We start from the raw sequence: 57671 nt of genomic DNA, 5'->3' as shown, positions 1-57671 counted from the left end.
ATCAGGATCTAGGTTGTTCATCAGCATACGAAGTGGGGCTTCTGTAAGCCAAGATTTTGCGCGCAGTTTATTTCCGTGAGGTGCACGAATTGTTCTGCTTGTATCAAGTCGTGGATCTTGTCCCTGGCGCTGTGTCATTTTCAGACTCCTTTAGTTTCTCGTGATGACCAAGTGCTTGCTTGGTCTTGTTATTCCAAATTCACTTAGGTTTCAAAGTGATGGTTATTTAATAGGCTGACGTTTATGTTCTTTATCCGCCATGGCGTTGGCGATGTCCCAACACAAACGGGCAGCTAAGCGAGCGGTTTGACTATCGACATCGTAATTCGGGTTGTACTCTGCGATGTCGGCTAACATAAGCTTGTTTTTGTAGTGAAGAATTCGTTCTAAAAAAGGTGCGATTGTGTCGTAACTTACACCTCTAGCCGCAGGAGCACTTACGCCTGGCGCGGTTGCTGCTGGGAATACATCCAAATCAATGGTGAGATAGAGATAGTCACAATCGTCGATAAAGTGTTGCAGTTGGGTTAGGTGGTAGCTGTGATTCAAGTAATTGAGTTGACTATCTTCTACATACCATACGTTCAGTTCGTCTGCTTTTTGGAACAAAGCTTGCGTGTTGCTGCTGCGACTCACCCCCAAACAGGCGTAATGGAAAGCCCAATCATTACGCTGACAAAAATGATGAATTTGGTTGAATGGCGTGCCTGAGCTTGGTTTTACATCCGCTAATGAACTTTCGAATGCGCGCAAATCGAAGTGCGCGTCGAAGTTAATGATGCCAATTTTTGGCTTTTTCTCTGGATGATGCGTTTTGAAATATTCTGCTAGACCAGAAAACGATGCCCACGCAATTTCGTGTCCGCCCCCCAAAACGATAGTTGGCGTGTGAGGTAGCGCTTCTGAAATGAGGTTTGCACAGCGTGATTGGCTTTCTTCTAACAAGTCATCATCGCAAACGACAGTCCCAAGATCATAAAGCAGGGCATCTTTATGCCAAGCGAGATTCGCTAGTGCTCTACGAATCAAATCTGGTGCTTTTTTCGCTCCAATTCGGCCTTTGTTTCTCGCAACGCCTGCGTCGGTAGCAAAACCCAGAATGGATACGCCTTGAGAGGCTCTCTCTAGCTCGCTTGTTTTTTGATGTTTAACGACGTGGTGAATGCGTTGACCCAATTTGCCATCCTCAGCATCATGACGGCCTTGCCAGTGAAATTTTTGCTGGTGTAAATCTGACTGAGACATATCAAAAGCCTCCGTGTGAAACATATTCACCATTTACTATACGACCTACGAGACGTTTTGCTCCGACTTGGTAACTTAAATCTGCTGGGTGTTCGATATCCCAGATAGCAAAGTCCGCATCGAAACCTGTTTTTATCACTCCTCGTGAGTTGGTGTAGCCAAGTGCTTGTGCAGCATGTTGCGTTACGCCGCGCAATGCTTCTTGTGGCGTGAGACGAAATAGGGTGCACGCCATATTCATCATCAGAGTCAGGTCGGAAAAGGGTGATGTACCTGGGTTTACATCGGTGGCGATAGCCATTGGCACGTGGTACTTCCTTAGTAGCTCAATCGGTGGTAACTGAGTTTCTCTCAAAAAGTAAAAAGCACCGGGTAGTAGTGTGGCGACGGTATCGGACTTCGAAAGGGCGATCACACCGTCTTCATCGAGATATTCGATATGGTCAGCCGAAAGGCCTTTGTATCGTGCAGTCAATTCAGTGCCACCAAGGTTCGATAGCTGCTCTGTGTGGCCTTTTACGTGTAAGCCATATTGTTTCGCTGTCGCAAATACTTTTTCGGTTTGCTCCAAATTAAAACCGATAGACTCACAAAACACATCCACACTGGTGGCCAAGTTCTCCTCTGCGACGATTGGGATGATTTCCTGACAAATATGTTCGATGTAATCGTCTGCGCGACCTTCAAATTCAGGCGGTAAAGCATGAGCGGCAAGAAGGGTAGTTGTGATTTTGACTTTACGCTCTTGTTCTAAGGCTTTTGCAGCACGCAGCATTTTTAGTTCGTCTTTGAGCGTCAAGCCGTAGCCTGATTTTACTTCAACCGACGTAACCCCACTTGCCAACAAGCCATCTAAACGAGGCAACGCGAGCTCAATTAATTGCTCTTCAGTAGCTGCTCGAGTGGCCTTTACGCTGGAAAGGATACCGCCACCTTGCTTCGCTATTTCCTGATAAGGCACGCCGTTTAAGCGCATCTCAAATTCATTCGCGCGATTCCCCCCGTAAATTAAGTGGGTGTGGCAATCAATGAGTCCCGGCGTCAGAAGTTGACCTTGTAGGTCGATAGTTTGCGAATAGTGTTGAGGAGACAGAAGCGCTTCTATTTGAGGGGTGTCACTTCCAACTGGATGAGCACTGATAGCCGCGATGTGACCAGCTTGAATACCAACACGGGCTGGTGGCGTTGGTAAATAACCTGCTTCACCACGTTCCATGCTAACTAGTCGGGCATTCTCAATCAGCAAATCCATTCTCTCATTCCTACTTTGATTTGTATCTTTAAATGTATATACAAATAAGTAGGTCAAAAAGAATGCGGTGACAAGCGTGATGTTGCTAAAATGTGATCAAAACGTAGTGAGAAAGGCTATTTATATGCACCTAGAGCAGAACTTTAGAGCTCAGCTTGTACTTGTTACCTGGGTGGTAGAGTAGAGCTGTACTGACCAATTTGTCTTGGCTCCATGTTCTACGATTAAGAAGAAGACAAGGTTCATTGGCCTGCATTTTCAAATCCAGTTTGATGCGATTATCGGGAACAATGGCTTCAACCGTGTGTTCAATCGCGCTCAACGGACAGTTATTAGATAGGTATTGATTAGGAGTAATTTGGGTGAAGTCTTGGTTAAGGTAACTCGGGGCGTATTGGCTGTTTACCCAACGCAGTTCTAACTGAATAGGTGTGCTGTCTTCATAGTGAATGATCTCACTGTAAAACACCGTTGTACCAAGCATTACACCAAGTTTTATTGCGATGCTATCATCCGCTTTTATCGCGACTTGCTGAACTACTTTACTGCTGTATTGGCGTCCTCGATCACTGACTTCTTCCGCTATATTGCGAATATCTAGTAATGGGGATTCTGATTTCTCACTAGGGTCACAAACGAACGTTCCCAACCTTGGGCGACGTTGTAGTTTACCTTCATTCACCAGATCTCGTATCGCTTTGTTTACTGTCATTCGGCTTACACCAAACTGTTCAGTCAGCTCGATTTCAGTCGCAATGCGCTGTCCGACCATCCAATCTCCGGAATCAATTTTATCGAGGATAAATTGTTTGATTTGCATGTAGAGTGGCGCAGACATAATGATACCTTTTAAATTGACTATACAAATACTGCTCAATTTAAGTACAAATTGCAAATAGTTATCGACAAATACGACATTTAGAGACAAATAACGGGCATTTGCTTGCTGAATGATTTGATATTTTTTGAATCGATAATGGAATCAAGCCGTATTCTTGCGGTCTATTGCTTGCAGCTTATAAGGCAATTGTGTAAACAAAGCACAACTAATAAAAACAGTCGCAAAAAAGGAAAGGCATGTTTAAGAAATTAAAAGCATCGTTGGGTATTGGATCTGCAAAAGTGGATACTATTTTGGATGAAATGAGCGTGTTTCAAGGTGCGACGCTGAAGGGACATGTTCATATCAAAGGTGGGGATGTTGAACAGCAGATCGACGCTATCACCATTAAATTGAACACAGAAATGAAAGTTGAAGTGGACGATAGCGTAAGTTATCAAACCTTCACTATCGACCAGCTCAAGGCGGTTGACCCGTTTGTGATTCAACCGAATGAAGAAAAACAAGTGCCTTTCGAGCTAAAACTGCATGATGAAACACCTATCACTGCGGTTAGCGCATTGAAGAACCAGTGTAATGTTTGGGTAGAAACCACTCTGGATATTGATTTTGCCATCGACCCACGAGATCGCGATTACATTGAAGTGAAACCACTACCAGTGGCATCTCGCGTTATTCGAGCGATTGAACAAGCTGGTTTTACTATGGTGAAAGCAGATGTCGAAAAAGGCTTCTTGCGCGGCGGCTCTTTTGCCTCCCGTTCTGGTATCTATCAAGAGCTTGAGTTTCGCAATAGCGGGTTTGTGTCTTCAAAGGAAATTGAGCTGTCTTTCATTTTGGAAGGGCAGGTGATGCACTGTTTGGCTGAAATTGACCGTTCTTTGAGTTTCTCAGGTGATCAGTATCGCTCATTCACATTGCCAATCAATGCCACTGATGCGCAAGTGGCAGCCGCAGTGGCACCAACATTGAGTCTATAAAAACTCGCTTTCCGAGTTAGATGAAAACAGGTACCGATATCCAATCGTGAATGCGATATCGGTACTGTTATCCATATTTCTCGCATTCTCTATCGCCATGATTTCAAGGGCGGAGTTGCCCATGAGATAGCGATATCCCATCACAATTTCATTTGACGCATCGGCAAATTCTGTTGGCCCCTCAGTGGAACCTTGATACCAGTGGTATTCAACAATAAAGTGGTGGTTTTCCCAAGGTGCATAACGATATCCGCCCGCCATTGCAGCGGTGTTGTGGCGGTAAGGTAAATCGAGAAGAGCACGATCGTCAGAACGAAAAGTCATCCCGAACATTGAATAGAAAGCGTGTGCTCCGTACAGATAAGAGTAATTGAGTTGCACGCCTTGCTCAAAGTTACTGCCTTTAAAGGTACCGTGCGCGACTTTGTTATAATAGAGGCTTCCTCCTAGCGAAAGACCATGACGTTCATTTTGCAATATTTGGTATTGAACGTACGTCGAGAGGTTGTTCGCGATGGTTTGGCCTTCGAAGCCGTCTTCCAACACATCATATTGCGGCATTGAGATGTAAAAGCGGTTTTTATCAACTTTATCTCGCCCGTTTTGTCCAATTCCAAATAGGTCATGAAAGCTTTCTGTTAAGCCATCCAGATGATTATCTGCAGCAAATACCCAGCGATAATTGAGTTCCCATTGCCATTGAGAACTGACTTGCCACTTAGCTCCAATTTCTAATTGGTTGTGGTAATAATCCAAAGCGTATTCGTCGGTATGAGCCCAAACACTCGCTATTGTCGCCGAGCCATAAGCTTCTATGTACTCTGAAGGCAAGCTAAACCCAGAGCGGAGATGGTTGGTATGACTGACCACTTGGATTGGCGATTGAGCGTAAGATCGAAGTGGTCCGTAAAGATCGTTAGAGGCAAAAGTGGAAGCAGGCAACCAAAAAGCAAAAGCCAATATTGTAGGTTGCCATCGATTTTTCTTCATGATGAATACCTAAATATAGATTACTCAATAAATTAACTATAGTGTCACTCATTGTTTCGTGCCGCTAATTATACCAATGGTGTTTTTCGCCGAGTAGCTTATTTAGTAGTGAACTTTCAATGACAAACTGAAATCGCGCTTTGCAATCTAAATGTGAGCTAGGTACAATCGCTCTTCCGATAGCGGTCCGGTATTCGTGTTACTGAGCGACCTCTATCGCTTCTCAACTATTTATCAACAAATAGCTTCTAAATTTGAATAACATGTGTTGCTTGGTATGCAACACCACTGTAAAGGACATAGCATGCCTATTATTACTCTTCCTGACGGTAGTCAGCGTCAATTTGACAACCCAGTATCTACAATGGAAGTTGCGCAATCGATCGGTCCCGGTCTTGCAAAAGCAACGATTGCTGGTCGTGTTAACGGTAACCGCGTTGATGCGTGTGATCTAATTGAAGAAGACGCAAGCCTAGAAATCATCACAGTAAAAGATGAAGTTGACGGTCTAGAAATCGTTCGTCACTCTTGTGCTCACCTTCTTGGTCACGCTCTAAAACAGCTATACCCACAAGCTAAAATGGCGATTGGTCCTACCATCGACAATGGCTTCTACTACGACATCGACCTAGACGAGTCTCTAACGCAAGAAGATCTTGAAAAGATCGAAAAGCGTATGAAAGAGCTTGCGAAAACCAAGTACGAAGTTGTTAAGAAAAAAGTAAGCTGGCAGGAAGCACGTGATACATTTGAATCACGTGGTGAACCGTACAAAGTGGAAATCCTAGACGAAAACGTATCTCGCGATGATCGTCCGGGCCTATACCACCATGAAGAATACATTGACATGTGTCGTGGTCCTCACGTTCCTAACATGGGCTTCTGTCAACACTTCACTTTATTGAATGTTGCAGGCGCTTACTGGCGTGGTAACAGCGACAACAAAATGCTTCAACGTATCTACGGTACTGCTTTCCACGATAAGAAAGCACTGAAAGCGCACCTAACTCGTCTAGAAGAAGCGGCGAAGCGTGACCACCGTAAAATCGGTAAGCAATTAGACCTATTCCACATGCAACAAGAAGCACCGGGTATGGTGTTCTGGCATCACAATGGTTGGTCTATCTTCCGTGATCTAGAAGTGTTCGTTCGTGACAAACTAAACGAATACGATTACCAAGAAGTGAAAGGTCCACTAATGATGGACCGCGTTCTTTGGGAACGTTCTGGTCACTGGGATAAATACGCAGACGCGATGTTCACAACTTCTTCTGAAAACCGTGAATACGCAATCAAACCAATGAACTGTCCAGGTCACGTTCAGATCTTTAACCAAGGTCTGAAATCGTACCGTGATCTTCCGCTACGTATGGCAGAGTTTGGCTCATGTCACCGTAACGAACCATCTGGCGCACTACACGGCATTATGCGTGTACGTGGCTTTACTCAGGATGACGCTCACATCTTCTGTACTGAGAGTCAAATCCAAGAGGAAGTAACAAGCTGTATTAAGATGGTTTACGATACGTACCAAACATTTGGTTTTGACAACATCGTAGTGAAACTGTCTACTCGTCCAGAAAAACGTGTAGGTTCAGATGAAATCTGGGATCAATCTGAAGAAGCATTGAAACAGTCTCTAGAATCAATGGAAATTCCATACGAGATTCAAGAAGGCGAGGGTGCATTCTACGGTCCTAAGATCGAGTTTACGCTATATGACTGTCTAGACCGTGCATGGCAATGTGGTACAGTTCAGCTAGACTTCAACCTACCAGGTCGCCTAGGTGCAACTTACGTAGGTGAAAACAACGAACGTCTTGTTCCGGTAATGATTCACCGTGCAATTCTAGGTTCTCTAGAACGTTTCATCGGTATCCTTATCGAAGAATATGCTGGTTTCTTCCCAACTTGGTTGGCGCCAGAACAAGCAGTTCTTATGAACATTACTGATAAACAGTCAGGTTATGTTCAAGAAATCGTACAAAAACTACAAAAAAGTGGAATTAGAGCTAAAGCGGACTTGAGAAATGAGAAGATTGGCTTTAAAATCCGCGAACATACTTTGAAGCGTGTACCGTATATGCTTGTTGTTGGTGACCAAGAAATGGAAGCTGGCGAAATTGCAGTACGTACTCGTAAAGGCAAAGATCTTGGTAAATTTAAAGTGGATGACTTCATCGCATACATCCAAGACGAGATCTCTAGCCGTAAGCTCAATCTGGAGGAATAAGCTATTAAAGGCGGAAGACGTGGCCAACAGCCGGTAAAACAAAACCCGCACCGTATCAACGGTGAAATTCGTGGTATTCGTGAAGTTCGACTAACAGGCGCTGACGGTGAATCAGTTGGTGTTGTATCGATTCAAGAAGCCATTGCAGCTGCTGAAGAAGCTGGTATGGATCTCGTTGAGATCAGCCCTAACGCCGAGCCACCAGTTTGTCGTGTGATGGACTATGGTAAGTTCCTCTTCGAGAAGAGCAAATCTGCTAAAGAGCAGAAGAAGAAGCAAAAGCAGGTCCAGATCAAGGAAGTAAAATTCCGTCCTGGAACTGATATTGGAGACTATCAGGTAAAACTACGCAACCTGACGCGTTTCCTTGAAGAAGGCAACAAAGTGAAGGTAACAATTCGCTTCCGTGGCCGAGAGATGGCACACCAAGACATCGGTGTCGACGTTCTAAACCGCTTGAAAGAAGACACTGCAGAAATTGCTGTAGTAGAAGCTTTCCCTAGCCGTATTGAAGGTCGTCAGATGATCATGGTGCTAGCCCCTAAAAAGAAGTAATTAACGGCTCATAAAGTAATTGAAACCCAGCCGTTTCCCTTTGAATAAAAGGTAACGGATGGGTTTTGTTCGCCCTAATTACATTGTTTATTAAACTACTCAATGCGGAGTTATTCATCATGCCTAAGATGAAAACCAACAAAGGTGCTGCTAAGCGTTTTAAGAAAACTGCTGGTGGTATTAAGTACAAGCACGCTACTAAACGTCACATCCTGACTAAGCGTACTACTAAGAACAAGCGTCAACTACGTCCAAATGCAATCCTTCCACGTTGTGAAGTGGCTGCAGTAATCCGTATGTTGCCATACGCTTAATTCTTTTTAGTTATCAATCGTTTAGTTTAGGAGAAGCATAATGCCTCGCGTAAAACGTGGTGTACAAGCTCGTGCACGTCATAAGAAAGTTCTAAAACAAGCTAAAGGTTACTACGGTGCACGTTCACGTGTTTACCGCGTAGCTTTCCAAGCAGTTACTAAAGCTGGTCAATACGCTTACCGTGACCGTCGCGCTAAGAAACGTCAATTCCGTCAACTATGGATTGCACGTATCAACGCGGCATCTCGTCAAAATGGTCTATCTTACAGCCGTTTCATCAACGGTCTTAAGAAAGCATCTATCGAGATCGACCGTAAGATCCTTGCGGACATCGCAGTATTCGACAAAGCTGCATTTGCAGTTCTAGTTGAAAAAGCGAAAGCTGCTCTTTAATTAGCAGTTTAGGTTTAAGGAAAGGAGAGCATTCGCTCTCCTTTTTTATTATCTGTAATTTCTCTTCTGTGTGTTTTCTTACTTGTTTGCATCACTTCTGGTTATACTCCTCTCACATTGAATATTTTCAATAAAGGTATTCACGCACAGCCACTTCTATATAACTTACTAACACTATCCTGATTTCATATTTAAAGGCTTGGTGGTAACGTACTGTATTTACTTCATAGTATTAAGGGCACGACATGATTTACACAACAACAGATACGATTCCAGGCAAGGAAATAGCAGAAGTTAGAGGAGTGGTGACGGGCAACGTTGTTCAATCTAAGCATATCGGCAGAGACCTAATGGCTGGTCTAAAAAGCATTGTTGGTGGAGAGATCCGCGGATACACCGAAATGATGACCGAAGCACGTGACATTGCTATTCAACGTATGGTCGAGCAAGCGAACCAGAAAGGCGCTGATGCGATTGTAGGAATTCGCTTTACTACAAGCTCAATTGTCGATGGTTCATCTGAAATCCTTGCTTTTGGTACCGCTGTAAAGCTCGTGGAATAGAATTGCTTTTGGTTGGCGAGGCAACATCGGTTCTTCGCCTTCTTTAGACTCTCCCTCAAGTGGTTTGAGTAAGCCATAGCTTCACTCCTAAATGTTAAAAAACTCAAATTCTAATCCTAGGGCTTTATTGGTATAACTTTTTTTCGAGTGTGAATTTTTATTCATTTACTTGGCTGGGTTTAAGTAGGGTAAATATTCTAAAACTAGTTATGTGATCTGGTGTTATCTTCTTGTTTTAATTATCTAAGCCATACAAATTGCGATCAGGTAAACTGATTTTATTTCTTTTATTATTAAATGACTTAGATATATATAACCAAGTTCAATGTCTTTTGAGTTATGTCATTTGCGTGTTGAATGGTGTTGTTGGTATATTAATTCAAGAATTTATTATAAAAATATGAACTTATAGCTTGCTAATAAGCTCTAAATTGTTACAAATACTATAAAGCTGTAACATTGCCAAAAGGAATAGTAGATGAGAGATCTGACTCCCGAATATTTGCTAGCCGCTTTACGACAAGCGATTAAAACAAAGGGGCTAACATATCGAGAGCTATCTGAAAAAATGGGCATGCCACTGTCCACTTTTAAGAGACATTTAACCAGTACCAACCTCGCGTTAGATAAACTGCTTGAATACTGTCGTGCGATTGACTGTACATTGGATGAATTGCAAAAGTTAGCCAATCAGTTGCAAGGTGAAGATGAAGATTATTTTAGTCGAACACAAGATGAAGTGTTTTTTCAGTTCCCACATCTTTACGATTTTTATCGTGAACTGAGGATGTTGCGCGGAAAAGATGGATACACAATTTTAAAGAAGAAATACGACTTATCAGAGCAAAGCATGTCTGATTATCTGGGTGCACTAGAGTTGCTAGACCTTGTTTACGTAGATGAAAACAAAAGTATTACGTTGCACGGCCCGCTGTACTACAGCTACGCAGAAAACTCGAAGTTAAACGATAAGTACACCGAGATAATCAAAGAGCAAACAACGACATATGATAAATGCGTTCGTGTTGCTTTGGCGCGAATGAAAATTACGGAAGAACAGTTGCTGGAGCTTGAAGATCAAGTAGCGAAAACGGTGATTGATTTTCACTCGAAGAATGTTGTCGCTGAAAACTTTAATGTTTCCGACTTCACAAACGTAGTTCTACTTGCTGGGCCACATCAACCAGTGACATTCTCTGATGGAATTGTAGAAACAGAATCTCGTTTTATTGACGATATTCGCTACGCAATTGCAGCAGCAGGGGATAAACCAAGCCTTTCAATTTAATCCATTCACTTATCTCTCAGAGCCAATGGCTTGCATCTTAGGTATTGGGAAATATCGAGTTTGTAAGCTCTTGGCTTAACGTCTATCTCTCGCCTAAATCTTCAGCACATCAGTTTGTCTAGCCTTTGTTTTTGCATTTTAATGATAAAACTATAGATTTTTGTAATTTTTCGTTATGGATAAATTCATACTTGTAATGTTTGTTTTTTGATCTATTATGACGAAGTGTCAATTATGACGGTTCGTCAAAAATGGTGACGTTCCTGTTTTACATAATCGTGTTACAATTATCAGGAGTGTGTGGGTATACGGATCAAAGGATTATGTTTAACTTTCGCTGTAAAAAGGATGGTAAGCGAGACGGGTGTCGTGTCTCGTCCGGGCTAACCAAAAAGCAACAAGCGATTGCGGATAGAGAAGTTGAGCTTATTCAACTGGCTAAGTCACTCGTCCAAGAGCAGGGGTTTGCGAACCTCACTATGGATAAGCTGACCTCGGCTAGCTCTTATTCTAAGGGCACCATCTACAATCATTTTTGCAGCAAAGAAGACGTAATACTTGCGCTTTGTATCCATTCGTTAAAAAGCGAAGCGATATTTTTCGAGCGCACGGCAAACTTCGATGGCAATACTCGAGAGAAAATTATTGCGATGCATGTAGGCTATCGTATTTACGCTCGAATGGAGCCAGTGCTGTCGACTTGCGCGATTGTAGCTAAAACGCCTTGGGTGTTGGAAAAAGCATCACCTGAACGTTTGAATGAGCTGAATCGGCTAGAAGAAGAAGTGATTTCCGGTGCAGATGCGTTGGTCAATAATGCCGTAGAGTGCGGAGATCTAAAGTTTTCTCCTGCTATAGGTGCGGATGCTATTGTGTTTGCTAACTGGTCTATCGCATTTGGTTCTAACGCGCTTGCGCAAAACGCATCGAATAGTCGCTGTATACAACGAATCCAAGACCCATTTTCTGTGTTGCACAATGCGAATATGTTATTAGACGGCTTAGGTTGGGCGCCACTTTCTACAGAGTGGGACTATCGGAAAACCTGGCGTCGAGTAGAACAGGAACTCTTTAGCGAAGAGATTGCTTACTTAGAAACAGTGAACCGCTAAATCGGTTACAGAAGCCAATCCAAACGATGATTGGCTTTTTTATCACACTAAAGTGACGAATCGTCAATATTTGACTTAAAAGATGATGCTTAAGGTGAAGAACCTAGAGAGGCATTTGAAAAGTTACGTAAAAACTAGAAAACAGCGCTGGCTGATTTTTTAGTTTTTAAATTTGACGAAACGTCACAAAGGAGAGTGTGATGCCACACCATAAAGCTCAGCAACACCAAGGAATTGGTTTGGGGAAGATACCCACCAAATACAGTTTGCTCGTTCTACTAGCAACTATTTTCTTGATTATTGTCGCTACAATAGGAGGTAAAAACCTGTATTTCAGAGGAGATTACGACATTTTCTTTGATGGTACTAACAAGCAACTGCTTGCGTTTGATGAAATCCAGACCACGTTCGCAAAAACGGACAACCTTGCCATCGTCATCGCGCCTGAAGATGGCGACATTTTTACCCCGCAGACCTTGTCTCTTATCCAGAAAATAACAGTCGACGCTTGGCAAGTCCCATACTCGAGCCGTGTTGACTCTATCGCTAACTATCAACACACAGAAGCCTTTGAAGATGATCTGTTGGTTGAAGATCTTCTATACAGTGAATACGAACTGACCCCAGAACGAATTTCCAAGGTCAAAAGCATTGCACTCAGTGAACCTGTTTTAAAAAGCGCATTGGTGTCAGAGAAAGGCGATGTCACCGTGGTGAATATTACCGTCCAGTTGCCCGAGATGGATAAGACCGCAGAAGTGGAGGAGGTGGTGTCGAGTATCAATGCCATGATTGACCGCTACCAACGCGAGTATCCTGACGTGACTTTTCATAAAGCGGGCATTATTGCTATGAACCACGCTTTTATGACTGCTGCGCAAGATGACAGCTCGACATTAGTGCCAACCATGCTCGTTGTGATTTTGGTCTTTTTGACTATCATGCTGCGTTCCATTCTAAGTGTGATAGCGACGCTGATTGTCATCATTGGTTCTGTGATGGCGACCATGGGCATTTCCGGTTGGGCTGGAATGTTCTTAAGCACTGCGACGGTAAACGTTCCAACGTTGATCATGACGCTTGCGGTTGCTGACTGTGTTCATGTGATTGCGACCATGCGTCAATCAATGAAAAACGGGTTCACGAAAGCGCAGTCAATCGAGCGCAGTATCGCTTTGAATTTCGTGCCTATTCTGATTACATCCGTAACAACCGCGATTGGCTTCTTGATGATGAACATGTCCGATTCTCCTGTCCTGCGAGACTTCGGTAACTTGTCTGCTTTAGGTGTTATGGTCGCCTGTTTTCTTTCCGTTACCTTGTTGCCGGCGTTGCTCAAGTTGCTGCCTATCCACGTAAAAATGGAAACGTCACAAGACCAAAAACATGTCATGGATCGCTTAGGTGACTTTGTGGTTTCGCAACGAAGAGCCTTGTTGCCACTTTCGGTTGCTGTCATTGTCGTGTGCGCGAGTCTTATCCCACTTAACAAGGTGAATGACGAATCGGTAGAGTACTTTGGTCAACGTAACGAGTTTCGTCAGGCTGCTGATTTTATGGAAGAGCGAATCAGCGGTATGACCAACATCAGCATTGCGATTAAAACCAACGAGTCTCAAGGTATTGCCGCTCCTGATTTTCTTAACACGATAGGTGAGTTTTCTAGTTGGCTACGAGACCAACCTGAAACAGACCATGTGGCGACATTGGCAGATGTTTATAAGCGTCTCAACAAGAACATGCATGGTGATGATGAGGCGTATTACTTGCTCCCTCAAGAGCGAGAGCTCGCAGCGCAATATCTACTGCTTTACGAAATGTCTTTGCCGTACGGCCTTGACCTCAATAATCAAATCAATGTCGATAAATCCTCGATCAAAATGGTGTTGACCGTGGCAAACCTCGGCAGTGTGGAACTGGTCGATTTAGAAAACAGAATCTATCAATGGTTTGCAGAGCACGCCCCTCAGTATCAAGTGGTTGCATCAAGCCCGTCATTAATGTTCGCCCATATTGGAGAGACGAATATGGCGAGCATGCTGTCCACTTTACCGATCACGCTTGTTTTAATTTCTGCCTTGCTGATTTTTGCACTTCGCTCCGTGAGATTAGGGCTAATTAGTTTGATGCCCAATATTGCGCCAGCGGTCATTGGCTTTGGTTTGTGGGCACTGATATCGGGTGAAATCAACCTCGGCTTATCCGTTGTTGTGACATTGACGCTGGGGATTGTGGTCGATGATGCCGTTCACTTCCTTTCCAAATATCAAAGAGCGCGCCGCGAGGGGCAAACAGCAGAGCAAGCCGTTCGTTACGCGTTTCATACCGTTGGTCGCGCACTGTGGATCACTACGGTGGTTTTAGTGGCAGGTTTTTTTGTATTGGCAATGTCTAGCTTCAGGCTGAATGCGGATATGGGGCAGCTCAGCGCCATTGTTATCTTCATCGCTTTGGTTGTGGACTTCTTATTCCTCCCAACCTTACTAATGCTATTCGATAAAAAAGCGTACTTACAAGAAAGTCCGTCTGATAACGCGCGCTTGAAAGCGCCGTCCACCATCACTGCAACTCAGTCGTAACTCAGAATTAAAAGGAATTGAACCATGAAAAAAATGAACCACGTATTGCAAGTTTTGATGTTGTCGGCTTCGCTAGTTACATCGCCATTCACTTATGCGAATGAAGAAAAAGGGCTGGAAATTGCTCAGGAGCGAAAAGCAAGAGATGAAGGTTGGGGCGACTCTATCGCAACCATGGAGATGATTTTAAAGAACGCACAAGGTGAAAGCAGTACGCGCCTTATGCGATTGAAATCTCTCGAAGTTGAAGGGGATGGCGACAAAGGGCTGACCATTTTTGACCAGCCTCGGGATGTCACGGGCACGGCTTTTCTCAACCATTCTCATACCATTGATGCGGATGACCAATGGTTGTATTTACCTGCCTTAAAGCGAGTAAAGCGAATTTCGTCACGTAATAAGTCGGGCCCGTTTATGGGAAGCGAGTTTGCGTATGAAGACTTGAGTTCATTTGAAATCGAAAAATACCGCTTTAACCACCTCAAGGATGAGAAGTTCAACGGGCAAGACGTATTCGTTCTAGAGCAAATCCCAACGGACAAGAACTCCGGTTATACCAAGCAGGTAGTATGGCTTGACAAGGCGCATTATCGCCCTCTCAAAGTCGAGTTTTACGACCGAAAAGGCGCGTTATTGAAAACTCTAACTTTCGCTAATTATAAGCAGTACCTCGATAAATATTGGCGTGCACATACCATGGCAATGACGAATCACCAAACTGGCAAAAGTACAGAATTGAACACTAGCGATTTGCGCTTTCAAACAGGGTTGGAAGAGAATGACTTCAACAAAAACGTGCTCAAGCGAGTTAAATAAGGGAGTGGTATGAATATGGGCAAAGGAGTAAACCAACTTGGCGGAATACTCGCGATGTTGGTAACGCCCTCGCTGTTCGCATTTGAGCTTGCGGGGCAATTGAATGTTGAGCATCGACAATTTCTCTCTCAAGGGCTGCAAGGGCAGAGTAAAGGCCAAAGCTCTGTTGTAGTTCAGCCTGAACTTTACTGGGACTTCCAAAGCGGAGAGAGTAGCTTCACCTTCACACCGTTTTTTCGAGTCGATAGCCTCGATGATGAAAGAACCCACGGTGACATTAGAGAAGCGCTTTTTCTCACGTATTGGGATGATTACGAGCTTAGAGTTGGGATCAGTAAAGTGTTTTGGGGCGTCACCGAGTCCGCGCATCTGGTTGATGTTGTGAACCAAACAGATGCTGTGGAAGCGGTTGATGGCGAAGATAAACTGGGTCAGCCAATGGTACATTTTACGGCGATTAAAGATTGGGGCGCTTTTCATGCCATGGTACTTCCTTATTTTCGGGAGCGTACTTTTGCTGGTCAAGACGGACGTTTACGTACGGAGCCTGTTGTTTCTGACAGCGCTATTTATGAATCGAGTAGGGAAGAGAAACACATTGATGTGGCATTTCGATATTCCAAAATGCTGGGTGATTGGGATATTGGTTTGAGCTATTTGTACGGGACCAATCGAGATCCCTATTTTCGATTCGAGCAAGGTGAACTCAAACCATATTATGCGCTGATGAGTCATGTCGGTATTGATGTTCAAGGCATTGTCGGAGATTGGTTATGGAAGCTTGAAAGTGTATATCGAGATAGTTATGACCATTATGTTGGTGTGGTGACTGGTTTTGAATATACCATCGTCGGCGCTTTTGACACGGTTTGGGATGTTGGCCTTATTGGAGAGTACCTCTATGATAGTCGTGGAAATAACGCACAGAACATCAGTCAAAATGATGTGTTTGCAGGTGTCCGCTTTGCCTTAAATGATGAGGATGGAACTGAAATTCTCACTGGGATTACGCAAGATTTGGATAACTCAGATGTTTATAACGCAAAGTTAGAAGCCTCTAGCAGAATATCGAACCATCTGAAGTGGCAAGTTGATGCGTGGTTATTTAAAAATAATACGCCGACAGACTTACTTTATTTTGCTCGAGACGACGATTTTATTGAGCTCTCTATACAGTATTATTTTTAGATTTGCTGAATTGCTTAGCGAAAATAATCCATCATGGAGATCTTTGTCATTATTTTGACTACTCAGTGAGGCGTTAGAAAACTTTTATCGTTACTATTCCCTGCATTTATTGTGGTATTTCAGGTTGCGGCATGGTGACTTGATATAGACTCGTCGATATTGGGAGTAGTAACGTTGAATTCATTTCGTTGGGACATCTATTTTGAAACAGGAATCGAAGATGTTGACGATCAACACCAGTATCTCGTTGAGTTTATTAATAAGTACGGCAAACTTTTGACGCGAAACACGATTTCGATAGCGGATATTCAGAGCGCGTTATTTGAACTCTCTCGTTACGCCGAATTTCACTTCAAAGAAGAGGAAAATTTAATGAGAGAAGTGGGGATTCATCACGAGCATCTCCAAAAGCATATTCAAGTACATCGCACTTTTATGGGTGATATTGTCAGCATGCAAAGTTTTATTAACGAAGATAATCGGCAATCAGCGGAGCAGTTGTTGGATTTTCTCATTCATTGGTTGGCGTACCACATTCTTGGCATCGATCAAAATATGGCGAAACAGATCAAAGCCATCGAACGAGGCGTTTCTCCTTTAGAAGCTTATCGCGAACAAGAGCAGCAAGCTAACGCGTCTACCGAGCCATTACTAGAAGCACTCAATGCGCTGTTTTCTCAAGTGTCCGAACGTAATCGTGATCTCTTAAAACTCAATTTGGAATTAGAAGAAAAAGTAGAAGCAAGAACGAACCAGTTGTTAACGGCAAATAAGCAGCTGGAAGCGCTGTCATTAACGGACTCATTAACTCAACTTCCTAATCGACGCAGTGCAATCAAAACATTGAAAAAGCTTTGGGATGGCACGGAGCACAAAACACTGCCTTTGGTTTGTATCATGATTGATGCGGATTATTTTAAACAAGTCAATGATACGTGTGGGCATGAGGCCGGAGACTTGGTGTTAATCGAGCTTGCACAGGCACTTAAATATCATTTTCGTAGCGATGATATTGTGTGCAGATTGGGAGGTGATGAGTTCTTTGTTATTTGTCCAGACACAGGACTGGACGGCGGGTTACATGTTGCGGAAATGGTAAGAAAACAGGTGTCTCAAATGCTCGTTCCAACGTGTTATGAACCGTGGAGAGGTAGCATCAGTGTTGGCGTTGCAGAGCGAACAGAAAACATGAGTACGTACACCGATTTGATTCGCGCAGCCGATGAATCCGTTTATTTAGCGAAGCAAGAAGGTAAAAATAGAGTTCGGGCTGTTCAAAAGTACGTAACGCTAGAGCCGGTTTCTGTCCGACAAAACTAATCAGTGCAGAATGATTTGAATGGTGAGATTCTGCTACCAAGTTAATGCATTTTCCCCTTCTATGTTTGTAAGCTTATTTATGAAACTGGTGCTTGTTACACAAGCGCTCGCACACTGTTAAGTTCGATAACAGTGCTTTTTTTACGTTTTTGTGTTCTTTTTATTCAATAACCTCTTCTTTTCATAATTCAATTTGGCATTGGAGTCTGGTTTGGCTACTATGTACAGCTATCAAAAAACCAATCACTCCCTTATGGACACTACCAACAGGTAGATGAGGAAACGATGCAACATCTAGAAGAGATCATTGCTAGCGCGAGCACTGCAATTGAAGCTGCCGAATCGCTAGTCGCACTTGATGAAGTGCGTGTTCAGTATCTGGGTAAAAAAGGTGAGCTAACTGCTCAACTTCAAAGCCTAGGTAAACTACCACCAGAAGAGCGCCGTGAAGCTGGTCAAGAGATCAACAAAGCGAAAGGCGTAGTTCAGCAAGCTATCGCAGCTCGTAAAGACGCACTACAAAGTGCAGAGCTTGAAGCGAAATTAGCAGCAGAAACAATCGACGTAACACTACCAGGTCGTCGTATTGAAAACGGTGGTTTACACCCAGTAACTCGTACTGTAGAGCGTATCGAGAAGTTCTTTGGCGAACTTGGTTTTAACACCGAAGCAGGCCCAGAGATCGAAGATGCATTCCACAACTTCGATGCGCTAAACATCGCCGCTGATCACCCAGCGCGTACTGACCACGATACTTTCTTCTTCAATCCAGATTTGATGCTTCGTACTCATACGTCAGGCGTACAGATCCGTACGATGGAAAATGGTAAACCACCATTCCGTTTCATCGCACCGGGCCGTGTATACCGTAACGACTACGACCAAACTCATACCCCAATGTTCCACCAAGTGGAAGGTATGCTGGTTGATGAGAACGTAAACTTCGCACAGCTGAAAGGCATTCTGCACGATTTCCTATGTAACTTCTTCGAAGAAGAAGTAGAAGTACGTTTCCGTCCATCTTACTTCCCATTCACTGAGCCTTCAGCAGAAGTAGACGTGAAAGGTAAAAACGGTAAATGGTTAGAAGTACTAGGCTGCGGTATGGTTCACCCGAACGTACTACGTAGCGTAGGCATCGATCCTGAAAAATACTCTGGTTTCGCATTCGGTATGGGTGTTGAGCGTCTAACAATGCTTCGTTACGGCGTGAACGACCTTCGTGCGTTCTTCGAGAACGACCTTCGTTTCCTAAAACAGTTCAAGTAATCCAGAGGGTTCATCAACATGAAATTCAGCGAATCATGGCTTCGTGAGTGGGTAAACCCTGCGGTTACTACTGACGAGCTAACTCACCAAATTACAATGGCCGGCCTAGAGGTAGACGACGTTCTTCCTGTTGCTGGTTCTTTTACTGGCGTTAAAGTCGGTCACGTTGTCGAATGTGGTCAACACCCAGATGCAGACAAACTGCGCGTAACTAAAGTTGATGTTGGCGAAGAAGAGCTTCTAGACATCGTTTGTGGCGCGCACAACTGTCGCCAAGGTCTGAAAGTAGCAGTAGCAACAGTTGGTGCTGTTCTTCCTGGTGATTTCAAAATCAAAAAAGCGAAACTACGTGGCCAACCATCTCACGGCATGCTTTGTTCATTCACTGAACTAGGCATCGACGTTGAGTCAGACGGCATCATGGAGCTAGCAGAAGACGCAGTAATCGGTACCGATTTCCGTGAATTCCTAGGTCTAGACGACGTAACTGTAGACGTAGACCTAACAGCAAACCGCGCTGACTGTTTCAGCATTCGTGGTCTAGCTCGTGAAGTCGGCGTACTAAACCGCGCTGACGTGACTGAGCCATCAGTAGAAGCAGTAGCGACTTCAATCGAAGACAAAGTGTCTATCGAAGTGAAAGCACCAGCTGCGTGTCCACGTTACCTAGGTCGCGTTGTTAAGAACGTAAACGTTCAAGCTGAAACGCCACTATGGATGCAAGAGAAACTGCGTCGTTGTGGTATTCGCTCAATCGATCCTGTAGTAGACATCACTAACTACGTTCTTCTAGAGCAAGGCCAACCAATGCACGCATTCGATCTAGCGAAGATCGAAGGTGGCATCGTAGTTCGTATGGCTGAGCAAGGTGAGAAGCTAACACTTCTTGACGGCAGCGAAGCAGAACTAAACGCAGATACACTAGTAGTAGCGGACCACAGCAAAGCACTTGCAATCGCAGGTATCTTTGGTGGTGAAGAGTCTGGTGTAACAACTGAGACTAAAGACGTTCTACTTGAGTGTGCATTCTTCGCGCCTGACCACATCCGTGGTCGTGCACGTAGCTACGGTCTGCACACTGATTCTTCAATGCGTTTCGAGCGTGGTGTGGATTACGCACTACAAGTGAGCGCAATGGAGCGTGCAACTCAGCTTCTAGTTGAGATCTGTGGTGGTGAAGTAGCACCTGTTGTTGCAGTAGAGTCTGAAGCAGACCTACCTAAGCCAAACAAAGTTGCTCTACGTCGTACTAAACTAGACAACCTACTAGGTCACCACATCGCTGATGCTGACGTAGTAGAAATCCTAGAGCGCCTAGGTTTGACTGTTGAAGCTTCTGAAGAAGGTTGGGTGGCAGTAGCGCCAACATGGCGTTTCGATATCGCTATCGAGCAAGACCTGATTGAAGAAGTTGGCCGTATCTACGGTTACGACAACATTCCTAACCAAAACCCAGCAGCAGCACTTAAGATGCACAACCACGTTGAAGCGGATCTTCCACTGAAACGCGTTCGTGATCTTCTTGTTGACCGTGGTTATCACGAAGCAATCACATACAGCTTCGTTGAGCCTGAGCAGCAAAAGCTAGTTGTACCTGGTGTTGAGCCTCTAGTACTTCCAAACCCAATTTCTGCAGACATGTCAGCAATGCGTCTTGGTCTTATCCAAGGTCTGTTGAACACGGTTGTTCACAACCAGAAGCGTCAACAGCCACGCGTTCGTCTATTCGAATACGGCCTACGTTTCATCCCATGTGAATCTGCAGAAAACGGCATGCGCCAAGAGCCTATGCTTGCAGGTGTTATCGCTGGTACTCGCGGTGAAGAACATTGGGATATCGAAACTAATACGGTTGATTTCTTCGACCTTAAAGGCGACCTAGAAGCAATTCTAGAACTGTCTGCTAACGAAAAAGCGTACTCTTTCGCTGCACTGTCACCTGAAAGCAAAAAAGCTAACCCAGCTCTTCACCCAGGTCAATCTGCGGCAATCATCGTAGATGGCAAAGAAGTGGGCGTGATCGGTACTGTTCACCCTGAGCTTGAGCGTAAGTTCGGTCTAAACGGTCGCACTATCGTATTCGAAATCGAATGGTCTGCAATCAACAGCAAAGTGATCCCAGAAGCGGTAGCGCTTTCTAAGTTCCCTTCAAACCGTCGTGATATCGCAGTAGTCGTGGACGAAGCTGTTGCATCTGGTGACATCGTTAACGCTTGTCTAGAGCAAGGTGGCGAGTTCCTTAAAGATGCGAAGCTGTTCGACGTTTACGTAGGTAAAGGCGTTGAAGAAGGTAAGAAGAGCTTAGCTATCGCTCTGACTCTACAGTCACTTGAGCGTACGCTTGAAGATGCAGACATCGCTGGTGCGGTTGATGCTATCGTTGCTCACGTATCTGAGAAGTTTGGTGCAGCTCTGCGCGACTAATTAACGCAGCGTAACAAACTTTTTAAGAGACTGAAAACCCTGCCAAGTTGGCAGGGTTTTTTTATGCCTATTCCGCACATACAACATAGATTGTGAAACAAGATTACATAGAAAGATTGTGTCGAAAATCCCAACCTTCAGGTTTGCCTACCAACAGCAACGATGGACTCTCAAGGTTCACTTACGCCAACGACAGCGTGTAACTTAGGAGCAATGGCAACGTCAATACGCTAAAGAAGTTCCCAAACAACACCATGGATGCCACTGTCATCGGTTCGATATTCAGTCGCTCTGCAAATAGATAATTCATGACCGCTGGAGGTAGCATGGTGAACAGCACCATCATTTGTAGTTGCATGGTTGGTAAAGGAATAAACCAATAAATGATTGCAAACGCGATTGCGCCAGTCGTTAACGATTGAACGGTACACAAAACTCCAACTTTTAATCCATCCAGTCTTAGATGGCACATTTGTGAGCCAAGAGAAAGCAGCATTACCGGAACAGCGGCTTGCCCTAGTAGTGCTGTTGCTTCATACAACGGTGTCCACGCGCCAATACCTGATAAGTTCAAACATAATGCGAGTGACGCTGATAAGAAAATTGGCATCTTTATGATTTGTTTCAATGGATTACCGTTACTTAACAACATCACACCTACGCTGATATGTAAGCAAGCTGATACTACAAACAGCAGTACAGCAGAAGAAAGGGCAACTTCGCCAAATGTATAAGTGAACAACGGTATCGCAAGGTTCCCGCTATTTCGAAACATATGAGGTGGAGCCCAAGCTTTAAATGTTAGCCCAGTGATTTTACAAATCGGAATCATGAGTAACCCCGGAATTAAAACCGCAATGATGGCGGCTAAGAGCAGGGGACCTTGTTCAGAGTCGAGCGGCATGCTCACTAATGAGGAAAACACCAGAGCTGGCGTGAATACATCGATATTAATTCGATTTATAGGGCGAAAATCAGGTTTGATATAGCGCCCGACAAGATAGCCCACACCGACAAGAGCGAACACAGGAAAAAGAATATTAATGATCTGATTAATCATGGTCGCCTTAGTGTATATGAGGTAGATGTGCGCTTAGTTGGTTAATCAACTAAGTGGTAATCACAGTATCAAACCTTCATGCATTGCGTCATGGTGAAACAATGAGAACCGTGGATTAAATCAAGCTTTCTCAAAGCACATTAGCTATATGGAGTGGTCGTACCTTTGAACTAATTGTTACGTATCAAGTTACATACAAATCACTGAAATACCGACAAGTTTTATGTCATGTGTCTGTAAAATAGCCAATCTCTGATATTTTTATTAAATAGTGATTAATGTTGTTTTGTTATTATTGTTTAGTCATATTGACTGGATATTTTTTGTAATTAAGCATTCACTAAACAAAAAATATTGAAATGTCGCTATTTAACAATAATTTATACATCGGCATTCCTTTTATTCGCAAAGAAAAAAGTTGGCGAAAATCATAAGCTTGTCATACACTTCCTGATGTAACCCCGATATGTTGTTGAATTGGTAGGGTAAAACTGCTCTGGCGCTACACTAGGTAGCATTGTTTAACATAGCTTTGAGGAAAGTTTTATGGCGCTCACAAAAGCCGAATTGGCAGAAAACCTGTTTGATAAATTAGGATTTAGTAAACGGGACGCCAAGGAAACGGTGGAAGTGTTCTTTGAAGAGATTCGTAAGGCACTGGAAAGTGGCGAACAGGTAAAACTGTCAGGTTTTGGTAACTTTGATCTTCGTGACAAGAATGAACGACCTGGTCGTAACCCGAAAACCGGTGAAGATATTCCAATTACTGCTCGACGTGTAGTTACGTTTCGCCCGGGCCAGAAGTTAAAAGCTCGTGTAGAAAATCTAAAAAAAGAACAGTAAAACCAATCAAATAGATCACGCTTAGTCGTGGTCTTTTGTTATGTATGAAATTTGATGTTTCATACAAACGAAAACCACCGCATTGCGGTGGTTTTGTTGTTTCTCAGGCTGCGTTTTGTTTACGCCGCTTCTAAATGCGTCGTTAAGTAAGGCTGCCATGCTTGTTGGTATAAGTTTTTCGCTTGGCTACGCATATTCTTAATGGAAGCCATTTCAATCTCGCTTAGATTTCGCTTTTCCATTGATGCTTGACGTTCAAGCTTTTGAATTTGCTCATACAGGTCGTGTTCAGGACCATTTTTTACATCCGCAATCGCTTTTAAGTGCAGCTGTACTTCTGCAATCAAATTCGTTTTTGGCAAACGGACTAACAAGTTCAGATCACGGTAGCCAGAAGGGCCAGGTTTCTTAAAGCGGTTTTTGACTTTAACGATAGTTGTTTCGCGCTCTAGCGTTTCGTAAATAGAGACCAAACTTGCCACATCTTCCGCCACAATAGTCGCACGAGCTAAGTCAGTAATGCGTTCTACTTGGCCATCCAGTTCATGTGCGATTTTTTCTTCGGCGCGATGTTTAGATTTTATGCCAGCGAAATATGGCTGAGCATCGTTGAGTAGGGCGGTACTTTTACAAATGGTTTCAAGCTCGAATTGGGCTTGATGCGCTTTGCTGTAAAGAATATCGAAATCTGAATAAGGCTGGGTTGGACGAGAGTCGATGGATTGGATTCCATACAAGCCGCTAAGGCTGTGTTTAAATAGTTTAGAACAAACCTCGTTTTGACTAGGGGAACGATTTTGTTCATTACTTGGGGCATTAGGAAGTGCGGCGAATGCCGGCGCACGGCTTAGTACCAAAAGCATCAATGCTGTAGTACGTAGAAATAAGCTCATTCACTCTCCTTAACTTGCTTGCACTTAGAAAATGGGAACGTAAAAGTCGCTAAGACTGGGCAAATTAGGTACTAACTTATTTATGGGGACTTTCCGAAAGATCCCAAGGCTAAAAATTAACCTTTTGGAGGAATCGTGCGTTAGATCACCATTTCTCTTTTCTTTATTCTGCATAGAGAATAAAGAGTTTGTTCTCCAAGGAACGATGACATCCTATCATCGCAGTATTAACCAAAGATGAACGGCATAGACAAATTAAAAAAAATCATTAGTCTTACCCCACAAAACGAAAATCAGCCAACAAGTAGAAAGTAAGAATGAGAGATCAAGAATTTTGGCACAGTAAGTGGGCCAGTAATCAAATCGGTTTTCATTTGGAAGATGTGAACCCTCTATTGCCAGCGTACTGGCACCATGCGAATCCGAAACGTGAAGACAAAGTCTTGGTTCCTTTGTGTGGTAAGTCTGAAGATCTCGTTTGGTTAGCAACGAAACATGACTCTGTGGAAGGGGTTGAGCTGAGCCAAATAGCGGTGCGTTCTTTCTTTGCTGAACACTTTTATACACCAACTGTGACCCCAATTAGTGGTATGCACGAGTTGTATCAGTTTGATGAACTGTCGATTTATACTGGTGATTTCTTTACGGCTCCGGTTTCTCAAGCCGATATTGTTTATGATCGCGCTGCGTTGGTGGCTTTGCCGCAAGATATGCGAGAAGAGTACGTAGCGCGCTTGAAGCAGCTTTTGAATCCGGGCGGTCGTATTTTGCTTGTGACATTGAACTATCCGCAAGAGGAAATGGCTGGTCCTCCATTTAGTGTGCCATTGGAAGAAATTCAACAGTTGTTTGCAGGCTACAAGGTAACATGCTTAAACGTCGATCAAGCTGATGAACATCATCCAAAGATCGCGAAGAAGGGTTTAAGCCGCTTCTCTGAAGAAGTGTACTTAATTGAAGCTCAGTAAGACGATTTCCGTACTAGTGAGTTTATGAATAGAACTCGCAAATAAAAGAAAAGCGCAGCGATATAAAGCTGCGCTTTTTTTGATTGTTGAGAGCTCAAAGATTAGTAAACGATTTTTACTTTCTTTGCGTTTTCGACCGCGTCTTGAACCGACTCTTCAATAGTTTTACGGCGAGTTAACACGACACCCAAACGACGACGACCATCGATTTCTGGTTTGCCAAATAAGCGTACTTGAGTTTGAGGTTGCGCTAAAGCCTTCGCAAGGTTGTCGAAACGAATGTCCGTTGATGTGCCTTGACCTAGGATCACCGCTGATGCAGAAGGGCCATACTGAACGATTTTATTAATCGGCATTCCAGTAAATGCGCGAACATGAAGAGCAAACTCGGACATCTCTTGAGAGATCATCGTAACCATGCCAGTGTCATGCGGACGAGGAGACACTTCATTGAAAATAACCTTGTCACCTTTAACAAAGAGCTCTACGCCGAAAATACCGTACCCACCTAAAGCGTTTACGACTTTCTCTGCCGTGTACTCTGCTGCTTTTATTGCATTTTCCGACATTGCTTGTGGCTGCCATGATTCACGGTAATCACCATCTTCTTGACGGTGACCAATTGGCGCGCAGAAGTGAACACCATCCACAGCTCTAACGGTCAACAAAGTAATCTCGTAATCAAAATCGATAAAGCCTTCAACGATGACTCGACCTGCGCCAGTTCGGCCGCCTTCTTGTGCGTAGTCCCATGCTTTTTCAATATCGTCTTCCGTTTTGATGACACTCTGTCCCTTGCCAGATGAACTCATGACAGGTTTGACCACACATGGGATACCTACGTGCTCTACTGCGGCTTTAAAGTCATCGTAGTTGTCTGCAAATCGGTAAGGGGAGGTGGATAGGTCTAGTTCTTCTGCGGCTAAGCGACGAATACCTTCACGGTTCATTGTGAGCTTGGTTGCTTTCGCAGTTGGCACAACATTCAGGCCTTTCTCTTCAAGCTCGACAAGTTTGTCGGTCGCGATAGCTTCTATTTCTGGAACAACGTAAGCTGGCTGCTCTTTGTTTATGATCTCTTCTAGAGCCTTACCATCCAACATATCGAGCACGTAGCTACGATGAGCGACTTGCATCGCAGGTGCGTCTGCATAACGGTCACAAGCAATCACTTCTAGACCTAGTCGTTGGCATTCAGTTGCCACTTCTTTACCAAGCTCACCAGAGCCTAATAGTAATACACGGGTAGCATTTGCGCTGGTTGCAGTACCGAACATAGTGTTCCCTTACAAAATAAAGTGATGAGACAGAAATTGCAGGGGATCATACTGATTTTTCATTGCGAAGCAAACGTTTGCTTGTGGTTTTTTGCCAATAAAAAAGCTCTACATGTTGTAGAGCTTTTAATGACATATTAGTGAATTTTATACGTTAACAAAACTGACTGGAATATCTGGGTTTAACGCTTCTAACGTAGACTGTGTGTCTGCTAGGTGACTGATTTTCCCCTTAGAGTTTTCCACTAGAGCGGCAGCCTTAATGCTGTCGAAGGTTTCGCCTGCCAACAACACTTGAATCAGTGCTACTTGTAGCGGTGGAAGGCTTGGGTTAAATGCGGCGTTTTCTGCATAAGCACCTTTAAACACACGACCGTTCGCGAGCTCTAATGCCAAACCACTGAGGTTATTGGTATACGGCGCATGGCTCATGTTCATCGCTTCGACGGCTTGTTGAATCAATGCGTCTTCATCATCACACACAAATTGGTGTTTTACTTCGGCCATCAAACCAGACTCAATACCAAGGTCTGCTGGACCAAAAGCTTCTGGTAAGTATTCATGTAATGACTTTTCGTCGCGCTCAGGTAGCTGAACTTTCAACTCTTTAGCAGTCGACAGTTCGTTCATGAACTGGCGGCAGTGACCACAAGGGCTAAAGTTGATGGTGATGTCTTTGACACCGTGTTCGCCTTTCATCCAAGCGTGGCTAATTGCAGATTGTTCTGCGTGAACAGTTTGGCCTAACTGAACACCAAAGAACTCCATGTTTGCACCAAAGTACAGACGGCCAGACAAGCCGCGAACAATTGCACCAACATAGAACTCAGAAATAGGAGCGTAAGAATATGCAGCGGCAAAAGGAAGTAGAGCAACACGCAGCTCTTTATCTGATAGGCTGGTAGCTGAAAGCAATTGCTCAAACTGCTGCGCTGAAAGAGTAGCATCAAAATCGTCGGCTAGGACGATAGGAGCAAGTTGTTTTGAAAGTGCTTCAGGAGCGCTTGCTAGCGCCTGTTCAATGCGACTTTTCATGTTGAATCCTTGTTATTGCATGGACAGTTATTCTATGCAAAGGAGAGAAATGTTCCGTGCTTTGGATCACGTTAAATAATGCAATTGATATTTCTGTTACATAATTAGAGTGAGCTCACACATGTATTCGATTGCAATCGTGTTGAGCGTTAACTTCGTCTCATAAATAACTATATCAATGGATATTCATATACCCAAGTAATGAAAATATGCTAGCAGCGAAAGATAGCGTTTAGTTATGAATCTTGTTAGAGCACGTTAGATGGGAAGTGTGCTTTGTAGCGAAAAGCGTTTTCAACGGCGCACTACGATGAGAAAAGGAAAGTGACGGCCTGTCGGAAGGAGGACTGACCGTCACAATGACTTATTGATATAGCCAGACTGCTAAACCAAAAAAGCTCGGAGCGAGAATGGAAGTGATAATGCCGCATAGCACCAACGCTAACGATGAAAATGCAGCGTCGCCAGGTTGTTTCTCTGCGCAAGTTGCAGTACCCAGCGCGTGCGATACTGTGCCCATCGTCAAACCGCGAGCAATTGGATGCTTAATGCCGATTAGGTTGTAGATTGGGTACGCCAAAATAGCGCCAAGAAGACCTACGATCAGTACTAAGATTGCAGCGACTGCCGCTTCGCCACCAAGGTGGCTTGAGATTTCCATTGCAATCGGAGTGGTCACTGACTTACCTACCAGGCTCGCAATTAAACTGATGTCAGCTTTAAATGCAACAGCGATGAGGGTTGTGGTTGCCATTGACATAATACTACCGAGCGTACAAGCAAACGTGATGATTCGCCAGTTGGCTTTGATTTGAGGAAGTTGCTCGTACAAAGGGTAAGCCAACGCTACAACAGCTGGTTGTAGTAAAAAGCTGATGCCTTCGTTGTCGGCGTAGTATGTCTCAAACGGTACATTGAGGTACGTTAATAAAGGAATCAGTACTGCAATACTTATCAACAAAGGGTTTGCAAGTGGGCTGTTGATCTTAATTGCGATTTGGCGAGCAATCAGGAAAACGACAATAGTGACAATTAACCACATATTAATGTTTCTCCTTTAGCAAGTAGTCCAGTAGCCAAGCAAGGCTGACCAAGACAATGAGTGAACCACCGACTGCACTAGCTATGATTGGCAATGCATTCGCAAGTAGCATATCGAAGTGCTGCATGAGTCCGACACTGATTGGGACAAAGAGTAAGATCATGTAGCGAATGAATAGCGTTGCGCCCGGTTTTACCCAATCCACTTTGACAAGGCCAAGTGTCATGGAGAAAAACAGTACAAGCATACCGATGACACTTCCGGGAACAGAAACGCCAGTGAATTTTTGAATAGTAATTCCGATGCCAAGTGCTCCCATGATGAGGAAGAGGGAGATGAGCAGTTGGATCAGTTGTAAGAATCGATCTTTTATCATTTTGACAGCATATAAACGACAAGCACACCATAAGGTGCGCTTGGATAAGTAGAAATTAGGAGGCTAGGCTCTCTACATAACGGTAAACGGATTTTAATATTGCAATCTTCTTTTCGTCACTTTCATGTTCGTGAACTAAGTTTTCTAAATTCAGCATATACTCTTCGATTTGGCTTTCAAATACCTCTCGGCAATGAAGTGCCCAGCGTCGTTGCTCTTGCTCATCGAGAGTGCCTGGGAAGTTACGAGCACGGTATCTGAATAGCAGCGGTTTGATGCGTTTATCGTCAAACTCGATATCTAAGGCAGCAAGATTGTTTGGATCGGTTTCGCGGATAATATCCATCGCTGCACGGTCGGCTGGAGAGAAGAAGCCATCGTAAAGTTGAGTGTCCACATCATCGCTTTTTTCAAATTGACGTTCGATAGAGAACAAGCCGATTAGTTTTTCTCGAATCTCAGGGTGCTGGCGAAGTAGTGCCAAATTATCGAGACACTTCTGACGATCAATACCGATGTTTTCTGCGTTTTCCGCCGTCAACGTTTTCGCTGGTGCTAAAATAGGGCACTTATTGAGGTGAACCAGTTTCACCGGTACGGGTAGTAGGTCGCCGAGGTCTTCACGCTTGGTGTAGAGACGTTCGTGCAACTCTTCGGTTGAAAGTTCAAGAATTGGCTGCGGATCTTTGGCTAAATCAATCGTAATAACCGCATTGTTATTCGTTGGATGCCACGCGACAGGCACAATCCAGCTGGTGTATTGGCGTTCGCGACCTAACATGCCTGAGACATGCATCAGCGGTGTCATGTTTACAATATCAACCAGTTCATTCAGCTTACGTTTGTGGCGCATAGAGAAGAAGTAATCGAACAGTTTTGGCTGCGCGGCTTTGACTTTCTTTGCCATCTCAATCGTTGCGATAACGTCAGCCATCGCGTCGTGCGCATTACTGTGCTCAATGCCATTTTTAACCGATAAATGTTCTAACTTGAAACTGGTGAAGCCGTCTTCATTCTCTGGCCATTCTACGCCTTCAGGACGCAACGCATGGCATGCTCGCAATACATCGAGCAAGTCCCAACGCGAGTTGCCGTTTTGCCAACTCCACGCGTATGGGTCGATAAAGTTGCGATAACAGGTGTAACGCGTCACTTCGTCATCAAAACGAATGCTGTTGTAGCCTAGGCTGGTGGTTTTGGGTTTCGATAACTCGGCGTGAATCTTAGCAATGAACTCAGGCTCTGATAGGCCTTCTTGCATCGCCTTTTGCGGCGTAATGCCGGTAATTAATGCAGCTTCCGGAGAAGGTAGATAATCAGCAGGAAGCTGGCAGTACATCACCAGAGGTTCGCCGATGATATTGAAGTTTTCATCTGTGCGAACACCAGCAAATTGGCTTGGACGATCTTTCGCGGGATTTGTACCCCAAGTCTCGTAGTCAAAGAAGAAAAAAGTGGGCTGATTATCTTGGTGCATTCTGCTTACCGTTTACGGAACCGATAAGAGTATTAGACCATTCAACGCCTTGACTAGCAACGAAAGATGCAAGGTGAAGTTGTGAAAATGAAAAAGCCGATGGCGAACCATCGGCTTGAAGTTTTGCATTTGTCTGCTTAGGCAGCAAATAAGGGTTAGGCTTTCGTTTCTTCAAGAGCCGTTTCAGCTTCTGAGGACTTCAACACTCGGCTTGCAATGGTGCCTGCCGTCATTGAGCCAGAAACGTTCAGCGCAGTACGAGCCATATCAATCAGAGGTTCAATTGAGATCAAAAGTGCAGCGATCGTTACAGGCAAGCCCATTGCTGGAAGAACAATCAATGCCGCAAATGTTGCACCGCCACCAACGCCCGCAATACCAAACGAGCTGATAGTAATGATCGCAATCAGAGAAAGAATGAAGTTTACGTCTAGTGGGTTAATACCCATTGTTGGGGCTACCATCACAGCTAGCATCGCAGGGTAGATACCCGCACAACCATTCTGGCCAATTGTTGCACCGAAAGAAGCAGATAGGTTCGCGATCGCTGGTGGCACATTGAGCTTGGTCACTTGCGCTTCAATATTCAATGGGATGGTTGCCGCCGAACTGCGAGAAGTGAACGCAAACGTCAATACAGGCCAAATTTTCTTGAAATATTCAACAGGGCTAACGCCAACGAATGAAACCAAAATGCCGTGCACAACAAACATCAAACCAATAGCGACGTATGACGCGACGATAAAACCAAGTAGGTTTAGGATGTCGGATGCATTTGAGGTTGCAACCACTTTCGCCATCAATGCAGCAATACCGTAAGGTGTAAGCGCCATGATCATTTTTACTAAGCGCATAACGATAGATTGAGCCGCTTCAACAAACGTGCGAATTGGTGATTCCAATTCCTCTTTTTCCATCATTACTTTGCGAGCTGCAATACCAGTTAGTACACCAAAAATGACAACAGCAATGATTGAGGTTGAGCGTGCTCCCGTTAAGTCTGCAAATGGGTTTGTCGGAATAAAGCTTACTAGCATTTGTGGAATGGTTAGATCGCTTACTGTACCCGCTCGGCTTTCAAGAACCGCAATTCGAGCCGTTTCACGAGCGCCTTCAGTTAGCCCTTCCGCTGACAGACCAAACGCAGAAGTAACAAGAATACCGATCAAAGCCGAAATTGCTGTGGTGACTAGCAACACAGAAATCGTCAGACCAGAGATTTTGCCAAGTGAGCCACCTTTCTCCAGTTTTACTACCGCAGAAATCATCGAAACCAACACAAGTGGCATGATCACCATTTTTAGCAAGCCGACATAGCCGCTACCAACAATACCAACCCATTCTAGTGTTTTCGAAATGACGTCGCTGCCTTCACCGTGAATAAGCTGAAGAGCCAAGCCAAAAAGAGAGCCAGTAACAAGACCAATTAAAACGAGACGAGAAAGGGTGTTCTGTTTTTGTTGCTGGGTAAAAAGAAAGAATAATATGCCTATAAACACGGCAAGAGAGGCTATCACTGCAAAATCCATAATCTGACCTTATCAATCTGGCGTGAAACGCCGACTGTTTTTTATACGGGGTTATATACTGATGCCGTAAGATAACGCTCAGGATATAACTTTAAAAATGACAAACAGGTATTAGATAGATCTAAAATGAATATAAAAATGAGAGATAAATCTCGTGAACTTACTGTTTAGCGTGACTTTTAAGCAAAATGACTAGTCATAATGATGCAGTAGGTCGAGCATTTCTTTTCTTTGTAGATAAACAACCGAATTTTCCTGATAACTGTAAACTTGATAAATCATCGCTTTGGCCACTTCTTCGGCTTTAATCGGTAGAAAGTTAGACAATTTCCCTATCATAAGTGGGCGAATGACTTTGAATAAAGCTTGAACAAGCTTTTCATCACTTCGCAGGTGATCGCGTTCACCAACTAAAGGGCCTGGACGCACAAACACCACTTCATCAAATCCCATTTTTTCAATGTTCTGCTCCATTTGTCCTTTGCAAGCAAGGTAGTGAGAAGGAGAGGAACGGTTGGCACCTAAACTAGACACCACCGCAAGGCGTTTTACGCCGACCATTTTCATTTGCTGTGCGACCGAAGTGACCAGTTCGACATCGACTTTACGTAGGTTTTCTTTACTGCCTGCTTGCTTGAGAGTCGTGCCCAAACAAATGAAACCTATATCGGGCGTTGTTTGATTTTCATTCCATTGATGAATAGTGAGCTCTGCATCAATGATTGGAATGATCTTGTTTGTTGGGTCATAAATGTCTTTAAGTGGGCGTCTGGAGAGGGAGTACAAATGAGAAATACCTGACTGAGCAATGAGGTTTTCGACCACTTTGCTGCCGACTAACCCAGTTGCGCCAGCGATGATTACGCAAGTGTTAACATCGTTTGTCATTGTATGCTTCCTCTTTAGAGAACAAGTGCTTAGGCATTAGTAGCTTATGCCAACACGCTGAAAGAGCAAGAATAAGCCGCAACTCACCATCAAATTTGTGCAGTGGCGAGCTCGATATCGCATGTTAAAAAAAGACCCGTTATTTACGGGTCTTAGGCTCAGGAGAGTGATAAGGGAATTGAGCGCCGGGTTTTGCGCTGCGGTTTGGGCTTGCTTCTCTTAGCAGGGCGACGACTTTGATTGGCAAACATAATTCTCTCTCCATTTTATTGGGACAAGTTAATTCAAGCATTTGTTGTGCCAATCGTTGAATTTATTAGGTGTTAGACATGTTATAAATGCTTGTTTTTAGTCACTTTGGTTTGTTTTTTTGGTTATAGATTTCAATGGTTTGCTTGGTTGTATGGGCTTGGTTTTTTGTGCCGGATATCCAGGTGATATGTATTCGTATCACTTTTCTATTTATGTAAAAACAGCCACCTAGAATCATATTCTTGTCAATATGACAGTCAGAATGCTAAAAACATCAGCAAAAAGAGAAAATCAGATGAAATAGAATGAAAGAGGCGTACACTTATTCTCTCATTCGTCGTCAGCCTTTTATCTTGTCTCGTCGTAATGCATACGCAACTGTAGACAACGTTTCTATCGAACGAACACTAATTACTTGAAGGAATACCAAACATGGATTGCTCTTTTTCCGCAGATATTCAAACGCGCATTGATAACAAAACCAAACCCTTAGGTGCTCTAGGGTTGCTAGAAAAAGTCGCATTGCAATTAGCGTTGATTCAAAGCCAAGATCAAGCACAAGCCGTTGAAGAGATTGTTATTCGCAAGCCAACAATGTTGGTGTTTGCTGGCGATCATGGTGTTGCGAAGGAAGGCATTAGCATCGCACCGAGTGAAGTTACCCAGCAAATGGTTGCAAACTTCCTTGCTGGAGGTGCGGCAATTAACTGCTTTTGCGATGTAAACCAAATCGAATTCAAAGTGATTGACTGCGGTATGCTTGCGCCAATCGAAGTCATGGTTCCTGAGTTTAAATCTCATCCGAATTTAATTGAGCAGCGTTTAGGAAATGGCACTGCCAATTTTTCAAAGCAAGCGGCGATGTCTTCTGAACAAGTAGCGCTTGGTTTGGAATATGGTGCAAGAGTGGCGCAAAGCACCATCTATTCAGGATCTAACTTACTGATGTTTGGCGAGATGGGTATTGGAAATACCAGCTCGGCTTCCGCATTATTGGCGGCACTCAGCCCGCTTGAGGTAAACCACTGTGTTGGTCTTGGTACGGGCATCAACTCAGAGCAGTTGAGCCGAAAGTTAAAGTTGGTTGCTCAAGGGGTAAGTCGTTGTCGAGGTCTAGACGCCAAAGCCGTATTATCGCAAGTTGGTGGATTTGAAATCGTACAGATGGTTGGGGCGTTCCTTGAGGCGAAGCGTTTGAAAACGCCAGTGCTTGTCGATGGTTTTATTGTCTCTGTCGCGGCGTATGTTGCCACGTTACTAGACGAAGAAACACGTGACTACATGCTGTTTGCACATCGCTCAGAAGAAAACGGACACAAGTTTGTGTTGGAGTCATTAAAAGCCGAACCTTTGCTGGATTTAGGGCTCCGCCTCGGTGAAGGAACAGGTGCTGCGTTGGCATTGCCGCTATTGAAGGCCGCTGCACAGTTCTATAATAAAATGGCCAGTTTTGAGAGTGCGGGAGTAACGGTTTAGTGTCTGAGTCAAAAAGTTCAAGACAAGCAACGCTACGCTATCAAATGGAGCTATTCCTCTTGGCTGTGAGCTTTTTTAGCCGCTTGCCTGTACCGAGTGACTTACCTTACAGCGAAGAGCGTATGAACCAAGCCGGGCGATATTTTGCCTTGGTTGGTGTGATTCTTGGTGTGCTTTGCGCGCTTGTGTTCTACTTCACTCAACTTATTTTCCCTGATTCTGTTGCTATTGTATTAACCATGGCGTTCAGCCTGTTGCTCACCGGTGCTTTTCACGAAGATGGTTTGACTGATATGGCGGATGGCATTGGCGGCGGTATGACGGTTGAACGTCGTCTTTCTATCATGAAGGACAGCCGCATCGGGACTTATGGTGCCGCAACATTAGTGATGGCGTTGTTGGCTAAGTTTGTCCTTTGGAGCGAGTTGGTGCATTTGCCTGATTTTTGGCTCGTTATTGTTGTGGCCTACACCACGAGTCGTGCCCTCGCTGCAACGCTAATTTACGACATGCCTTATGTGAGTGACAGTGACACCTCGAAAAGCAAGCCGCTTGCGAACAAGCAGTCCTCGTCTGAAGTTGCCATTTTGCTGTTTACTGCGGGCGTGGTTTCGCTCTTTCTCGGGGTAATGCAGACATCATTTATCGTCATCGTTTTGTTTGCATTTCGATTTGCATTCAAACGTTGGCTGACTAAGCGCATTGGCGGTTTTACTGGCGATTGCTTAGGTGCAGCGCAGCAGCTTTCTGAACTCTTGGTTTACCTTACTCTAATCGCGTTTTATCAAAATATATGAAGCAGTTAATTCTCGGTGGTGCTCGTTCAGGAAAATCGAAACTTGCTGAACAAACCGCAAGACAGTTATCCGAAAAGCAGAACAAGTCATTACATTATGTCGCTACTGCGTTGCCATTTGATGATGAGATGCGAGAGCGGATTAAGCATCATCAAGCTCAACGTGGGGAAGGGTGGCATGAACACGAATGCCACCTTCGACTTCCTGATTTACTTGCTCATTTTGGTGCTAATGACGTTGTATTGGTTGATTGCTTAACGTTGTGGCTGAACAACTGGATTTTTGAGCTAGGTGAAGTCTGCAGTAACGAGTCATTAGAACAAGAGATAGAAAAGCTCATTCAAGCGGTTGAAAATTCTCGCGCGACACTGATTTTTGTCTCTAACGAGGTGGGAATGGGCATCGTGCCGCTGGGTGCTGTGAGCCGCTATTTTGTTGATAATGCAGGGCGCATGAATCAACAACTTGCTCAAGTATGCTCTCGAGTAACGTTTGTTGCGGCAGGGTTGCCATTGGTTCTTAAAGAATAGGATACGAAGGTAATGAAAACGCTCAATATCTATCTTATGCGTCATGGAAAAGTAGACGCCGCGCCTGGCTTACATGGTCAGACTGATCTCAAAGTGAAAGAGGCCGAGCAGCAGCGAATCGCCATGGCTTGGAAAACCAAAGGATACGACGTAGCGGGGATAATATCGTCGCCGCTTTCTCGTTGTCACGATTTGGCGCAAATATTAGCTGAGCAACAATTGTTGCCAATGACCACCGAAGACGATCTGCAAGAAATGGACTTTGGTGACTTCGACGGCATGCCATTTGACTTGCTTACTGAACATTGGAAAAAACTCGATGCCTTTTGGCAATCACCCGCTCACCATTCGTTGCCTAATGCCGAGAGCTTAAGCACATTTTCTCAGCGCGTTAGTCGCGCTTGGTCTCAAATCATTAACGATATCAATGACAACTTGTTAATTGTCACGCATGGTGGCGTAATTCGAATAATTCTCGCTCATGTTTTGGGCGTGGATTGGCGCAATCCTCAATGGTATTCGACATTGGCGATAGGAAATGCCTCAGTCACTCATATAACAATTACTATTGATGACCAAATTTACGCCTCAGTTCGTTCAATAGGCGTGCCTCTTGTAGAAGATTAAAATCAGGCGCTGTTGGCCTTCAACGCGAAACAAATCAAGGAAGAAAAGCAGCCCTAGTCATGGAAGAAATCGGCTTTCTAAATCCTATTTTGTTAGGAGGAAGAGGAAAGACCGATTCGATTACATCAAAAGGAACTCTAAAAAATGACCACTCCTAGTTGGGACTTATCCATCGTTTACAACGACCTTGCCGACCCTCGAATTCAAGACGATATCGCACTTGTTGAGCAATGTATTGACCTGCTGAATAAGCAATCGCAAGATTGTGAAAATGTTGAAGTGATGCAAAATGCCATTCTGACTAACGAAGCAGCAAGTCGCTTGGCGGGCACGGTCTACAACTTCGCAAATTGCTACTCATCAGTGAACGCTACTAACGCCGAAGCGAAAGCGCTTTCTGGTCGTATGATGCGTATTTTCTCTGAATTGTCTCAAGCGTTTAGTGCTTTCGAACTTACCTTAACGCATGCAGATGATGAGTTCATTGCTCGCGTTCTCGATCACGAAAATCCAGACATCAGCGGTCAAGCTTTCTCTATTATGGAGTCGAGAAAACTGGCAGATACACGCTTGAGTATGGAAGAAGAGAAGCTTTTAGCTGCGATGAGTGTCGATGGCAAATCTGCGTGGGGCAATTTGTACGACAACTTGACGGGTTCGTTAAAGGTTACGTTAGACCATGCTGATGGCACTACTGAAGAGCTCGGTTTCTCCCAAGCTGCAAGTATCCTTTACGGTTCAGAGTTTGACCGCCAAGAAGCGGCATGGCGTGGCGTCCAAAAAGCAATGGAAACGCACCAAGAGTCTTTCGCCGCGATTTTAAATGCACTTGCAGGCTGGCGTTTAACTGAAAACAAAAAGCGCTCGACTAAGCGAGAGGTACACTTTTTAGATCCAAGTTTGTACGGTAGCCGCATTCAATCTGAAACCTTGGCTGCCATGATGAAAGTGGCGAAGGACAGTCGTGATGTTGGTCAAAAAGCCGGTAAACTGATGGCGCAAGTGCTCGGTTTGGATGAGATGAAGCCGTGGAACCACCTTGCTGCAATGCCTGCATTAAGTGGTGATGCTAAAGTCTACGATTTCAATGAAGCAATCGATGTGATTTGCGAAGCGTTTGAAACCGTCAACCCAGAGATGTCTGAGTTTGTGCGTTTAATGGTTCAAAACGGTTGGATTGATGCCGCGCCAAATGCCAATAAACGTTTGGGGGCGTACTGCACTAAACTACCAGCTACGCGCACACCGTTGGTATTCATGACGTGGAGTGGTAGCCGTTCTGATTTGATGACATTGGCTCACGAACTTGGTCATGCCTTCCATAACTGGGTTATTCGAGATCTGCCGCTTTGCCAAACTTACTACCCAATGACACTTGCAGAAACCGCTTCTATTTTTGCAGAGAATATCGTACGCGATCATTTGATCTCGAAAGCAGAAAGTGTGGACGACAAACTCGAAATGCTGTGGGAAGAGCTGTCTTCTGCGCTGGCGTTAATGATCAATATTCCTGTTCGATACGAGTTTGAAAAAGCATTCTACGAACGTCGTCAGGAGGGAGAATTAACCGCTCAGGATTTCTGTAATCTGATGTCAGAAACGTGGGAAGATTGGTACGGAGACGTGATGAGTGAAGCTGACCCCTATTTTTGGGCAAGCAAGCTGCACTTCTCGATTGCCGATGTGAGTTTCTATAACTATCCGTATCTATTCGGCTTCTTGTTCAGTAAAGGCATTTATGCGCAACGTGAAGCTAAAGGTGAAAACTTCTACATTGATTACGTTAATTTACTGCGTGATACTGGCAACATGATGGCAGAAGAGGTGGTTGAAAAACATCTATCGATGGACTTAACCAAACCAGACTTCTGGCAACAAAGCGTGGAGCTTGTACGCGACAAAGTCGATGAGTTTGAACGCCTACTTGCGCAGCGTAGCCAATAAGAGGTTGAGTTTTGTTGACCCTAGTCGATGAATCTTGCTCGGATAGGGCTTCAGTTCGAACTATTTGGTGGTACTGGCGGTATCTTTGGTTCGCATAGCCGTTTGCTCATAGAAGCAGTGACAAAGCAAATGACCATGTGTTGTATAAAGAATCCGCACACCGCCGAAAAAATCGGCTCAAAAGGTTAACAGACACTCAAACTTGATCAAATCATAATGATCTTACAGAAGGCTGTGGTAAAGTTCACAGCCCTAACACTTTGTAATTGTTTAAAAAATAAACGCCTCAATGCTTGATTTGAGTGCATGGCGCAAATGGGTATCGGATTTTTGATAAATTTAGCGGTTTCTACTCATAAGTGAGATCGCAGCAACAAAAATCCTTTGTACAATTTATTAACATACCCGCCGTGCTATTAAGGAGTAACGCATGACGAAGTCTCTCTTTCGCCAATCGTTTTTAACTGACACGTTAGATGTTCATATTGATGTAGCGCCAGCGGAGCAGGTGCTATCAAACGGCGTACAACTCAAACTCTATCAGCGTGGTGTGCTAGAAGTCATTCCTGAAAACCCGACTCAGGAAACGAAGAACATCATCATCTCTTGTGGTATTCACGGGGATGAAACCGCACCGATGGAGCTGGTGGATTCGATTATTAAAGACATCGAATCTGGATTCCAGAAAGTCGATGCACGTTGCCTATTCATTATTGCTCACCCTGAGTCAACTCTGGCGCATACACGATTCCTAGAAGAAAACCTCAATCGTCTATTCGATGAAAAAGAGCACGAACCAACGAAGGAACTGGCGATTGCTGACACGCTGAAACTGTTGGTGCGAGATTTCTATCAAGATACAGACCCAAAAACGCGTTGGCACCTGGATTTGCATTGTGCAATTCGTGGTTCGAAACATTACACGTTTGCGGTAAGCCCAAAAACGCGCCACCCAGTTCGCAGCAAAGCGTTGGTGGATTTTCTCGATAGTGCGCATATTGAAGCTGTGTTGTTATCCAATTCACCATCCAGTACGTTCAGTTGGTACAGTGCAGAGAATTACGGTGCACAAGCGCTAACGATGGAGCTTGGCCGCGTCGCTAGAATTGGTGAAAACGCTCTGGACAGATTAACGGCATTTGACTTGGCTTTGCGTAATTTGATTGCAGAAGCTCAGCCAGAGCACTTATCGAAACCGTGTATTAAATATCGCGTAAGTCGCACTATCGTCCGCTTGCATGATGATTTCGATTTCATGTTTGACGACAACGTGGAGAATTTTACTTCGTTTGTTCATGGTGAAGTCTTTGGTCATGATGGCGACAAGCCTCTGATGGCTAAAAATGACAACGAAGCGATTGTCTTCCCAAATCGTCATGTTGCTATTGGTCAACGTGCCGCACTGATGGTTTGTGAAGTGAAAACGCGTTTTGAAGAGGGTGAGTTGGTTTACGATTAATCCAACATTACTCTCAGAAGTTAATTGCAATCTACCGAGGCTTAACTGTAAGGTTAAGCCTCGTTTGTTTTTATCGGCCACTATGGATTTTCAACAACTTATCTTGAACAAGGAGCGACGCTGGCAGCGTAATCTCGTGATTATGTCAGTCGTACTCGTTTTACTCTCTACTATTCATTTGATGGTCGGGGAGGTTTTCCTTTCTCCTTTTCAATCCCTCTCTGTATTTGAGCAAAAGCTATTACTGGATTTGCGTCTGCCAAGATTGGTCGCAGCAGCAATGATAGGAGCTGCATTGGCCGTATCTGGTGCCACACTACAAGTTTTGTTGGGGAATGTGCTGGCAGAGCCGGGCGTGCTTGGCATTTCTGGGGGCGCAAGTTTGGCGATGGTTTTGGTGATGTTTGCATTGCCTGTGCTGCCAACGCCTATGATCTTTATGCTGGCGGCGATAGCTGGCTCGATGTTGTTCACGCTGATATTGGTTGGTATTGCTCGGGCGATGCATCTCACGACAGCGCGTTTACTGTTAGTCGGTGTCGCGTTGGGTATTTTATCCAGTGCCATCGTTACATGGGCTTTTTACTTCAGTGACGATTTAAGTCTACGCCAGCTAATGTACTGGCTTATGGGGAGCATTGGTGGCGCGAGTTGGTATCAGCACACGGTAACATTAGTCATGTTCCCTGTTCTAGTTTGGCTATGTTGCCAAGGTAAACCGCTCGATAAGTTAATGCTTGGAGAGATTCATGCCACTCAACTCGGTGTCGATGTTCATCAGATGCGCTGGAAGTTGATTTTAGCCATCTCAGTGTTGGTTGGTTGCTCCGTCGCATTAGGTGGCATCATTAGCTTTGTTGGCTTGGTGGTTCCGCATTTGCTGCGATTAGCGTTTGGCACAGAAAACCGTTACTTGTTGCCACTGTCGGCGATATCTGGCGCAGCTTTGCTTGTTTTTGCAGATATTGGTGCTCGACTATTGCTGGATTCCGCAGAACTGCCTTTAGGTGTGATGACGACTTCTATCGGTGCGCCTATTTTCATTTGGATGTTGGTGAAGAGTCATGATGCGCGTTAAGCATATAGCGGTTGGAAGTCGTTTGCTGCCACTTTCATTTGAATGCAAAGCTGGCGAAGTCGTCCACGTTGTCGGACCAAACGGCTCTGGTAAGAGTACGTTACTCGCAGCGCTTTCCGGCACATTAACTAGCAGGGACGGAGCGAGTGGTGAAGTTCATGTGGACGACAAAAACTTGCTCACGTTATCTTTGTCGGAACAAGCTCATGTTCGCGGTTACTTATGTCAGCAATCTAGACCTGCATTTAACGTCGATGTTTTTCAATATCTTGCGTTGTCGTTGCCAAGTGGCGCTGCGATCACTGATGGTAAAGTTCGTGATGCCGTTAATATGGTGGTCGAGCTCGTCCAACTGCAAGATAAGTTGCACCGCAGCATTCAAACGCTATCAGGCGGCGAGTGGCAACGCGTACGCTTAGCGGGTGTATGCCTACAAGTGTGGAGAACGATAAATCCATACTCGCAGTTGTTGATTTTAGATGAGCCAGCCGCTCCGCTCGACATCGCTCAAGAAGGTTTGTTGTATCAGTTAATCAATGCTATCGCGGCGCAAGGTATTAGCGTGCTCGTGGCGAATCATGATTTGAATCGCACCCTTAAACATGCCGATAAAGTGTTATTGCTCAGTAATGGTGTGTTGCATGCGTCGGGCAGGGCGGATGAGGTGCTCTCCGAGACTGGTCTCGCTGAAGTGTTCAAAACACAGGTCAGAAAAGTGATGATAGACGAGAGACCGTATTTGATCTTCGATTAGAGCCTAGGTTTGTGCTGATAAAATAAAAACGACCCGTATAAGGTCGTTTTTTTGTTTCTTGAATACTTAACCAAGTATTTATTGAGTTAGCGGTTTTAAGTCCGCAGGACGGTAGTAAACCGACTTGAGCACTTTGCCTTTACGTACGGTTTTGCCTTCAGACACGAAGTCTTGTGCACATTTTGCGATGATGTATTCGCCTTTTTGTACAGCCATCAACTTGATACCTTGCTCTGCGTAGAAGGCTTCGGTCTCAGTATACTCTTGCTCATTGCGGCATACTTTGCTCATGTTGCTTGAATGAACTTCGTCCCAACAAGGAATAAAGTCGATTCCGCGGTTTACTGCAACGTTCAGTAAAAGATCAATGAGGTAGCTGATCGCTAGGTTATCTTCTACTTTGCTGTGACCAAGGTGAACTAGACGACCCATTAGAACGTAAACGCTGTCTACAATCGCATCGGCTTGTTCAGTTTTACAATCTGCTTCTGCTAGCTCTGTTAGCTCTTCGATCGCCAAAGAGGTGTGTAGTGTGTCTGCTTGTGCATCTAGGCTTGCAGCGTCTGCGACTGGTAGGTCGAACGTACTACGGAACTCGGTGATGTCACGGTATAAGTGATCAAAAATCTCTTGGGTTAGCTTTGACAGTTGCATTCTAATGTCCATTGAATCGATTTAAGGGGCAATGATACCAAACCGCACTTTAATCCCCAAGAGATCAGAATCTAATTGATTAGAAATCGTCTCTTGAGGTTCTAAACTGTGGCTTAACGAAATAGATAAGGGAAGAGCTTTTTACGTTCTTCTTCTGAAAGAGCAGAAACTCGCGCGATGTTTGTGTCGGGAATAGACTCAGGGTCAGGGTAGTGCTTCAACACCTTTTCCATACTCTCTTCTCGAATAAGATGGAAAATTGGGTATGGTGATCGATTGGTTAAGTTCTCGTCATCTTCTGGCGCTGCACCACCGAAGCAATAGTCGGGATGGAAAGTCGCCACTTGGAATGTACCTTCCCAATCCTGTTGTTTGATCAGTCCTTCAACCCAATCGATGCAGAAGTTGTAGTCCCAGAAATCTTGAAGCATGTTAGGTACGACGACCAATGTTGTTTCCAGCTTTTCTGGTTCGGTGGTGCTGAGTTCAATAAGTTGCAGCAGAATATCCTCAAGCAGCGCTTCTTCTTGTATTGCTTCGCTGACAAAAATCTTGATTTGTTTGTTACGCTGCGGCTTTGCAGCGAAAGGACACAAATTCAGACCAATCACGACATCATTAAGCCATTGATCGACTTGTTGAGTGATCGCATTAATATCTGTATTCGGTGTTTCTTGTGTTGAGCGCGTTGGCATACGACTTTCTTGCTTTTATGAATTTGGCGCAAGCATAGCAGAGAAGTCGATTAACTTCTTCCCAAGCTTGCTACATCAGTGTTGCTGTCGGTATCTACGCTTTCACAAATGTGTTTTAAGTAGGCAATGGCAGCAAACATCACGGCATACAAAACGCTTCCGCCAAGCAGTACGGTTGACCAACCGCCATGTTGCCAACAGTAGAGCAATAAAAAACCACCTAAACTTCCGCCAACATAGTAGTGCACCAAGTACAAAGCTGTTGCGGTTGCTTTTGCTTGTGTTGCGTTTTGGCCTACCCAGCCGTAAGCCAAAGTATGGGTAAAAAACGCGCCAAAACTAATCAGCAGAAGACCGATAAGCATAGCGGCGAGGCTCTCAAAAGCCGCAATCCACATGCCTGCCATGCTAACCACAGCGCCTAAGAACATACCTAGAATAGAAGAGTAACGTTTGCTCCAATGCCCTGCGCATCGAGAAGAAAAAGTTCCTCCCAGATAACAGATGAATATCAACGATGCCAGACCGACCGGAACGTTGTGCGGCGCGCTAACCAAACGAAAGCCCATCACTGAGTAAAGATTGACGAACAACGCAAAGTTAAGGCCGCCGATGAGCATTGCAAACCAAACCCGCTGATTTCGGAAGTGGCCAATAATGGCGCGATTTTGGTGTCTTAAGCTGCTGGATGAAGGTGTGAAGTTGCGCTGCTTTGGCAATAAGTAGTGCACGCAGATTACGCCAATCAGTGTTACAACCATCATGACTTCGATGGCGACATCGACACTAAAGTTATCCGCCAACAAACCGCCGCTAATACGTCCTGCGATACCACCTAATGAGTTTGCTGCAATGTAAGTACCAATGGCCATTGAAAATGCGTGCTTATCAAGTTCTTCTGCCATGTATGCGACGGCAACAGCGGCAAATGCGGCCAAAGCGATTCCGATTAATGCTCGGCATGCCACCAAAAATATAAAAGAGTCTCCGAGTAGCATCAACGCAGAAATGGCAGGAATAGAGAACAAGCCAACCATCATCACTGGCTTACGACCGATGGATTCGGACAAGACCGCCATTGGCACCAAACTGAATGAAAGCGCTAACGTTGAGGCGGCAAACAACCAGTTAACCTGCGTTTCTGAAATGGAAAACAGCGTTGCGAAGGTCGGCAGCATAGGTTGTAAAAGGTATAGGTTAGAAAAAACCAAAAAAGAGCCAAGCGCCAGAGATAGCGTAATGCGTTTGTATTCCGGAGTACCAAAGCTGACCATGTTTCCTGCCTGATAGGAGCAATAAAGGAGATTGTGATCAATCTATCAGTTGGATATGGATTAAAAAAATATATTAAAAATATGGATACGATATATTTTTGATCTTATGGAATCGAAACAACTGAAACATTTTCTGGCTGTCGCAGAGCATGGCAATATCACCCACGCAGCTAAGGCACTTCATATCGCGCAACCAGCGTTAAGCATTTCGATAAAAAAATTCGAACAGTCACTCGGCGTGACGTTGTTTCGTCGTGAAGATAAGAAAATCAGCCTAACGAAAGAGGGGGAAACCTTACTCATTCACGCGCAGCGAGTGATTCAACAACTGCACGATGCGCAATTAGCGATTGATGAACTAAAAGGTTTAGCAAAAGGAGAAGTGCGCCTTGGCACGCCTTCTATGATGGGGAGTTACTTCTTCCCGAGAATCGTGATGGCGTTTAAGAGCCAGTTTCCTGATCTGAAATTGACGCTCGTTGAGGCTGGCACGCAATCTATTCGTCGAATGTTGCTCAATGGACAACTCGATATCGGCGTGATCAGCTGTGACGATGTACCCGAAGATCTAGAAACGGACCATTTGTTCAGCAGCAAAATGGTGGCCGTTGTTGCTCCCGAGCATGAGCTAGCGCAGCGCGAAGCCATAACGTTTGATGAATTTTTCGAGCATGAATTGGTGATGTTCCAACACGGATATTTTCATCGAGAATTCTTAGACCATGTCAGTGAAGAGCACGGTTTCAGCATGAAGTCGTCTTTTGAAACCAACTTGCTGCCGCTGATATTGAGCATCGTCAGGCAGGAGTTTGCCATTACGGCCCTGCTTGAGCTTGTTACTCAAAACGAGAAGGGGGTTGTTGGCATTCCGTTTCATCCTCCAGTAACGCTCGATTTGGCACTAGCTTGGCGGAAAGAAGGGTATTTATCTATCGCAGATCGGACGTTTATTGATTTTGTAAAACGTTACGTCTGATACAAAAAGAGCTTCTTATTTCAGAAGCTCTTGTCACTATCCATTTATAGGCGATTAACTGCCACTGTACATCTTTTCGAAGTTCTTCGGATTCCAACCGATCATGACTCGGTCACCAATCTTCAATACAGGCACAGAGCGAGCACCAAGTGCATCAAGCTCTTTACGACCACGTTGCATTTTCGCGTTACAAAGGCGGTAATTAATGTTTTTCGAATCAAGATAACGTTGAGCATCTTTGCAGTGAGGGCATTTGTCTTTGACGTAAAGAACGACACGTTTCATTGAATTTCTCTCCATTATCATTGGGAGGCGAAGTTTAACGACCTTTCAATACAAATGAAAGACGAAAGCCAAGGTGAAACTGTCCTTTATCTCAGGTATATTTAGCGCCTTTATTTTGTCATAGCAGACTTAACACTCATGCATCCGTCACTTCGATACATTCAAGGCTATCCTCAGAACATCGTTGAGCAGGTGAGCTCATTGGTCGACCATGGAAAACTGATCCCTTGGTTCGAAAAGCGCTATCCAGATAGACACCAAATCAAAAGCGAGAAGGCTCTCTACGAGTATGCAATAGCGATTAAAAACCGCTATATGAAGAAAGCCTCACCAATCAGTAAAGTAGTCTACGATAAGAAAATTCATGCGGTGAACAACGCGCTTGGGCTTCATAGTGTGATTAGCCGAAATCATGGCGGGAAGCTTAAGTCAAAAAACGAAATTCGTATTGCAAACGTTTTCAAAGACGCGCCGGAGGCATTATTGCGAATGTTAGTGGTGCATGAGCTGGCTCATACTCGCGAGAAGAATCACGATAAAGCGTTTTACCAACTGTGTTGTTACATGGAGCCTGAGTATCACCAACTCGAATTTGATGCTCGTCTGTTTATGATTTACCTCGATTTAAAAGCGAACTCGAATGAAGAACAATAGCCACAACGCGAAACAGGCTCCGTTTAAAGCAGCTAAGCCAAAGCATGATAACGACGTTAACAAGGCCAAGCCGAAGCGTGTAAAAAAGAAAGCAGCAGTGAAAGCGAAACTATCGGCAGAAAAGAGCGATGTCGATTTTATCAAGATTGCTAAAAGTGGCTTGCATGAAAGTAATGCGCATCGTGGTCGCTATGATTTCAAAAAGCTAATCGCCAGTGAGCCAGCACTGGAGTCGTTTGTTATCAAGAATCCTAAAGGCGAGGATTCAATCAACTTCTCTGACCCGAATGCAGTGAAAATACTGAACAAAGCACTTCTCACGGCGTATTACGACATTGATTTTTGGGATATTCCTGAGCACTATTTATGTCCACCAATTCCTGGTCGAGCGGACTACATTCACCGAGTGGCAGAACTGCTTGATGGTGAAGTCAAAGGAAAGTACCGCCATCAGAATGTACGCGCGCTGGATGTGGGTGTTGGAGCAAACTGTATTTATCCGATCGTCGGTGTTACTCAATACGGCTGGCACTATACGGGCAGCGATGTTGATCCGAAATCCATAGACTCCGCAGCCAATATCGTTGAGCGCAACGTCGCGTTAAACGGAAAAATTGAACTCGTACAACAAATGAGCGAGTCACACATCTATCGCGGTGTAATTCAGCCAAATGATCGCTTTGATGTGACGACCTGTAACCCGCCGTTTCATCGTTCAGCAGAAGATGCTGCGATGGGCAGTCAGCGTAAACTCGACAACCTAAAAGCAAACCAGCGAAAAAAAGGGGTCAAGTCGCAAAATAGCCCAGTGAAGCAGGGCAAGCCAACGTTGAACTTTGGTGGTCAAAACGCCGAGCTTTGGTGTGAAGGTGGGGAAGCGGCATTTATTCGTCGAATGGCCAATGAAAGCCAAGCATTCAGCTCTCAAGTGCTGTGGTTTACGACGTTGATTTCGAAAAAAGACAACGTGCGTCCGATGCGTAAGCAGCTAGAAAAGCTAGGAGTTAAAGCGATTCGTGTGGTGGAAATGAGCCAAGGCCAAAAGATCAGTCGTTTTATGGCTTGGTCATTCATGGACAAGCAGCAAAGAAAGACTTGGATTGAGCTGAAATAATTTTATCTAGTTGTATTTGTTCAGCAGAATAGATAAGAAAAGCCCGCAATTTTCAGCGGGCTTTTTGATCAACGTTTGGTGACTGGTTCACAATTCAGTGCTGTTAGTGGCACAAACTGGTCTGTTTTCGCGTAGAACAGTCCGCAGGTTGTACCGCGAATCTGCAATGTGTACTGGTCAGGAAAATCGGTATAGCTACCGTCTAGTAGCACGTTATCCTTGCCTTTAACTCTGCCTTTCTCAATCAACAAGTGCGGAGACGATTCAAATACGTTGCTTGCGATTCTCGGTGCTGGCGTACCTTGAATTTGTGCAATCGCAGCTTGTACTTCCGTTACGGCCTCCGGCGTGGTTTTAGTGCTTAAGGCTTCAACAGGTTCTCGTGACATTGCTTCACACCCCAAAATCGGTAGTGTTAGTCCAAGACAAGCACAAAGTCTTATAGCTGTTGCGCGCCTTGATCTAGTTGATCTCAACATGTATAGCCTCTGTTCTTAGTGGTGAACGGTGATCCTTAAGTGCTGGAGAGTCGCTGTTAAGTGGCATTGTGTTGAAACTCGCAGGCGACACTTGTGGACAAGTTCCTGTATCCATGTAGTTGAGTGCGGCAGATAGCATGCGCTCGGATGTATCGCCTAGCGGCTTCGTTAAGTCGTCATCTACCCAACAACCTTCAACTCGATTATCTAAACCAAGGTTGCTGCTAATTTGGCTCTTAGGTGTTGGAACAAAACCGTCGGCAAAGTCGCCAAATTGTTTTTCGTTCGCAGATTTAAACTGAATGGTGTAGTACATGGTGCCACAGTTCTGCTCGGGTGCGAATCCATAAGGTTTACCCATTGTGGTTGAGCCAATTTGGATAACATTAACATCAATACCGCGCAGTGCATTCATCAGTAATTCACTTGAAGAGGCAGTACCGCCAGAGGTCAGCACATAAACTTGCTGCTTGCCTAGAGTAGGCAACATTTGGTCTGAGAACTTGCCTGCTGCCCAGTCGATGGCTACGTTAGTAAATGGGTATATATTGTCGCCATTAGGTATGGTTTTCATGATCTTATCGTTGTGAATAAGCTCACTAAAGACACGATTTTTATCCGCGCCGCTGAGCATGTATCCAACTTGAGAAGATTGCAGCACTAAACCGCCGCCGTTGTATCGTAAATCGATAACAATTTCATCAACCTGAGCTTCTGCCAATTTATTAAAGGCGTTAATGAGCGGTGTTTGTGCACTTGGCTCGAACGAGTTGTATTGCAGGTAACCGACTTTTTTACCGTTGTGCTCGATGACTTTCGCATTACGAACCGGAGAAGTCGCAACATCTGCGGCTTTCAGTATTACTGACTTTCTGAATCCATCTACGGTTTCAAATGTAAACGAATACTCTTTATTTATTTCTGGACTAAATAGCGTGGTATTAATCGTGTTAATTTCTGCGTTGTTTGAAGTATTAACCACATCGATTGAGCCAATCTTTATTAACTTATCTCCACGAACAATACCGTTTAATGCGGCTGGAGAGTTGTCTTCCGTATAAGAAATACGAACGTCTCGAGGCTCTGTCGCTTGAATGAACGACCAATTAAATCCAAACCCAGCAACCAATCCCGATTGTGAGGATTTCATTTCATCTTCATAAGGAATAGCGAAGTGAAAGCGATCTTTCGTTTTTCCCGTTGCGGTTGTTTCAGAAGTCACGAGTGAGTGGAAATAAGCGATGACACTACTGTAAAAGCTTGGGTTTCTATCCGGTACTTCATCGTACCAAAGGTAGGTTTCATTGGTAAAAGCACGTAAAAAGAGTTTTTCTTGCAACGCTGAACCTGCTTTGTCTGGGTATGGTTGGTAACCCGCGTACGGATCTAAGCCCGTTCTTGGCGTTTCACATCGGTTGGCAAATTCGTTAGAGGTTTTACTGTAATCGCCTTGCGTCCATGCCGAATTGGTTGACGTATTGATGGATGGAGAAGCGCCGTCGCCACCACCACAGCCTTGTAATAACGCTAGAGTAACTGCCGTTGCAATAGAATACTGAAATTTCATATTTGTATGTCCCTACAAGTGATGATTTTATAATTATTTAATCTGCTTATTTTTATTTCCTTAGCATTGATGAATGTATAAATTTCAACTGTTTATGCGCAAATTTATATTTAAATATTGTGATAGGTTTAACGGAAGGTAGGTTAGTGTTTTAGCAGTATATTTATATGTGGATATTTAAATGACGTGTTTTAACAGAATTTAATGTCAATTAAATGGGTTGGTTTGACCAAGTATACTGACTTGTTCAATTTATTTTAAGTTTGGAATTAATATTGGTATGTGCGATTTAATTTAAACACGTTGATTGAGCTGAGAAACATACTTTAATAAATCCCCATCAATATTAGGTAATCCGTCAGAGAAAAATATTTGTGTTCCTGGAGTGCAACGCATTAAAACGTTAGTTAACTCGCCATCTTGGTTGGAGGTATTGAGCGCATTGAATTTGACCAGCTTATTGTAAACATCATCTTCTAACTGCAATCGCTGCGCTTCGGTCAGACGAATACGACCAATACAAATACCGGGGCTGACTTCATGCGAAAGTGATTCTTTCTGAAAACGTTCACGAAATAGAGAGTCGAGATCTGAGCCTTCTTCCATCAAAAATCGGCGGCCGGAGCGATAAAACAAACCATCACCTAAATCTTCCACATAACCGAGAATCTCAGCAATGCGGAGATAAAAACGCAGGCTTGTCTCTGTTAGGTTGTACATTTCCGCAATCTTTTTCGGCTCAAGATTTCGAGATGTCACCATATAGATGAAGTCGAGGAGGTAGGGGTGTTCGAGAAAGAGTGCACTTTGTTCATCCGTCAGCATTTGTTCGTTTTCATGCTGGAGTTGATTGGCTAAATTGGTTAGCTCGATGAGGTCAGTATTTAGGTAGTTTAGGTAGAGGAGAATTTTATCCAATCCGAGAGAGGGATTGTGAAGGTGTCGTTTAATACTCGAGAGAGGAATGCCACTTTTCTCTGATAAAGAGCTGTAACACAGCCCTTCATCTTTTATTTTTTGTCGCAGCGCCGCCAACAGAAATTTAGGTCCAACATTCATCCGTGATACCCCTAAGTTATCTGTTTAGTTATTTGGGCTCTGTCTTTCTAACAGCAAGTTACGAATAGCTGTACCTGCTTCTAGAATGTGTTTTTTCAACAGATATTTTGCGCCATCAATATCTCTGTTCTGGCACATTTCAAACAAGGTCAAATGTTCTTGTTCCGCTTTTTTAATGCCTGTGGTGAATAACAACTGCATACGAATGTAGCGATCGCATTTGGTATTTAAGTTGTAAATCACATCCATGGTTTCTGGCATGTTGGCAGGTGCGTATAACGCTTTGTGGAATTCGTAGTTATAGTTACTCCATTCTTCCACTTCGTCGCCACTATTTACCACCGCTTCGAAACGTTCACGAACTTCACGAGCGCGTTCTAGATCTTCATCCGTCATGTTTTGAATCGCACGTTCCAGAATGTGGCATTCCACAACCGCACGCAGTTCAAATAGCTCATCGATTTTATCTGGAGACAGTTCAGTCACTGTCGCGCCTTTATGTGGCTCGAAACTGACTAAACCCTGCGCTTCCAATTGTACTAGTGCTTCACGCACAGGAATTCGGCTGACATTGAACTCTTTTGCTAACGCATCCTGACGTAAAGGCTGACCAGTTTTTAACTCGCCCTTCAGGATCTGAGTTCGAATTGCTTCTTCAACGAGCTGAGTACGCGTCTTAAAAACAGGTTTTTGTGACATTGAAGGCTCCCCTCAAAAATAAATATTGTATCCAATCCATTTAACTCTAGTAGTTTATTGTTTTTCCGGCTTAAGCCAACTACGAAATAAAGTTTTGAGAAGTAGAGTGAATTAAAAGGCACCAACTGGTGCCTTTTTGAACCATTTAGCTAAGTGTATGTTGCCTGTTATGACGTTTTACCGTCGATAGCGCGTTGGATGTTTAACGGGTTAGACGTTTTTAATGAATCGGGCAACAAGCTTTCTGGCAACGCTTGGTAAGCGACCGGGCGTAACCAACGGTGAATGGCCTCTGCTCCGACAGAGGTTGATGCCGCATGGGTCGACGCAGGATACGGCCCACCATGAACCATCGCATAACCAACCTCTACGCCAGTTGGCCAGCCATTGAACACTAGGCGTCCGGCAATTTCTTCCAGGCATGGAATCAACTGCTCAGCGAGTGGGGCATCTGTTTCAGTCGCGTGGATGGTAGCAGTGAGGGTGCCGCTCAGTGTTTCACTTAGATCGAGTAAGTCCTCGAAGTCCTTACAGACAACAATCACTGATTGAGGGCCGAAAATCTCTTCTTCCCATTTTGGGTTTGTGCGCCAGTTTTGGCTGTCGGTGACAAACAGCGCAGAGGCGACATTTGGAGAGTCAGCCTGAGAGTAAGTCACGTTAATACCCTGATCAGCGGCCCGCTTGACGACTTCGTTCTCATAGGTTTCTCGGATACCTTGAGTGAGAAGCGTAGAAGGGGACTGTTGACGAATCAAAGCCTGAGCGGTTTCGATAAAGGCTTGTGTTTCTGGAGTATTCAACGCGAACACTACTCCCGGTTTTGTACAAAACTGGCCGCAACCCATGGTCATTGATGCGACAAACTGCTCTGCAAGTGAAGCGTTGTTCTTCATCGCTTCTGGGAGAATAAAGGTTGGGTTAATGGCGCCGAGTTCTCCATAAAAAGGGATCGGCTCAGGTCTCTGTTGAGCAAGGTTGAATAAGGCACGCCCTCCACTAACTGAGCCTGTGAACCCAACGGCTTTAATCTTTGGATGTGTCACTAACGCTTGGCCAAGTTCACGTTTGTTACCTTGAAGCAAAGTAAAAATAGCTGAAGGCAGGTCTTCTTTGTTCAGTGCGTTTTCAATACATTCGGCGACGATTTGGCTCGTTCCCGGATGCGCGGTATGACCTTTAACAATAACCGGACAGCCAGCCGCAAGTGCAGATGCGGTATCGCCACCCGCGGCTGAGAATGCCAGCGGAAAGTTCGAAGCACCAAAGATGGCGACAGGGCCAATGGCAATTTGTTGGCGACGAATGTCAGGCTTTGGTAGAGGTTGGCGTTCAGGATTTGGCGTATCGAAGATGGCTTGATGATAACTGCCAGATTTTACAACCTCTGCGAACAATCGTAGCTGGTTAGCCGTTCTGCCGACTTCTCCCTCTAAACGTGCCTGTGGAAGCGCTGTTTCTAAATGCGCACACGCGACAATATCTTCACGTCTTGCTTCTAACTCTGACGCAATAGAGCAGAGTAGGTTGGCGCGCTTTTCGTTGCTGAGTCGGCGAAAACTGCGTGCAACTTTGTCTGCTGCTTCTGCAGCTTGGTTAACTTCCATCTCTCCATGGACGGGAAACGGCGTCGTTAATCGTTCACCGGTAAAGGCGTTGGTGGCGTAAAACACCTGTGAGTTTTGCGAATTCATTGTTCTTCCTTACTGTCCTTATTTCACTTCAAATCCGTACGCGTACGGGTCTTCGTCATCGACCCAAATGGTGTTGTGGCCATACACTTGTGCCCAACCTTCAATGCTCGGCAAAATCGCCGTTTGCCCGTTTACTTCGGTGATACCCTCAATACGGCCGTTAAATAGGCTGCCGATGATGCTTTCATGCACGAAATCTTCGCCTGATTTGAGTTTTCCCTTCGCATGCCATTGCGCCATGCGTGCGCTCGTGCCGGTTCCACATGGCGATCGGTCGAGCGCTTTATCGCCATAAAAAACGGCATTGCGAGCCGTTGCGCCGTCTTGCGTTGGTTTCCCTGTCCAAAGTACATGGGAAACGCCGCAAACCGTGGGATCATTTGGATGGATGCATTCCACTGCATTAGAAACGGCGGTGCGCACTTTGGGGGAGAGCATTAAAATCTCATCAGGGGAGTAGTGTTCGAGTCCCGCATAATTTTCTTGTGGATCAACAATGACGTAGTAGTTGCCGCCATAAGCGACATCTATCGTGATTTCTCCTAAACCTTCGATTTCAACCGTGACATCTTGATGCGCAAGATAAGCTGGAACATTAAAAATTTTTACTGACGTGACCTTGTCACCTTTGGTTTGGTAGCGGACTTCTATTTGGCCGGCTGGCACGTCGAGGATCAAACGGCCTTCTTCTTTCGGCGTAATCAAACGATTTTCGATGGCGGTGGTCACTGTACCAATAGTGCCGTGTCCACACATAGGCAGGCAGCCGCTGGTTTCAATAAAAAGGATGGAAGCATCTGCATTGTCGCTGCAAGGCGGTAAAACAACGGAGCCCGACATCATTGAATGGCCACGCGGTTCAAACATCAGTGCTTGTCGAATCCAATCATAATGCTCTAAGAAATACTGACGCTTTTCACTCATCGTGTTGCCCTCAAGTGGTGGAACACCACCAGCCACCAATCTCACTGGGTTTCCACAGGTATGGGCATCGATACAGAAAAAGGTTCCTTGTCTCATTTTTCTCTCCTTGCTGAAGAAATGGGTTGAATCGAACGAGCTTGATGTTATCGTAATGTAAAATATATTGTATACAATCTGCTTTTTCAAATGTGACTTGGAGCATATTCATGTTGGGTAAGGAAGAACTCAGAAATCAAAGCATCGCGGTTATAGGGGCGGGAATCATCGGTTTGTCGATTGGCTTAAAACTGCAACAGCAGGGGTATCGCGTCACCATTTTTGATCCGAATGGAGTGGGCAATGGGTGCTCGAAAGGTAATGCCGGGCACATCGCGACCGAGCAAGTTTTTCCTCTTGCCACGCCGGCCTTGATCCCTCAATTACCCAAGATGTTATTGAGTTCGACAAGTCCAGTTTCTATTCGTTGGCAAGACTTGCCCAATACCGTCGGTTGGATGATGCGCTTTTTATTGAAAGCCAAACCTTCAGCGGCAAAAGCTTCCACGCAGGCGATAACAAGCCTTAACACGCGAGCCGTTCAGAGTTGGAATCTGTTATTAGATTCGATCGGAAAAAGTGGGCTGATTAAGATGGATGGTTCACTGCTGACGTTTGAAAGCGAAAGCTTGTTTGAAGGTTATCAAAGTACGCTTGATGCGTTAGCGGAACAAGGTGTTCGGTTCGAGCTTTGGACGCAAAACGAAATCCGACGTCGGTTTCCTGAACTCAGCAAAAAGGTTCGGTTTGGCGTCTTTTTTCCAGAAACAGGACATACAATAAACCCTTATGCACTCTGCGTTGAGCTAAGTAGTGCATTTGAAAAACTCGGAGGTTCACTTGTCCATGAAGAAGTAGACGCAGTAAGTAAAAACGGCGATGTCTTGGTCAATACTCAGCGAATGTCTTTTGACAAAATTGTGGTCGCAGCGGGTGTTCATTCTAAAGCTTTGGTTCGCCAGTTAACCGGTGTGAATGTCCCGATACAAGCTGAGCGAGGCTACCATCTCATGATGAATGACAAGCGTGAGTCATTGCCGTTTCCTATCAGTTCTGCGGACAGAAAGTTCATTATGACGCCCATGTCTGAAGGCTTACGTTTGGCGGGAACGGTCGAGTATGCCGATGTGAAATCGCCACCAAACATGAAGCGCGCAGAGATGTTGTATCAGCAGGGGAACGCGATGTTTGAGTCCGGTTTAAATCCGTTGAAACAGCAGGAAAAGTGGATGGGAAATCGACCTTCAACAATCGACTCGTTGCCGGTAATCGACCAGTGTTTTAATGGCAAGGTATTACTGGCATTTGGTCATCAGCACTTGGGATTGACTCAAGCGGCGATCACTGCAGACCTAATCTCTGAGCTCGTTGCAGATAAGCCAACATCGGTGAATATTGCGCCGTTCACACTACAGCGATTTGCCTAAAAAATTTTAAAATTAAATATTGTATAAAATATATTTAATGCTAATGTTAACGAAAATTTAACAAATGTGGTGTCCAACAGCCGTAACGGATACCTCCAGAAAAACAACCAAAGGAGTAAACCATGTCACGAATGACGAAAACACCACTGGTGATGTTGATTTCAGGAATGCTGTTGGGTACCTCGGCATACGCTGAAGATAAACTAACGGTCGTCTCATGGGGTGGCGCGTTCACCAAAAGCCAAGTAGAGGCTTACCACAAACCATTCATCCAAAAGACTGGTGTTGAGATCGTATCGGAGGATTTCAGTGGCGGTTTGGCGGAGATTAAAGCGCAAGTAGAAGCAAACAACGTGCGTTGGGATTTGGTCTCGCTGGATAAACCAGACATTGTTCGAGGCTGCGCGGAAGGGCTTTTGGAACCCGTCAACCCCAGTATTCTGCCTCCCGGCGCTGACGGGACACCAGCAAAAGAGGATTTTATCGATGGGGCGATCCACGAGTGTGCGATTAACACCATCGTCGTATCGACCGTCTTAGCGGTGAACGAGGATGCTTTCAAAGGTAAAGCGGCACCAACCAAGTTGACGGACCTTTTTGATTTAACAAACTTTCCCGGTCGACGAGCACTACAAAAGCAACCTCAAGGTAACCTTGAATGGGCATTATTGGCCGATGGCGTTAAACCTGACGAAGTTTACCGCCTACTAGAAACTGAAGAGGGGCGAGCACGTGCCTTTGCCAAACTCGACACCATCAAACCGCAAGTGCTTTGGTGGACGACAGGTGCGCAGCCACCACAAATGTTGGCAGACAAAGAAGTGGTAATCGCGTCTGCTTTCAATGGCCGGATACACAACGCGCGTAAAGATGAAGGCCAACCATTTCGCATCATTTGGGATCATCAAATGGGTTATATGAACGGCTGGGCTATTCCTAAAGGAAGTGCGAATACCAAACTTGCCCTCGATTTCATCGCTTTTTCTTCGGGTACTAAGCCTTTGGCAGATCAAGCTAAATACGTCGCGTATGGCCCAACTCGTAAGTCTTCTTCCGCAGAAGTAAGCCCAGAGATTCTGGCGAACCTGCCGACTGCGCCTCAGAACTTTAAAACGGCGTTTTTGATTAACGACGAATGGTGGTCTGATTATGCCGATGAGTTGAATGAAGAGTTCAATACTTGGCTGCTTAATTAGGCGTTAACTGTAGGGGTTTATTTATCGATTGATGAGTTAAACCCCAAATTGGAACTCAACGTACCTATTTTGGAGAAGTGATGAAAGTCATCGATGCACAACAAGTCGCGCAAAGTTTGAGTATGCACTCTTTGATTGAAACCATGCGAGACATCTATGCACAGCCTGCCACGATTCCGCAGCGCAGAGTGATGTCATTAGAAGAGGGAAAGTATGAAGCTTTTGCTTTACTGCCTGCATGGAACCAAGAACTGATTGCCGTTAAGGCATTTACTTACTTTCCTGAGAATCCCCTGCAAGGTAAAGATACTTTGGCATCTAAGTTGTTGGTCTTCAAACGCGGAGATGGTGAACCTATCGCGCTGGTGGACGGTAAAGTCTTAACTTTTTGGCGTACAGCTGCCGCATCTGCTTTAGCCGCCGATTACTTAGCGCGCAAAAATGCCTCCCGCTTGTTGATTTGTGGTACTGGCAACTTAGCCCCTTATTTTGCGTGGGCTTACGCAGCGATTCGACCACTCAAACAAGTTTATGTTTGGGGACGAAACCCAGAAAAGGCTGCCTCAACGGTGGATCAGATTCTGTCTTCCTCTGAATATCAATCACTGCCAGAAGAGCGCCAGTTCTCTGTGTCTGTGGTCGAAAACGTTGAGCAAGTGATTGATCAAGTCGACATCATCAGTTGCATTACTGCGTCTGATCAGCCTTTGTTTAATGGCTCTGATGTGCAGTCAGGAACACACATTGATCTGGTCGGTAATCACGACTTAGACAAGCGTGAATGCGATTCTGTCTCGGTACAAAGAGCGAATGTGTATGTCGACAGTCGCATTAATGTGTTGGCGGAAGCGGGAGATTTGCTGATCCCAATACAAGAGGGGGTATTCACACCTGAAGACATTTATGGGGAGTTGCCTGAGCTTTGCGCTCAGCAAGTGCAAGGGCGTCAAAGTGACGAGGTGATTACCTTATATAAATCGGTTGGCAGTGCATTGGCTGATTTAGCCGCAGTAAAAGCGGTGTTGTTAAAACATGGCGTTGAAAGCCAAATTTGAGCATTTTCGCTCGTCTTTATAAATTGCATACAATATACATAAAGGAAAGGAAGTTCATGAAAGTAGATTGGAAAGGTGTTTATCCGGCGGTCAGTACGCAGTTTCGTCAAGATCAGTCCATTGACCTAGACGCAACACAAACCGTTATCGATAACCAAATTAAAGATGGTGTGAACGGCATTATTTGCCTTGGTACGGTAGGTGAGAACTGCGCG

55 protein-coding genes (2 of these 55 cut by a window edge) are annotated in these 57671 nt (G+C 44.6%); 31 read left to right on the top strand and 24 right to left on the bottom strand.

Going from position 1 to position 57671, the window contains the following annotated elements; translation table 11 throughout:
* The 4 genes from hutU to hutC all read right to left on the bottom strand — a co-directional run.
* On the bottom strand, positions 1–138 hold the 5' portion of the coding sequence (gene hutU / locus NL646_RS06730; RefSeq protein WP_005462647.1) for a urocanate hydratase. 1560 nt of this gene lie to the left of the window's left edge; 138 of the gene's 1698 nt are visible here — the first part of the coding sequence; the start codon lies at positions 136–138; the stop codon falls past the left edge of the window.
* 84 nt (positions 139–222) lie between these two features.
* Positions 223–1245 (bottom strand): formimidoylglutamase, encoded by a 1023-nt coding sequence (gene hutG, locus NL646_RS06725; RefSeq protein ID WP_062866131.1) that lies wholly within the window; start codon positions 1243–1245, stop codon positions 223–225.
* A gap of 1 nt (position 1246) precedes the next feature.
* Positions 1247–2497: an imidazolonepropionase gene (gene hutI / locus NL646_RS06720; protein ID WP_025638784.1), complete on the bottom strand. Its 1251-nt coding sequence runs from the start codon at positions 2495–2497 to the stop codon at positions 1247–1249.
* A 130-nt stretch (positions 2498–2627) separates the two neighbouring features.
* Positions 2628–3335 carry a histidine utilization repressor gene (gene hutC, locus NL646_RS06715; RefSeq protein WP_017448636.1) on the bottom strand — a complete coding sequence of 236 codons (708 nt, stop codon included), beginning with the start codon at positions 3333–3335 and terminating at the stop codon, positions 2628–2630.
* 239 nt (positions 3336–3574) lie between these two features.
* Between hutC and NL646_RS06710 the strand changes: the two genes are divergently transcribed.
* Positions 3575–4318 (top strand): sporulation protein, encoded by a 744-nt coding sequence (locus NL646_RS06710; protein ID WP_005462606.1) that lies wholly within the window; start codon positions 3575–3577, stop codon positions 4316–4318.
* On the opposite strand, the gene NL646_RS06705 is transcribed toward NL646_RS06710, so the two are convergent.
* Positions 4313–5308, bottom strand: coding sequence for a DUF3187 family protein (locus tag NL646_RS06705; protein ID WP_080606925.1), 996 nt, complete (start codon positions 5306–5308; stop codon positions 4313–4315). The two genes, NL646_RS06710 and NL646_RS06705, sit on opposite strands and share 6 nt — an antisense overlap.
* Before the next feature lie 304 nt (positions 5309–5612).
* Between NL646_RS06705 and thrS the strand changes: the two genes are divergently transcribed.
* From thrS to pheT, 13 genes are all read left to right on the top strand, one after another.
* A complete protein-coding gene (gene thrS / locus NL646_RS06700; protein WP_005490070.1) occupies positions 5613–7541 on the top strand; it encodes a threonine--tRNA ligase in 1929 nt (642 codons plus the stop codon).
* A gap of 3 nt (positions 7542–7544) precedes the next feature.
* Positions 7545–8096 carry a translation initiation factor IF-3 gene (gene infC / locus NL646_RS06695; RefSeq protein WP_071651979.1) on the top strand — a complete coding sequence of 184 codons (552 nt, stop codon included), beginning with the start codon at positions 7545–7547 and terminating at the stop codon, positions 8094–8096.
* Positions 8097–8215: 119 nt separating this feature from the next.
* Positions 8216–8410 carry a 50S ribosomal protein L35 gene (rpmI, locus tag NL646_RS06690; protein ID WP_005462620.1) on the top strand — a complete coding sequence of 65 codons (195 nt, stop codon included), beginning with the start codon at positions 8216–8218 and terminating at the stop codon, positions 8408–8410.
* 40 nt (positions 8411–8450) lie between these two features.
* Positions 8451–8804 (top strand): 50S ribosomal protein L20, encoded by a 354-nt coding sequence (gene rplT / locus NL646_RS06685; protein WP_004727974.1) that lies wholly within the window; start codon positions 8451–8453, stop codon positions 8802–8804.
* A 245-nt stretch (positions 8805–9049) separates the two neighbouring features.
* On the top strand, positions 9050–9367 hold the full coding sequence (locus tag NL646_RS06680; RefSeq protein WP_005462608.1) for a heavy metal-binding domain-containing protein: 318 nt from the start codon (positions 9050–9052) through the stop codon (positions 9365–9367).
* A gap of 478 nt (positions 9368–9845) precedes the next feature.
* Positions 9846–10655, top strand: a complete 810-nt coding sequence (locus tag NL646_RS06675) for a helix-turn-helix transcriptional regulator (protein WP_005486668.1) — start codon at positions 9846–9848, stop codon at positions 10653–10655.
* A 323-nt stretch (positions 10656–10978) separates the two neighbouring features.
* A complete protein-coding gene (locus NL646_RS06670) occupies positions 10979–11767 on the top strand; it encodes a TetR/AcrR family transcriptional regulator (RefSeq protein ID WP_005462636.1) in 789 nt (262 codons plus the stop codon).
* A gap of 200 nt (positions 11768–11967) precedes the next feature.
* Positions 11968–14346, top strand: coding sequence for an RND family transporter (locus NL646_RS06665; protein ID WP_253664018.1), 2379 nt, complete (start codon positions 11968–11970; stop codon positions 14344–14346).
* A 24-nt stretch (positions 14347–14370) separates the two neighbouring features.
* Positions 14371–15162, top strand: coding sequence for an outer membrane lipoprotein-sorting protein (locus NL646_RS06660; RefSeq protein WP_253664017.1), 792 nt, complete (start codon positions 14371–14373; stop codon positions 15160–15162).
* 15 nt (positions 15163–15177) lie between these two features.
* Positions 15178–16350, top strand: coding sequence for a hypothetical protein (locus tag NL646_RS06655; protein ID WP_253664107.1), 1173 nt, complete (start codon positions 15178–15180; stop codon positions 16348–16350).
* Positions 16351–16524: 174 nt separating this feature from the next.
* Positions 16525–17670: a GGDEF domain-containing protein gene (locus NL646_RS06650; protein ID WP_069525081.1), complete on the top strand. Its 1146-nt coding sequence runs from the start codon at positions 16525–16527 to the stop codon at positions 17668–17670.
* 285 nt (positions 17671–17955) lie between these two features.
* Positions 17956–18939 carry a phenylalanine--tRNA ligase subunit alpha gene (gene pheS, locus NL646_RS06645; protein ID WP_005480737.1) on the top strand — a complete coding sequence of 328 codons (984 nt, stop codon included), beginning with the start codon at positions 17956–17958 and terminating at the stop codon, positions 18937–18939.
* Between the two features lie 18 nt (positions 18940–18957).
* Entirely contained in the window at positions 18958–21363 is a 2406-nt protein-coding gene (pheT, locus tag NL646_RS06640; RefSeq protein ID WP_062889279.1) for a phenylalanine--tRNA ligase subunit beta, read from the top strand.
* A gap of 181 nt (positions 21364–21544) precedes the next feature.
* On the opposite strand, the gene NL646_RS06635 is transcribed toward pheT, so the two are convergent.
* The gene (locus NL646_RS06635) at positions 21545–22423 is read right to left on the bottom strand and encodes an AEC family transporter (protein ID WP_005495507.1); all 879 of its coding nucleotides are present in this window, start codon (positions 22421–22423) and stop codon (positions 21545–21547) included.
* A 546-nt stretch (positions 22424–22969) separates the two neighbouring features.
* Between NL646_RS06635 and ihfA the strand changes: the two genes are divergently transcribed.
* Positions 22970–23266 carry an integration host factor subunit alpha gene (gene ihfA, locus NL646_RS06630; RefSeq protein ID WP_005462650.1) on the top strand — a complete coding sequence of 99 codons (297 nt, stop codon included), beginning with the start codon at positions 22970–22972 and terminating at the stop codon, positions 23264–23266.
* Between the two features lie 119 nt (positions 23267–23385).
* Here ihfA and NL646_RS06625 read toward each other — a convergent pair whose 3' ends face one another.
* On the bottom strand, positions 23386–24159 hold the full coding sequence (locus NL646_RS06625; protein ID WP_253664016.1) for a phosphoribosylglycinamide formyltransferase: 774 nt from the start codon (positions 24157–24159) through the stop codon (positions 23386–23388).
* Between the two features lie 317 nt (positions 24160–24476).
* Between NL646_RS06625 and NL646_RS06620 the strand changes: the two genes are divergently transcribed.
* Entirely contained in the window at positions 24477–25127 is a 651-nt protein-coding gene (locus NL646_RS06620; protein WP_005480776.1) for a thiopurine S-methyltransferase, read from the top strand.
* 101 nt (positions 25128–25228) lie between these two features.
* Here the strand turns inward: NL646_RS06620 and purT are convergent, their stop codons facing one another.
* From purT to NL646_RS06585, 7 genes are all read right to left on the bottom strand, one after another.
* Positions 25229–26404: a formate-dependent phosphoribosylglycinamide formyltransferase gene (purT, locus tag NL646_RS06615; RefSeq protein WP_253664015.1), complete on the bottom strand. Its 1176-nt coding sequence runs from the start codon at positions 26402–26404 to the stop codon at positions 25229–25231.
* 147 nt (positions 26405–26551) lie between these two features.
* Positions 26552–27439, bottom strand: coding sequence for a cytidine deaminase (gene cdd, locus NL646_RS06610; RefSeq protein WP_015296604.1), 888 nt, complete (start codon positions 27437–27439; stop codon positions 26552–26554).
* A 364-nt stretch (positions 27440–27803) separates the two neighbouring features.
* Positions 27804–28481 carry an LrgB family protein gene (locus NL646_RS06605; RefSeq protein WP_005454891.1) on the bottom strand — a complete coding sequence of 226 codons (678 nt, stop codon included), beginning with the start codon at positions 28479–28481 and terminating at the stop codon, positions 27804–27806.
* A 1-nt stretch (position 28482) separates the two neighbouring features.
* Entirely contained in the window at positions 28483–28857 is a 375-nt protein-coding gene (locus tag NL646_RS06600) for a CidA/LrgA family protein (protein ID WP_005455074.1), read from the bottom strand.
* A gap of 55 nt (positions 28858–28912) precedes the next feature.
* Entirely contained in the window at positions 28913–30334 is a 1422-nt protein-coding gene (sbcB, locus tag NL646_RS06595) for an exodeoxyribonuclease I (RefSeq protein WP_024702674.1), read from the bottom strand.
* Positions 30335–30489: 155 nt separating this feature from the next.
* Entirely contained in the window at positions 30490–31863 is a 1374-nt protein-coding gene (locus NL646_RS06590) for an L-cystine transporter (RefSeq protein WP_005486634.1), read from the bottom strand.
* 192 nt (positions 31864–32055) lie between these two features.
* Entirely contained in the window at positions 32056–32751 is a 696-nt protein-coding gene (locus tag NL646_RS06585) for an NAD(P)H-binding protein (RefSeq protein ID WP_253664014.1), read from the bottom strand.
* Positions 32752–33435: 684 nt separating this feature from the next.
* Here NL646_RS06585 and cobT point away from each other — a divergent pair.
* The 8 genes from cobT (at position 33436) to btuD (ending at position 41668) form a co-directional block, all read left to right on the top strand.
* On the top strand, positions 33436–34479 hold the full coding sequence (gene cobT, locus NL646_RS06580) for a nicotinate-nucleotide--dimethylbenzimidazole phosphoribosyltransferase (protein WP_021453099.1): 1044 nt from the start codon (positions 33436–33438) through the stop codon (positions 34477–34479).
* 44 nt (positions 34480–34523) lie between these two features.
* Positions 34524–35276, top strand: a complete 753-nt coding sequence (locus NL646_RS06575) for an adenosylcobinamide-GDP ribazoletransferase (RefSeq protein WP_031792000.1) — start codon at positions 34524–34526, stop codon at positions 35274–35276.
* On the top strand, positions 35273–35806 hold the full coding sequence (gene cobU, locus NL646_RS06570; protein ID WP_140099462.1) for a bifunctional adenosylcobinamide kinase/adenosylcobinamide-phosphate guanylyltransferase: 534 nt from the start codon (positions 35273–35275) through the stop codon (positions 35804–35806). Before NL646_RS06575 ends, cobU begins: the two co-directional genes overlap by 4 nt.
* 12 nt (positions 35807–35818) lie before the next feature.
* Positions 35819–36433: an alpha-ribazole phosphatase gene (cobC, locus tag NL646_RS06565; protein ID WP_021453329.1), complete on the top strand. Its 615-nt coding sequence runs from the start codon at positions 35819–35821 to the stop codon at positions 36431–36433.
* 144 nt (positions 36434–36577) lie between these two features.
* The gene (locus tag NL646_RS06560; RefSeq protein ID WP_253664013.1) at positions 36578–38377 is read left to right on the top strand and encodes a M3 family oligoendopeptidase; all 1800 of its coding nucleotides are present in this window, start codon (positions 36578–36580) and stop codon (positions 38375–38377) included.
* Positions 38378–38807: 430 nt separating this feature from the next.
* The gene (locus NL646_RS06555) at positions 38808–39836 is read left to right on the top strand and encodes a succinylglutamate desuccinylase (protein ID WP_005486687.1); all 1029 of its coding nucleotides are present in this window, start codon (positions 38808–38810) and stop codon (positions 39834–39836) included.
* Positions 39837–39918: 82 nt separating this feature from the next.
* Positions 39919–40914, top strand: coding sequence for a vitamin B12 ABC transporter permease BtuC (gene btuC / locus NL646_RS06550; protein WP_023667280.1), 996 nt, complete (start codon positions 39919–39921; stop codon positions 40912–40914).
* Positions 40901–41668 (top strand): vitamin B12 ABC transporter ATP-binding protein BtuD, encoded by a 768-nt coding sequence (gene btuD, locus NL646_RS06545; RefSeq protein ID WP_029852160.1) that lies wholly within the window; start codon positions 40901–40903, stop codon positions 41666–41668. Before btuC ends, btuD begins: the two co-directional genes overlap by 14 nt.
* 78 nt (positions 41669–41746) lie before the next feature.
* Here btuD and NL646_RS06540 read toward each other — a convergent pair whose 3' ends face one another.
* The 3 genes from NL646_RS06540 to NL646_RS06530 form a co-directional block, all read right to left on the bottom strand.
* Positions 41747–42322: a nucleoside triphosphate pyrophosphohydrolase family protein gene (locus NL646_RS06540; RefSeq protein WP_005454856.1), complete on the bottom strand. Its 576-nt coding sequence runs from the start codon at positions 42320–42322 to the stop codon at positions 41747–41749.
* 113 nt (positions 42323–42435) lie between these two features.
* Complete coding sequence (locus NL646_RS06535) at positions 42436–43017, bottom strand: DUF1415 domain-containing protein (RefSeq protein ID WP_253664012.1); 582 nt, start codon at positions 43015–43017, stop codon at positions 42436–42438.
* 50 nt (positions 43018–43067) lie between these two features.
* Positions 43068–44291, bottom strand: a complete 1224-nt coding sequence (locus NL646_RS06530) for an MFS transporter (RefSeq protein WP_017448620.1) — start codon at positions 44289–44291, stop codon at positions 43068–43070.
* 106 nt (positions 44292–44397) lie between these two features.
* On the opposite strand from NL646_RS06530, the gene NL646_RS06525 reads away from it, so the two are divergent.
* Positions 44398–45267, top strand: coding sequence for a LysR family transcriptional regulator (locus NL646_RS06525; RefSeq protein ID WP_140098780.1), 870 nt, complete (start codon positions 44398–44400; stop codon positions 45265–45267).
* Positions 45268–45321: 54 nt separating this feature from the next.
* On the opposite strand, the gene NL646_RS06520 is transcribed toward NL646_RS06525, so the two are convergent.
* Complete coding sequence (locus tag NL646_RS06520) at positions 45322–45552, bottom strand: glutaredoxin family protein (protein WP_005454961.1); 231 nt, start codon at positions 45550–45552, stop codon at positions 45322–45324.
* Between the two features lie 138 nt (positions 45553–45690).
* Between NL646_RS06520 and NL646_RS06515 the strand changes: the two genes are divergently transcribed.
* Both NL646_RS06515 and rlmF read left to right on the top strand, forming a co-directional pair.
* Positions 45691–46206 carry a M48 family metallopeptidase gene (locus NL646_RS06515; protein WP_025500188.1) on the top strand — a complete coding sequence of 172 codons (516 nt, stop codon included), beginning with the start codon at positions 45691–45693 and terminating at the stop codon, positions 46204–46206.
* Entirely contained in the window at positions 46193–47320 is a 1128-nt protein-coding gene (rlmF, locus tag NL646_RS06510) for a 23S rRNA (adenine(1618)-N(6))-methyltransferase RlmF (RefSeq protein WP_015296617.1), read from the top strand. Before NL646_RS06515 ends, rlmF begins: the two co-directional genes overlap by 14 nt.
* A 68-nt stretch (positions 47321–47388) precedes the next feature.
* On the opposite strand, the gene NL646_RS06505 is transcribed toward rlmF, so the two are convergent.
* The 6 genes from NL646_RS06505 to NL646_RS06480 form a co-directional block, all read right to left on the bottom strand.
* Positions 47389–47709 (bottom strand): hypothetical protein, encoded by a 321-nt coding sequence (locus NL646_RS06505; protein ID WP_005455025.1) that lies wholly within the window; start codon positions 47707–47709, stop codon positions 47389–47391.
* A gap of 73 nt (positions 47710–47782) precedes the next feature.
* Positions 47783–49366 (bottom strand): S41 family peptidase, encoded by a 1584-nt coding sequence (locus tag NL646_RS06500; protein ID WP_253664011.1) that lies wholly within the window; start codon positions 49364–49366, stop codon positions 47783–47785.
* A gap of 294 nt (positions 49367–49660) precedes the next feature.
* A complete protein-coding gene (locus NL646_RS06495; RefSeq protein ID WP_253664010.1) occupies positions 49661–50425 on the bottom strand; it encodes a transcriptional regulator in 765 nt (254 codons plus the stop codon).
* Positions 50426–50449: 24 nt separating this feature from the next.
* A complete protein-coding gene (locus NL646_RS06490) occupies positions 50450–51124 on the bottom strand; it encodes a GntR family transcriptional regulator (RefSeq protein WP_005480641.1) in 675 nt (224 codons plus the stop codon).
* 167 nt (positions 51125–51291) lie between these two features.
* Positions 51292–52818, bottom strand: coding sequence for an aldehyde dehydrogenase (NADP(+)) (locus NL646_RS06485; RefSeq protein ID WP_253664009.1), 1527 nt, complete (start codon positions 52816–52818; stop codon positions 51292–51294).
* A gap of 18 nt (positions 52819–52836) precedes the next feature.
* Positions 52837–53838 (bottom strand): 4-hydroxyproline epimerase, encoded by a 1002-nt coding sequence (locus NL646_RS06480; protein WP_253664008.1) that lies wholly within the window; start codon positions 53836–53838, stop codon positions 52837–52839.
* A gap of 110 nt (positions 53839–53948) precedes the next feature.
* Here NL646_RS06480 and NL646_RS06475 point away from each other — a divergent pair, with 110 nt between their 5' ends.
* The 4 genes from NL646_RS06475 to NL646_RS06460 all read left to right on the top strand — a co-directional run.
* Positions 53949–55205 (top strand): FAD-binding oxidoreductase, encoded by a 1257-nt coding sequence (locus NL646_RS06475; RefSeq protein ID WP_133281127.1) that lies wholly within the window; start codon positions 53949–53951, stop codon positions 55203–55205.
* A 122-nt stretch (positions 55206–55327) separates the two neighbouring features.
* Positions 55328–56401 (top strand): polyamine ABC transporter substrate-binding protein, encoded by a 1074-nt coding sequence (locus NL646_RS06470; protein ID WP_005486727.1) that lies wholly within the window; start codon positions 55328–55330, stop codon positions 56399–56401.
* 80 nt (positions 56402–56481) lie between these two features.
* Complete coding sequence (locus NL646_RS06465) at positions 56482–57456, top strand: ornithine cyclodeaminase family protein (RefSeq protein ID WP_253664007.1); 975 nt, start codon at positions 56482–56484, stop codon at positions 57454–57456.
* A gap of 56 nt (positions 57457–57512) precedes the next feature.
* A protein-coding gene (locus NL646_RS06460; RefSeq protein WP_005454899.1) for a dihydrodipicolinate synthase family protein crosses the window boundary here: on the top strand, positions 57513–57671 show its 5' end (the start). Its footprint extends 756 nt past the window's final position; 159 of the gene's 915 nt are visible here — the first part of the coding sequence; its start codon is at positions 57513–57515; the stop codon falls past the right edge of the window.

It is taken from the genome of Vibrio sp. Y20_XG_PY13 (assembly GCF_024181925.1).
GTDB classification, from domain to species: domain Bacteria; phylum Pseudomonadota; class Gammaproteobacteria; order Enterobacterales; family Vibrionaceae; genus Vibrio; species Vibrio parahaemolyticus.
The sequence above is the reverse complement of the archived record's forward strand: the minus strand, read 5'-3'. Positions and strand labels throughout refer to the sequence as shown.

What these genes read in the sequence shown, in the direction of transcription:
- hutG (WP_062866131.1), bottom strand. Translation starts at nt 1,245, where the DNA reads ATGTCTCAGTCAGATTTACACCAGCAAAAATTTCACTGGCAAGGCCGT.
- hutI (WP_025638784.1), bottom strand. Translation starts at nt 2,497, where the DNA reads ATGGATTTGCTGATTGAGAATGCCCGACTAGTTAGCATGGAACGTGGT.
- hutC (WP_017448636.1), bottom strand. Translation starts at nt 3,335, where the DNA reads ATGTCTGCGCCACTCTACATGCAAATCAAACAATTTATCCTCGATAAA.
- NL646_RS06710 (WP_005462606.1), top strand. Translation starts at nt 3,575, where the DNA reads ATGTTTAAGAAATTAAAAGCATCGTTGGGTATTGGATCTGCAAAAGTG.
- NL646_RS06705 (WP_080606925.1), bottom strand. Translation starts at nt 5,308, where the DNA reads ATGAAGAAAAATCGATGGCAACCTACAATATTGGCTTTTGCTTTTTGG.
- thrS (WP_005490070.1), top strand. Translation starts at nt 5,613, where the DNA reads ATGCCTATTATTACTCTTCCTGACGGTAGTCAGCGTCAATTTGACAAC.
- rpmI (WP_005462620.1), top strand. Translation starts at nt 8,216, where the DNA reads ATGCCTAAGATGAAAACCAACAAAGGTGCTGCTAAGCGTTTTAAGAAA.
- rplT (WP_004727974.1), top strand. Translation starts at nt 8,451, where the DNA reads ATGCCTCGCGTAAAACGTGGTGTACAAGCTCGTGCACGTCATAAGAAA.
- NL646_RS06680 (WP_005462608.1), top strand. Translation starts at nt 9,050, where the DNA reads ATGATTTACACAACAACAGATACGATTCCAGGCAAGGAAATAGCAGAA.
- NL646_RS06675 (WP_005486668.1), top strand. Translation starts at nt 9,846, where the DNA reads ATGAGAGATCTGACTCCCGAATATTTGCTAGCCGCTTTACGACAAGCG.
- NL646_RS06670 (WP_005462636.1), top strand. Translation starts at nt 10,979, where the DNA reads ATGTTTAACTTTCGCTGTAAAAAGGATGGTAAGCGAGACGGGTGTCGT.
- NL646_RS06665 (WP_253664018.1), top strand. Translation starts at nt 11,968, where the DNA reads ATGCCACACCATAAAGCTCAGCAACACCAAGGAATTGGTTTGGGGAAG.
- NL646_RS06660 (WP_253664017.1), top strand. Translation starts at nt 14,371, where the DNA reads ATGAAAAAAATGAACCACGTATTGCAAGTTTTGATGTTGTCGGCTTCG.
- NL646_RS06655 (WP_253664107.1), top strand. Translation starts at nt 15,178, where the DNA reads ATGGGCAAAGGAGTAAACCAACTTGGCGGAATACTCGCGATGTTGGTA.
- pheS (WP_005480737.1), top strand. Translation starts at nt 17,956, where the DNA reads ATGCAACATCTAGAAGAGATCATTGCTAGCGCGAGCACTGCAATTGAA.
- pheT (WP_062889279.1), top strand. Translation starts at nt 18,958, where the DNA reads ATGAAATTCAGCGAATCATGGCTTCGTGAGTGGGTAAACCCTGCGGTT.
- NL646_RS06635 (WP_005495507.1), bottom strand. Translation starts at nt 22,423, where the DNA reads ATGATTAATCAGATCATTAATATTCTTTTTCCTGTGTTCGCTCTTGTC.
- ihfA (WP_005462650.1), top strand. Translation starts at nt 22,970, where the DNA reads ATGGCGCTCACAAAAGCCGAATTGGCAGAAAACCTGTTTGATAAATTA.
- NL646_RS06625 (WP_253664016.1), bottom strand. Translation starts at nt 24,159, where the DNA reads ATGAGCTTATTTCTACGTACTACAGCATTGATGCTTTTGGTACTAAGC.
- NL646_RS06620 (WP_005480776.1), top strand. Translation starts at nt 24,477, where the DNA reads ATGAGAGATCAAGAATTTTGGCACAGTAAGTGGGCCAGTAATCAAATC.
- purT (WP_253664015.1), bottom strand. Translation starts at nt 26,404, where the DNA reads ATGTTCGGTACTGCAACCAGCGCAAATGCTACCCGTGTATTACTATTA.
- cdd (WP_015296604.1), bottom strand. Translation starts at nt 27,439, where the DNA reads ATGAAAAGTCGCATTGAACAGGCGCTAGCAAGCGCTCCTGAAGCACTT.
- NL646_RS06605 (WP_005454891.1), bottom strand. Translation starts at nt 28,481, where the DNA reads ATGTGGTTAATTGTCACTATTGTCGTTTTCCTGATTGCTCGCCAAATC.
- NL646_RS06600 (WP_005455074.1), bottom strand. Translation starts at nt 28,857, where the DNA reads ATGATAAAAGATCGATTCTTACAACTGATCCAACTGCTCATCTCCCTC.
- sbcB (WP_024702674.1), bottom strand. Translation starts at nt 30,334, where the DNA reads ATGCACCAAGATAATCAGCCCACTTTTTTCTTCTTTGACTACGAGACT.
- NL646_RS06590 (WP_005486634.1), bottom strand. Translation starts at nt 31,863, where the DNA reads ATGGATTTTGCAGTGATAGCCTCTCTTGCCGTGTTTATAGGCATATTA.
- NL646_RS06585 (WP_253664014.1), bottom strand. Translation starts at nt 32,751, where the DNA reads ATGACAAACGATGTTAACACTTGCGTAATCATCGCTGGCGCAACTGGG.
- cobT (WP_021453099.1), top strand. Translation starts at nt 33,436, where the DNA reads ATGGATTGCTCTTTTTCCGCAGATATTCAAACGCGCATTGATAACAAA.
- NL646_RS06575 (WP_031792000.1), top strand. Translation starts at nt 34,524, where the DNA reads ATGGAGCTATTCCTCTTGGCTGTGAGCTTTTTTAGCCGCTTGCCTGTA.
- cobU (WP_140099462.1), top strand. Translation starts at nt 35,273, where the DNA reads ATGAAGCAGTTAATTCTCGGTGGTGCTCGTTCAGGAAAATCGAAACTT.
- cobC (WP_021453329.1), top strand. Translation starts at nt 35,819, where the DNA reads ATGAAAACGCTCAATATCTATCTTATGCGTCATGGAAAAGTAGACGCC.
- NL646_RS06560 (WP_253664013.1), top strand. Translation starts at nt 36,578, where the DNA reads ATGACCACTCCTAGTTGGGACTTATCCATCGTTTACAACGACCTTGCC.
- NL646_RS06555 (WP_005486687.1), top strand. Translation starts at nt 38,808, where the DNA reads ATGACGAAGTCTCTCTTTCGCCAATCGTTTTTAACTGACACGTTAGAT.
- btuC (WP_023667280.1), top strand. Translation starts at nt 39,919, where the DNA reads ATGGATTTTCAACAACTTATCTTGAACAAGGAGCGACGCTGGCAGCGT.
- btuD (WP_029852160.1), top strand. Translation starts at nt 40,901, where the DNA reads ATGATGCGCGTTAAGCATATAGCGGTTGGAAGTCGTTTGCTGCCACTT.
- NL646_RS06540 (WP_005454856.1), bottom strand. Translation starts at nt 42,322, where the DNA reads ATGCAACTGTCAAAGCTAACCCAAGAGATTTTTGATCACTTATACCGT.
- NL646_RS06535 (WP_253664012.1), bottom strand. Translation starts at nt 43,017, where the DNA reads ATGCCAACGCGCTCAACACAAGAAACACCGAATACAGATATTAATGCG.
- NL646_RS06530 (WP_017448620.1), bottom strand. Translation starts at nt 44,291, where the DNA reads ATGGTCAGCTTTGGTACTCCGGAATACAAACGCATTACGCTATCTCTG.
- NL646_RS06525 (WP_140098780.1), top strand. Translation starts at nt 44,398, where the DNA reads ATGGAATCGAAACAACTGAAACATTTTCTGGCTGTCGCAGAGCATGGC.
- NL646_RS06520 (WP_005454961.1), bottom strand. Translation starts at nt 45,552, where the DNA reads ATGAAACGTGTCGTTCTTTACGTCAAAGACAAATGCCCTCACTGCAAA.
- NL646_RS06515 (WP_025500188.1), top strand. Translation starts at nt 45,691, where the DNA reads ATGCATCCGTCACTTCGATACATTCAAGGCTATCCTCAGAACATCGTT.
- rlmF (WP_015296617.1), top strand. Translation starts at nt 46,193, where the DNA reads ATGAAGAACAATAGCCACAACGCGAAACAGGCTCCGTTTAAAGCAGCT.
- NL646_RS06505 (WP_005455025.1), bottom strand. Translation starts at nt 47,709, where the DNA reads ATGTCACGAGAACCTGTTGAAGCCTTAAGCACTAAAACCACGCCGGAG.
- NL646_RS06500 (WP_253664011.1), bottom strand. Translation starts at nt 49,366, where the DNA reads ATGAAATTTCAGTATTCTATTGCAACGGCAGTTACTCTAGCGTTATTA.
- NL646_RS06495 (WP_253664010.1), bottom strand. Translation starts at nt 50,425, where the DNA reads ATGAATGTTGGACCTAAATTTCTGTTGGCGGCGCTGCGACAAAAAATA.
- NL646_RS06490 (WP_005480641.1), bottom strand. Translation starts at nt 51,124, where the DNA reads ATGTCACAAAAACCTGTTTTTAAGACGCGTACTCAGCTCGTTGAAGAA.
- NL646_RS06485 (WP_253664009.1), bottom strand. Translation starts at nt 52,818, where the DNA reads ATGAATTCGCAAAACTCACAGGTGTTTTACGCCACCAACGCCTTTACC.
- NL646_RS06480 (WP_253664008.1), bottom strand. Translation starts at nt 53,838, where the DNA reads ATGAGACAAGGAACCTTTTTCTGTATCGATGCCCATACCTGTGGAAAC.
- NL646_RS06475 (WP_133281127.1), top strand. Translation starts at nt 53,949, where the DNA reads ATGTTGGGTAAGGAAGAACTCAGAAATCAAAGCATCGCGGTTATAGGG.
- NL646_RS06470 (WP_005486727.1), top strand. Translation starts at nt 55,328, where the DNA reads ATGTCACGAATGACGAAAACACCACTGGTGATGTTGATTTCAGGAATG.
- NL646_RS06465 (WP_253664007.1), top strand. Translation starts at nt 56,482, where the DNA reads ATGAAAGTCATCGATGCACAACAAGTCGCGCAAAGTTTGAGTATGCAC.